Annotated in this window: 39 protein-coding genes; 25 read left to right on the top strand and 14 right to left on the bottom strand. The window is 62.4% G+C overall.

Annotated features, from left to right (window positions below):
* Positions 1-240: 240 nt before the first annotated feature.
* Together ACT6QG_RS02665 and recG are read right to left on the bottom strand one after the other, a co-directional pair.
* The gene (locus ACT6QG_RS02665; protein WP_444976046.1) at positions 241-678 is read right to left on the bottom strand and encodes a YbaN family protein; all 438 of its coding nucleotides are present in this window, start codon (positions 676-678) and stop codon (positions 241-243) included.
* A 17-nt stretch (positions 679-695) separates the two neighbouring features.
* Positions 696-2786 carry an ATP-dependent DNA helicase RecG gene (gene recG, locus ACT6QG_RS02660; RefSeq protein WP_444976045.1) on the bottom strand — a complete coding sequence of 697 codons (2091 nt, stop codon included), beginning with the start codon at positions 2784-2786 and terminating at the stop codon, positions 696-698.
* A gap of 114 nt (positions 2787-2900) precedes the next feature.
* On the opposite strand from recG, the gene ACT6QG_RS02655 reads away from it, so the two are divergent.
* From ACT6QG_RS02655 to ACT6QG_RS02615, 9 genes are all read left to right on the top strand, one after another.
* Positions 2901-3560 (top strand): protein-L-isoaspartate(D-aspartate) O-methyltransferase, encoded by a 660-nt coding sequence (locus tag ACT6QG_RS02655; RefSeq protein WP_444976044.1) that lies wholly within the window; start codon positions 2901-2903, stop codon positions 3558-3560.
* Positions 3561-3687: 127 nt separating this feature from the next.
* Positions 3688-4935, top strand: a complete 1248-nt coding sequence (locus ACT6QG_RS02650; RefSeq protein ID WP_444976053.1) for an alpha/beta hydrolase — start codon at positions 3688-3690, stop codon at positions 4933-4935.
* A 180-nt stretch (positions 4936-5115) separates the two neighbouring features.
* Positions 5116-5466 (top strand): preprotein translocase subunit YajC, encoded by a 351-nt coding sequence (gene yajC / locus ACT6QG_RS02645; RefSeq protein ID WP_444976043.1) that lies wholly within the window; start codon positions 5116-5118, stop codon positions 5464-5466.
* A gap of 21 nt (positions 5467-5487) precedes the next feature.
* On the top strand, positions 5488-7095 hold the full coding sequence (gene secD, locus ACT6QG_RS02640; protein WP_444976042.1) for a protein translocase subunit SecD: 1608 nt from the start codon (positions 5488-5490) through the stop codon (positions 7093-7095).
* Between the two features lie 13 nt (positions 7096-7108).
* Positions 7109-8179, top strand: a complete 1071-nt coding sequence (secF, locus tag ACT6QG_RS02635; protein ID WP_444976041.1) for a protein translocase subunit SecF — start codon at positions 7109-7111, stop codon at positions 8177-8179.
* A 124-nt stretch (positions 8180-8303) separates the two neighbouring features.
* Complete coding sequence (locus tag ACT6QG_RS02630) at positions 8304-8681, top strand: Mth938-like domain-containing protein (protein WP_444976040.1); 378 nt, start codon at positions 8304-8306, stop codon at positions 8679-8681.
* 99 nt (positions 8682-8780) lie between these two features.
* Complete coding sequence (locus ACT6QG_RS02625; RefSeq protein ID WP_444976039.1) at positions 8781-9689, top strand: phytoene/squalene synthase family protein; 909 nt, start codon at positions 8781-8783, stop codon at positions 9687-9689.
* 249 nt (positions 9690-9938) lie between these two features.
* Entirely contained in the window at positions 9939-10598 is a 660-nt protein-coding gene (locus ACT6QG_RS02620) for an AAA family ATPase (RefSeq protein WP_444976052.1), read from the top strand.
* Entirely contained in the window at positions 10591-10947 is a 357-nt protein-coding gene (locus tag ACT6QG_RS02615) for a ribbon-helix-helix domain-containing protein (RefSeq protein WP_444976038.1), read from the top strand. The genes ACT6QG_RS02620 and ACT6QG_RS02615 overlap by 8 nt, the downstream gene beginning before the upstream one ends.
* A gap of 234 nt (positions 10948-11181) precedes the next feature.
* On the opposite strand, the gene ACT6QG_RS02610 is transcribed toward ACT6QG_RS02615, so the two are convergent.
* The 3 genes from ACT6QG_RS02610 to uvrA form a co-directional block, all read right to left on the bottom strand.
* On the bottom strand, positions 11182-12291 hold the full coding sequence (locus tag ACT6QG_RS02610; RefSeq protein ID WP_444976037.1) for a serine/threonine protein kinase: 1110 nt from the start codon (positions 12289-12291) through the stop codon (positions 11182-11184).
* 228 nt (positions 12292-12519) lie between these two features.
* On the bottom strand, positions 12520-13920 hold the full coding sequence (gene trmFO / locus ACT6QG_RS02605) for a methylenetetrahydrofolate--tRNA-(uracil(54)-C(5))-methyltransferase (FADH(2)-oxidizing) TrmFO (protein WP_444976036.1): 1401 nt from the start codon (positions 13918-13920) through the stop codon (positions 12520-12522).
* A 181-nt stretch (positions 13921-14101) separates the two neighbouring features.
* Positions 14102-17125, bottom strand: coding sequence for an excinuclease ABC subunit UvrA (gene uvrA / locus ACT6QG_RS02600; protein WP_444976035.1), 3024 nt, complete (start codon positions 17123-17125; stop codon positions 14102-14104).
* Between the two features lie 413 nt (positions 17126-17538).
* On the opposite strand from uvrA, the gene ssb reads away from it, so the two are divergent.
* The 9 genes from ssb (at position 17539) to ACT6QG_RS02555 (ending at position 28953) form a co-directional block, all read left to right on the top strand.
* Entirely contained in the window at positions 17539-18084 is a 546-nt protein-coding gene (gene ssb, locus ACT6QG_RS02595; protein ID WP_444976034.1) for a single-stranded DNA-binding protein, read from the top strand.
* Between the two features lie 219 nt (positions 18085-18303).
* The gene (gene gyrA / locus ACT6QG_RS02590; protein ID WP_444976033.1) at positions 18304-21063 is read left to right on the top strand and encodes a DNA gyrase subunit A; all 2760 of its coding nucleotides are present in this window, start codon (positions 18304-18306) and stop codon (positions 21061-21063) included.
* 134 nt (positions 21064-21197) lie between these two features.
* The gene (locus ACT6QG_RS02585; protein WP_444976032.1) at positions 21198-22286 is read left to right on the top strand and encodes an NAD(P)H-dependent flavin oxidoreductase; all 1089 of its coding nucleotides are present in this window, start codon (positions 21198-21200) and stop codon (positions 22284-22286) included.
* Positions 22287-22618: 332 nt separating this feature from the next.
* Positions 22619-23029, top strand: a complete 411-nt coding sequence (locus ACT6QG_RS02580; protein ID WP_444976031.1) for a c-type cytochrome — start codon at positions 22619-22621, stop codon at positions 23027-23029.
* 156 nt (positions 23030-23185) lie between these two features.
* Positions 23186-23920, top strand: a complete 735-nt coding sequence (locus ACT6QG_RS02575) for a 16S rRNA (uracil(1498)-N(3))-methyltransferase (RefSeq protein WP_444976030.1) — start codon at positions 23186-23188, stop codon at positions 23918-23920.
* A 247-nt stretch (positions 23921-24167) separates the two neighbouring features.
* Positions 24168-25307 (top strand): carboxylate-amine ligase, encoded by a 1140-nt coding sequence (locus ACT6QG_RS02570; protein ID WP_444976029.1) that lies wholly within the window; start codon positions 24168-24170, stop codon positions 25305-25307.
* A gap of 250 nt (positions 25308-25557) precedes the next feature.
* Positions 25558-26418, top strand: a complete 861-nt coding sequence (locus ACT6QG_RS02565) for a UDP-2,3-diacylglucosamine diphosphatase (RefSeq protein ID WP_444976028.1) — start codon at positions 25558-25560, stop codon at positions 26416-26418.
* On the top strand, positions 26418-27500 hold the full coding sequence (locus ACT6QG_RS02560; protein WP_444976051.1) for a glycosyltransferase family 4 protein: 1083 nt from the start codon (positions 26418-26420) through the stop codon (positions 27498-27500). Before ACT6QG_RS02565 ends, ACT6QG_RS02560 begins: the two co-directional genes overlap by 1 nt.
* A 205-nt stretch (positions 27501-27705) precedes the next feature.
* Positions 27706-28953: an MFS transporter gene (locus ACT6QG_RS02555; RefSeq protein WP_444976027.1), complete on the top strand. Its 1248-nt coding sequence runs from the start codon at positions 27706-27708 to the stop codon at positions 28951-28953.
* On the opposite strand, the gene dgcA is transcribed toward ACT6QG_RS02555, so the two are convergent.
* Complete coding sequence (gene dgcA, locus ACT6QG_RS02550; protein WP_444976026.1) at positions 28942-29922, bottom strand: N-acetyl-D-Glu racemase DgcA; 981 nt, start codon at positions 29920-29922, stop codon at positions 28942-28944. The two genes, ACT6QG_RS02555 and dgcA, sit on opposite strands and share 12 nt — an antisense overlap.
* Before the next feature lie 294 nt (positions 29923-30216).
* Between dgcA and ACT6QG_RS02545 the strand changes: the two genes are divergently transcribed.
* Genes ACT6QG_RS02545 through ACT6QG_RS02530 form a run of 4 tightly spaced genes read left to right on the top strand, consistent with a single transcriptional unit; the run spans position 30217 to position 33809 of the window.
* Complete coding sequence (locus ACT6QG_RS02545) at positions 30217-31344, top strand: MlaE family ABC transporter permease (RefSeq protein ID WP_444976025.1); 1128 nt, start codon at positions 30217-30219, stop codon at positions 31342-31344.
* Positions 31345-31351: 7 nt separating this feature from the next.
* Positions 31352-32155: an ABC transporter ATP-binding protein gene (locus ACT6QG_RS02540; RefSeq protein WP_444976024.1), complete on the top strand. Its 804-nt coding sequence runs from the start codon at positions 31352-31354 to the stop codon at positions 32153-32155.
* A 48-nt stretch (positions 32156-32203) separates the two neighbouring features.
* Positions 32204-33127 carry an MlaD family protein gene (locus ACT6QG_RS02535; protein WP_444976023.1) on the top strand — a complete coding sequence of 308 codons (924 nt, stop codon included), beginning with the start codon at positions 32204-32206 and terminating at the stop codon, positions 33125-33127.
* Between the two features lie 7 nt (positions 33128-33134).
* Positions 33135-33809 (top strand): ABC-type transport auxiliary lipoprotein family protein, encoded by a 675-nt coding sequence (locus ACT6QG_RS02530; protein WP_444976022.1) that lies wholly within the window; start codon positions 33135-33137, stop codon positions 33807-33809.
* Between the two features lie 207 nt (positions 33810-34016).
* Here ACT6QG_RS02530 and ACT6QG_RS02525 read toward each other — a convergent pair whose 3' ends face one another.
* Positions 34017-34790, bottom strand: a complete 774-nt coding sequence (locus tag ACT6QG_RS02525; RefSeq protein ID WP_444976021.1) for a hypothetical protein — start codon at positions 34788-34790, stop codon at positions 34017-34019.
* Between the two features lie 154 nt (positions 34791-34944).
* Complete coding sequence (locus ACT6QG_RS02520) at positions 34945-38937, bottom strand: apolipoprotein A-IV repeat region-like domain-containing protein (protein ID WP_444976020.1); 3993 nt, start codon at positions 38935-38937, stop codon at positions 34945-34947.
* A 250-nt stretch (positions 38938-39187) separates the two neighbouring features.
* Between ACT6QG_RS02520 and ACT6QG_RS02515 the strand changes: the two genes are divergently transcribed.
* The 3 genes from ACT6QG_RS02515 (at position 39188) to ACT6QG_RS02505 (ending at position 41795) form a co-directional block, all read left to right on the top strand.
* Positions 39188-39508 carry a 2Fe-2S iron-sulfur cluster-binding protein gene (locus ACT6QG_RS02515; protein ID WP_444976019.1) on the top strand — a complete coding sequence of 107 codons (321 nt, stop codon included), beginning with the start codon at positions 39188-39190 and terminating at the stop codon, positions 39506-39508.
* A gap of 173 nt (positions 39509-39681) precedes the next feature.
* A complete protein-coding gene (gene murI, locus ACT6QG_RS02510) occupies positions 39682-40518 on the top strand; it encodes a glutamate racemase (protein ID WP_444976018.1) in 837 nt (278 codons plus the stop codon).
* Positions 40519-40535: 17 nt separating this feature from the next.
* Positions 40536-41795: a lytic murein transglycosylase gene (locus ACT6QG_RS02505; protein WP_444976017.1), complete on the top strand. Its 1260-nt coding sequence runs from the start codon at positions 40536-40538 to the stop codon at positions 41793-41795.
* A 147-nt stretch (positions 41796-41942) separates the two neighbouring features.
* Here the strand turns inward: ACT6QG_RS02505 and recA are convergent, their stop codons facing one another.
* The 6 genes from recA to ACT6QG_RS02475 form a co-directional block, all read right to left on the bottom strand.
* Positions 41943-43025 (bottom strand): recombinase RecA, encoded by a 1083-nt coding sequence (gene recA / locus ACT6QG_RS02500; protein ID WP_444976016.1) that lies wholly within the window; start codon positions 43023-43025, stop codon positions 41943-41945.
* Between the two features lie 256 nt (positions 43026-43281).
* The gene (locus ACT6QG_RS02495) at positions 43282-44247 is read right to left on the bottom strand and encodes a carbon-nitrogen hydrolase family protein (protein ID WP_444976015.1); all 966 of its coding nucleotides are present in this window, start codon (positions 44245-44247) and stop codon (positions 43282-43284) included.
* Between the two features lie 5 nt (positions 44248-44252).
* Positions 44253-44882 (bottom strand): flavin reductase family protein, encoded by a 630-nt coding sequence (locus tag ACT6QG_RS02490; RefSeq protein ID WP_444976050.1) that lies wholly within the window; start codon positions 44880-44882, stop codon positions 44253-44255.
* Positions 44883-45090: 208 nt separating this feature from the next.
* Complete coding sequence (locus ACT6QG_RS02485) at positions 45091-46146, bottom strand: ABC transporter substrate-binding protein (protein ID WP_444976014.1); 1056 nt, start codon at positions 46144-46146, stop codon at positions 45091-45093.
* Positions 46147-46148: 2 nt separating this feature from the next.
* Complete coding sequence (locus ACT6QG_RS02480; protein ID WP_444976049.1) at positions 46149-46961, bottom strand: ABC transporter ATP-binding protein; 813 nt, start codon at positions 46959-46961, stop codon at positions 46149-46151.
* Positions 46962-47001: 40 nt separating this feature from the next.
* Positions 47002-47847, bottom strand: coding sequence for an ABC transporter permease (locus ACT6QG_RS02475; protein WP_444976013.1), 846 nt, complete (start codon positions 47845-47847; stop codon positions 47002-47004).
* Positions 47848-47874 lie beyond the last annotated feature (27 nt).

The following is a 47874-nucleotide window of genomic DNA, read 5'->3' as shown; positions in this document are numbered from 1 at the left end:
GAAGCTGATCGTGCCGGAAATGGCCGCAACCATCTGCCCGATGGTTTACGCCATTCCCGTCCAGCTCATCGCCTATCACACCGCCGTCATCATGGGCACGGATGTCGACCAGCCCAGAAATCTCGCAAAATCCGTGACTGTTGAATGAGGGCACCACACTTAAAGTTAAAACTTAACTTTAAGTGTGGTTAATTTCTCATATAAATCAATATGATATGGTTAACTTTTAAAGTTAACTCTCTAGCTGTTCGGGCGGCTGACGATAAACAGTGAGAGGCCTGTGAACAGGATTGCGAGCCCGATCAGCACGAAATCCGGGGCGCCCAGAAGCCAGCTCAGCACGAGTGAGCCAACAAAGCTGGCGAGGGCGAATGCCTTTGCAAATGGGGGGATGGCTCCGCTTTCCCGCCATTTCACCACGCTGGGCCCCAGCAGGCGATTGGTGAGCAGCCATTGCTCAAAGCGCGGCGATGAGCGGGCGAAGCACCAGGCGGAGAGGATGAGAAAAACGGTGCCGGGCATCACCGGCATGACCACGCCAATGGCTCCGATTACCAGAAACACGATGCCGGCGCCGAACAGGATCTGGCGATAGAGGCCACTCCCCAGCCGCCGGGTGAAGGCGGAGGGGGCAGAGAGGCGCTTGTCAGATTCAGGTGGTTGCGGCAGGCCAAACATGCCTGCAGGATGGCCGCTCACCCGGCAGAGAGCAAGCGCACCGCGCTTTCCCGTTCGTGCAGATAGAGCAGGGTGCGCATGGGCTGGGCCTGTGGCCCGCTCAGCTCCGGGTCCCGCTCAATGGCTGTGGCGGCAGCATTGCGGGCCTCTTCCACCTCCGTTCCATGAAACTCCGAGCGGGCGAGCCTGAAGCCCGGCATGCCACTTTGTCGCGTGCCCAGGACATCCCCTTCGCCCCGCAGGCGCAGGTCCTCCTCCGCCAGCCGGAAGCCGTCCTGGCTTTCCCGCAGGATGGAAAGGCGCGCCTTGGCTGTTTCGCTCAGCGGCCCGCGATACAGGAGCAGGCAGGTGGAAGCCTTGTCTCCACGCCCCACCCGCCCGCGCAACTGATGAAGCTGGGCAAGGCCGAAGCGCTCGGCATGCTCAATCACCATGAGTGTGGCATTGGGCACATTCACGCCCACCTCAACCACCGTGGTGGCGATGAGGAGGCGGGTTTCTCCCGCGGCGAAACGGGCCATGGCGGCATCTTTCGCCGCGCCCGACATGCGCCCATGTACGACATCCACTTTATCCCCGAAGTGCTTCTTCAGGCTTTCAAATCTCTCCGTTGCTGAAGTGAGGTCGGAGGTCTCGCTCTCCTCGACCAGCGGGCAGATCCAGTAGGCCTGCGCACCGGAGGCAAGGGCGCGGCGCATGCCGGAGATCACCTCATCCAGCCGCTCCAGCGGCAAGGCACGGGTGTCGATTTCCTGTCGCCCGGGAGGTTTTTCCCGCAACTCGCTGGAATCCATGTCGCCAAAAAGGGTCAGCACCAGCGTGCGCGGAATGGGGGTGGCCGTCATCACCAGCATATCCACCCCGCGTCCCTTCCGCGCGAGGGTGAGACGCTGTTCCACGCCAAAGCGGTGCTGCTCGTCGATCACCGCAAGGGCAAGGTCGTGGAAGGCCACATCATCCTGGATCAGGGCATGGGTGCCGACCAGAATATGGATGCGCCCATCAGCCAGCCTCTCCAGCACGGCCGCGCGGGCCTTGCCCTTCTCGCGCCCGGTGAGCAGGGCCATTTCCATGCCGGCCGCAGCGGCAAGGGGGGCTATGGTTTCGGCATGCTGGCGGGCCAGAATCTCTGTGGGCGCCATGAAGGCGGCCTGCCTGCCGGCCTCGACAACGGTTGCGGCCGCAAGCAGGGCCACAATGGTTTTGCCAGACCCCACATCGCCCTGAAGCAGGCGCAGCATCCGCTTTTCTGTCGCCAGGTCGGCCCGGATGGCGGCGATGGCCTGAAGCTGTGCGCCGGTGAGGCTGAAGGGCAGGGCGCCGAGAATGCGGTTGGAAAGCGCGCCGGTACCCATGCTGGAGCGCCCGCCGGATCTTTCCTCCCGCGCCCGCATGAAGGCGAGGGTGAGCTGGTGCGCGAACAGTTCATCCAGCGCCAGCCTGCGCCAGGGCGCGCCGGTGGCCACGGCATCTGCAGGGTTCTGGGGCAGGTGCAGCCGATGCAGTGCCTCCCGGAAGGGCGGTAGCAGCCCGCTGGTGACACTGTGTGGCAGCCATTCGGGCAGATCCGGCACCCGTTCCAGCGCGGCGGCCATGGCCCGGCGCAGATATCCGGCCGCAAGCCCTTCCACCAGCGGGTAAGTCTGTTCAATAGGGGGCAGGCGGGCGAGCCCATTGGCATCCAGAACCCTGTCTGGATGGGTCATCTGCCGCTTGCCCTCATGCAGGGTGATCTTGCCGCACAGCCAGCGCGTTTCCCCCACCGGCAGCATGTGGGCCAGGCGCGCGTCATCCATGCGGAAATGGATGACGGCCAGCTCTCCGCTTTCATCAGACACATAGGTGCGGTGCGGAGCCCGGCTGCCGGACGGGGGCGAAATATGCCTGTCCACCCGCACCTCGAGGGTCACATCCGTATCGGGCAGGGCCTCGGCGATGAGAGGGCGGGAGCGGCGATCCACAAAACCTGAGGGCATGTGGAACAGAAGATCCACCACCCGCGGCATCTCGCGTCCCAGAAGGCGCCCGAAGGGGCGCGCCAGCTTCGGGCCTATGCCGGGAAGCGTGGTGAGGGGGGCGAAAAGCGGAATGAGGATATCTGGTCGCATAGGGCAGGGGTGTCGATGCCGGTTATTGCCTTAACTTAAAGTTTGAGTTTAACTTGAAGAATGGCATAAGTTTCTATTATTTCAATAAGTAATGGTTAATTTTGGATAAATCATATGAGCATCTCTGCGGGCGAAAGTGAGAGGGCGGAGCGCATGGCCTTCATTCTTGCGCTGCGTCAGCTTGGGGTGAGGGATGTTGCGGTCTTGCGTGCCATGGAGCTGGTGCCGCGGCCTTTGTTCCTGGATCCGCAATTCCGTGCATATGCTTATGAAAACATCGTTTTGCCTCTTCCCTGCGGGCAGACCATGTCGCAGCCAGGGTTGGTTGCGAAGATGACAGAATTTCTTAACGTCACGGCAGAACATATTGTTCTGGAAGTCGGAATGGGGTCCGGCTATCAAGCTGCGGTCTTGTCGCACCTTGGTTCACGGGTGGTGTCGGTTGATCGCTATCGCCGGCTGGTCTCGGAGGCGCAGGCGCGGTTCGAGGTTCTGGGGCTGCGCAACATTGCGAGCTATATGTGTGATGGCCTGCTCGGGGTGCCGGCACGTGCACCCTATGACCGGATCATGGTGACAGGTTCGGCGCCGGATATTCCGGAGGCGCTGGTGGAGCAGCTCAGGTTTGGCGGCGTGCTGGTCATGCCCATTGGCCCGGCTGACGGGGAGCAGAAGCTGGTCCGCTTTGTGAAGCAGCAATCCGGGCATCAGCGCACGGAACTGATGACGGTGCGCTTTGCCCCGCTCATGCGTGGCACGGCAGCCGCACTTTAATAATATTTTAACAGATTGGGTCTGCCGACCCCCAAACTGCATTGCACCATCCCGCCCTTCTGGCATATGGCAGGGGCTACTTCATTTTAAGAGGAACGAGACCTTGCAGCTTCCCGCTTGGAATTGCATGCGTATCGCCGTGCTGGGCGTTCTTGCGGCCAGCGTGCTCACAGCATGCGCCGGGCGGCCTGATGGCGCGCTTATTCCCGTTCCGGATCAGGTGCCGGGCACGTCACGCGTGGACATGCTGGTGGCGACCGTGCGTGAGCGCGTGGACGGGCCGGATGTGTTCAGCGGCGAACGTGGGGACAAGGTCAGCTTTCTGGAGGTGGATGTCTCCATTCCCCCCGCAAGTGCCCGCAAGGTGGGCGATGTGCAGTGGCCCAAGACCGTGCCGGGCAATCCTGCTACCGATTTCGTCACCACCAGCCTGACAGATCTCACCCGCCCGCAGGCGGAAAAGTGGTTCAACGCCCATGTGCGCAAGACGCCGGGTCGTCAGGCGCTGGTGTTCGTACATGGTTATAACCAGCGCTTTGATGACGCTGTTTTCCGCTTCGCGCAGATTGTGAACGATTCGGGCGCGGACGTGACACCGGTGCTGTTCACCTGGCCATCGCGTGGCAGCTTGCTGGCCTATGGCTATGACAGGGAAAGCACATCCTATTCGCGCGATGCGCTGGAGCGCCTTCTGACCTTCATGGCCAAGGACCCGAGCGTGACCGAGGTCTCCATTCTTGCCCACTCCATGGGGAATGTGGTGACACTTGAAGCGTTGCGGCAGATGGCCATCCGCAATGGAAGAATCCCGCCCAAGATCAAGAATGTGATGCTGGCTGCTCCCGATGTGGATGTGGATGTCTTCCGCAGCGTCTTCAACGAGATTGGTGACAAGCGCCCGAATTTCACGATGTTCGTCTCGCAGGATGACAAGGCGCTTCAGGTCTCGCGTCGCGTCTGGGGCGGTGTGCCTCGCGTGGGGCAGGTGGACCCCTTCCAGGAGCCGTATCGCAGCCAGTTCGAGAAGAGTGGCATCACGGTTGTGGATCTGACAAAGCTTCAGACGGATGATCCGCTCAATCATGGCAAGTTCGCCGCAAGCCCGCTGGTGGTGCAGTCCATCGGCGCGCGGCTGGCGCAGGGCCAGACCATGACGGATTCCCGCGTCGGCTTCGGTGAAAACATCGTGCAGCTGACAACGGATGCCGCGTCCACTGTCGGCACGGCGGCCGGCCTTGTCATCGCGGCTCCGGTGGCGGTGATGGATTCGAACACGCGCACCAATTATCAGAGCCATCTCGGGCAACTGGGCCATTCGGTGAGCAATACGGTCGAATCGGGAGCAAGTGTCATTCCCTTGCAGGGTGGGCAATGAGGGGTTCATTGCCGGATATCATGCTCCGACGTCTTGTATAACCTTACGTAACGCCCCCTGTGTGATGGGGGCGTTGCAATCGATGGGACTGTCAGTATAGTCCCGCATCTTCATTGTTGGCGTATCGTGCCGCGATGAAGCCTGATGTGAAATTTTCCAAACAGACGAACGAGGGTGCCCATGTTCATTACGCCTGCTTTCGCCCAGGGCGCTCAAGGTGCCGGAGGCGGGGCTGACATGCTCATTCAGCTTGCGCCCTTTCTGCTGATCTTCGTCGTCATGTATTTTCTGATTCTGCGTCCCCAGCAGAAGCGCGCGAAGGCTCACCAGGAAATGGTGGGTGCGCTGCGCCGTGGCGATGTCGTGGTCACCATGGGTGGTCTTGTCGGCAAGGTTGCCCGCGTGGTGGATGACACCGAGGTGGAGCTTCAGATTTCCGACAATGTGCGCGTGCGCCAGTTGCGGTCCCAGATCGCAACGGTCCGCACCAAGGGCGAGCCCGCCAAGGACGAGGCGCCCGCCGCCTCCTGATCTGACAGAATAGCCCGCGACATGCTGCATTTCTCACGCTTTAAGTCCGCGACGATCCTTGCGATTGTTCTTGCGGGCGTTCTTCTGGCGCTTCCCAACATACTGCCGCAGAGCGTTCTGCAGCGTCTGCCGGCGTGGTATGCGAATACGCATGTCACGCTCGGGCTGGACCTGCAGGGCGGCTCCCACATTCTGCTGGAGGTGGATGAGAGCGCTCTGCGCCATGAACGCGCCGAACAGCTGCGTGATGATGTGCGCAAGGTGTTGCGGGACAGCCGGATCGGGTACCGGAACCTGGTCGTGCGGGACACGACCGTTTCCCTGGTTCTGAGAAACCCTGAGGATACCTCCAAGGCGGTTGCCGAGCTGCGCAAGCTGGCCACACCGGTGAGCAGCACCTTGATGGGCTCTGCCTCCGGGGAGATGGACCTGACCGTCTCTTCCGGTTCGGAAGGGGCCATATCGGTTCAGCTGACGGCGGCGGGGCTGGATGCGCGCGTGCGTTCCGCCGTGCAGCAGTCCATCGAGATCATCCGCCGCCGTATCGACCAGCTGGGCACGGTTGAGCCGAACATCCAGCGTCAGGGCGCCTCGCGCATTCTGGTGCAGGTTCCCGGTTTGCAGGATCCGCAGCGCCTGAAGGCGCTTCTGGGCCAGACCGCCAAGCTCTCCTTCCGCATGCTGGACCAGTCCATGTCGCCCGAGCAGGCGGCCGCTGGCCGTCCGCCACCGGATTCCGATCTCCTGCTGGGACAGGATGGGCGCCCCTATCTGGTGGAGAAGCAGGTCCGTGTTTCGGGTGAGGATCTGGTGGATGCCCAGCCGGGTTATGATCCAACCACTTCCGAACCGCTCGTCACCTTCCGGTTCAATTCCAACGGTGCGCGCCGCTTTGCGGCAACCACGCAGGAAGCCGTGGGGCGGCCTTTCGCGATCGTTCTCGATAATCAGGTGATTTCCGCACCTGTCATCCGCGAGCCCATTCTGGGTGGCTCGGGGCAGATCTCCGGCAGCTTCACCGTGCAGGAGGCAAACGATCTTGCCATTCTGCTGCGCGCCGGCGCGCTGCCTGCGCCGCTTGTGGTGGTGGAAGAGCGTACCGTTGGCCCCAGCCTTGGTGCTGACTCGATCGAGGCCGGCAAGGTTGCCGCCTATGTGGCTTCCGGCCTCGTGGCGGTGTTCATGATCGCCGTTTATGGCTTTTTCGGCTTCCTTGCGCTGATCGCCCTTGCGGTTCATGTCACGCTGATGTTCTCGCTCCAGTCCCTGCTGGGGGCCACATTGACCCTTCCGGGCATTGCCGGTGTCATCCTGACAATCGGCATGGCGGTGGATTCGAATGTGGTGATCTTCGAGCGCATCCGCGATGAGGCGCGGGAGGGGCGTTCTGCCATTTCCGCCATCGACAAGGGGTTTACGAACGCGCTCGGTACGGTGCTTGATGCCAATATCACCTCTTTGGTGACAGCGCTGATCCTGTTCCTCATGGGTGGCTCGGGGCCGGTTCGCGGCTTTGCCGTGACCTTCATTCTGGGCATCATCACGACAGTGTTCACCGCCTACACCTTTACCCGGCTCATGATTGCCTGGTGGGTGAGATGGCGCCGCCCGACCGATTTGCCGATCTGAAGGTCCGCCGAAAATGCCCTTGATTGATTATATTCCGGCGCAGACCAACATCCGCTTCATGAAGCTGAGGTTCATCAGCTTCCCGTTGTCTGCCATCATCTCGCTGTTTGCGGTCATTCTGTTCGCCACGGTCGGCTTCAATCTCGGTATCGATTTCCGGGGTGGAACGCTGATCGAGGCGCAGGCCACCCACGAGGTGGCCGATGTGGCCGCCTTGCGTGAGCATCTGACAGATCTCGACATTGGTGAGGTGCAGATTCAGGAGTTCGGCTCCCCGCAGGATGTGTTGATCCGCGTCGGGCAGGCAGAAACCAGCGAGGAGTCCCTTCAGTCTGTCGTGCAGCTCGTGCGAGAGGCGCTGGGGGATGAGTATTCCATCCGGCGCGTGGAGACGGTCGGCCCCAGCGTTTCCGGGGAGCTGGTGCGTCAGTCCATCGTGGCGATGGTTCTCGGCGCTGTCGCCATTCTGGTCTATCTGTGGTTCCGCTTCGAATGGCAGTTTGCCGTTGGCGCGCTTGTGACGACGATGCATGACGTGTTCATCACGCTCATGGTCTATTCCCTGTTGGGAATTGATTTCGATCTCACGGCAATCGCGGCGCTTCTCACCATCATGGGCTATTCGCTCAATGATACGGTGGTGGTGTATGACCGCGTGCGCGAGATGCTGCGCCGCTACAAGAAAATGCCCCTGCCGGAGCTTCTGGATACGGCAGTGAACGCGACCTTTTCGCGGACCATCATCATCACGCTCACCACCTTCTTTGCCACCATCGCCCTGTATCTGTTCGGCGGCGAGGTGTTGCGGGGCTTTTCGCTCGCCATGACGGTTGGCGTGCTGGTGGGCACCTATTCCACAACCTGTGTGGCTGTGCCCATGCTGATCCATCTGGGCCTGCGCCGTTCCTCCGTGGCTGCGGAAGCCAAGCCGGATGAGCAGCCCGAGGACATTCTGAATGTGGATGAGGCAGCCCGGCTTCTTGAGGCGGAAAAGGCAGCCGCTGGCGCTGCTGCTCCCGCTCCCGCCCGGAGCGGCGGGAAGGGGAAGTCCTCCGGGCCACGCAAGGGCGGCAAGAAGGCGTAATGAATGCAGGCCCCGAAGAGCTTCGGGGCCTGTATCGTTTCAAGGGGTGGTCTGTTCCATCGTATTGCCCGGGCATTATCATGCCCATGCCACCCCATATGGATGAATTGAGATGGAGGACAGGATGGAGCGGCCAGAAAGTCCTTTCCTGCCACGGCAGGTGCCGATTGACGGCTACGGACATAACTTCTTCCATTTTTCCGGCATGTCCCATTCCGGCTCCATTCTTGCCTTGCCCTCCGGCGTGCAGCCCTGGCCGGTGACCAGGATGGCTGACATCACGCCATCCGCGCTGGAGCTGATTGTGGCTGATGCGCCGCGTTTCGAGCTTCTGTTCATTGGAACGGGGCAGGAGCCGGCCCATCTGCCGGAACCGCTGAAGCAGGTTCTGCGGGATTGCGGGCTGCGCTTCGAGCTGATGCCGACCCATGCTGCCGCGGCCACATATAATGTGTTGCTGGCGGAAGACCGTCCTGTTGGTGCGGCACTGATCGCGATATAGGTGAAGCCTGCTGAGATTGCGGATTCTCTCCACTCTTGCGCGAGTGGGGGAGCCTGTCTCCTTTTGGCTCTGATGCGGTCACGCGTGTTAAGGCAGGTCATGTCCTCCTCACATGTCACCCCCCACTCTTCGGCGCTTGAAGCCGCTTATGACTATTGCGCTGATCTGGTGCGCCGGATGGACCGTGACCGGTTTCTGGCCTGCCTGTTTGCACCGGCCGATCTGCGTCCGCATCTGCTCGCGCTTCATGCCTTCAGCATAGATGTCGCGCGGGTGCGGGAGGTGGTGCGCGAGGCACTGCCCGGGGAGATGCGTCTAGTGTGGTGGCGGGAGGTGATCGAGGGGCAGGGGCGCGGTGCGGTAGAAGGGCACCCTGTCGCCTATGCGCTCATGGATACGATGCAGCGCTTTTCGCTGCCGCCATCCGCACTGATCAATCTGGTCGATGCCCGTATTTTTGATGTGTATGACGACCCGATGCCCACCCTGAATGATCTGGAAGGCTATGCGGGAGAAACATCAAGCGCGCTGGTGCAGCTTGCCATCATGATCCTCTCGCCGGAAGTGTCGTCGCGGACCGGTGACCTTGCAGGGCATACCGGCGTTGCCATCGCGATGACGGGCCTCATGCGCAGCCTGCCGATACATGCGAGCCGGGGGCAGTGCTATGTGCCGCTTTCCATGCTCGCCGTCCATGGAGGCGGGCGGAAGGATGGTCTTTCAGGGCCGCCATCACCGGCATTGCGCGCGGCTCTGGGTGAGCTGCGCCTGCGGGTACGGCATCATCTCGAACGGGCCCAGGCGGAATTTCTGACCTTTGCGCGTGAGGAGCGCACCGCCATTTCGCCCGCTCTTCTGCCGCTTGCTCTCGTTCCCAAGGACCTTCGGGCGCTTGAGAGGATTGCTGATCCGCTCCGCGAGATTGGAGGGGTCTCTGCATTTGGCCGCCAGTTCAGCTTGTGGCGTGCGGCGCGGCGCATAAGGGCAGGGGGCAATCTTCTTCAATAAGGCCGGGGTGTCGGGGGAGGGCCCCGATGTCATAGGAGTATGATCCTATACACAAATTCATGTATACATTTATACGAACATATTTGTATGTGTATATGGTTAATTATTTCTATACAAATCGCTTCGTGATAGCGTATACTCGTATGAGAAGGGGCCTGAATGTGTGTGGTGGCTTTGTTTCGCTCCACCGCATTCGGGCTGGGTTTCGTGGTTTTGAGTATACCCGTATATAGGTATTGAGGTATCTTGATGAAGACCTTGGCCATTGTGTCCCAGAAGGGCGGCGTCGGAAAGACGACATTGGCGACAGCGCTGGCGGTGGAAGCCGTGCGGCGTGGCCAGAGTGTGGTGATTATCGATCTGGACCCGCAGGCCAGCGCCAGCTTCTGGAAGGATACGCGGCAGGAAACCCTGTTCGAGGATCCCTTGGCCATTACGGCCGTGCCGGCCTCCCGTCTGGCCCATGTGCTCGCGGCGGCGGAAAATGCGGGCTGTGATCTGGCCGTTATCGATACGCCCCCCTTCTCCAAGGACATCGCCTATGAGGCGACGCAGAGGGCGGATTTCGTGCTCATTCCCACACGGCCCGCCGTTCTGGATGTGATGGCGATGACCCGCTCGCTGGATCTCGTGAAGCATTATGAGCGCCCCTATGCCGTCGCCATCACCTTCTGCCCGCATCAGGGGCGGGAGGTGGAGGATACGGAGCGGGCGATCCGGGAGCTGGAGGCGAACTTGTGTCCCGTACGCATTGGCAGCCGCATTGCCTATTCCCGCGCACAGCAGACCGGGCGTGCCGCACAGGAGATTGATCCGGGCGGGAAGGCCGCGCAGGAGATTGCGGGTCTATATGATTATATGGGTATACATATCGGGGCGGTTGCGCAGGAGGGCGTGAAAAATGGCTAACGCATTGCAGGCGGTATTGAACCGGGCGATCCAGCAGGCTCCCAAAGCAGAGGAAAAAGCGGCGGTCACTCCTCCTCGCCGCGGGCGGGGCAGCCGCTCTCCGGTGGCCGCTCCTGAGGCCGAGGCGCCCACGCCAGTGGTGGAAAAGGTGCGCCGTCCAGGGCGGACGGGGACCCGGCTCATTGGCGGCCACTTTCCCCCAGAGGTTGCCCGCCAGCTCCGCATGCTGGCCGCTGAGGATGACACCACCGTCCAGGCTCTTCTGGAGGAGGCTATCGACCTTCTTTTCGTGAAAAAGGGCAAGGCGGCCATTGCGGCCCGCTTGTCAGACGAGCATCAGGCGCGTTAAGCGCCGCCCCACAAATGGCGGCGGGGTATGCAAGTTTAACCATATGTGCGTAGGTGTGTATACGCGCATATGACTATCTGATTATTCTGGGGTTTTTACTCGCATATCCCTTTACGTGTATATGGGTATACGAATAATATTCTGAAAAATCAGGGGCTTGAGATTTTCATCGGCCTCACCAGCCATGCGCACGCCCATGCTTCACGCAAGTGGGCGTGCATCATGTTTCCGGGCTTATGTGCCGGAGCGCGTGATGCGGTCTGTCAGATTCTGCCGGCTGCGGGCAATCTCCGCCACCTGTTCGCGTACCTCTTCAGAGCCTGAAAGGTCAGCCAGCATCTCGATCTGGTTGCGGGCAATCAGCAGCAGCAGGTCATCGCGTACCGTGCCATCCACTGCACGGGGCAGGGCGGGGACAACCTGGAGATTGTTCAGGTGCGGCTTGTCCGGCAGGGCCATGGCCAGATGCGCGCGCAATGTCTCTTCCGAGATCTGTTCGCCCGGGCGCGGCTCCACAAAGGCGTAAAGACCCACCTTGCCGCCCAGTGTCTGGAAGTCTGCCATATGGGCTTCCGCGACCGCCGGGTGGGCGTTCAGCGCTGCTATGATGCGCGGCCCCACCTGCGTCACGCGCGGGCCGCGGCCCTCCGTATCGGAATAGGAAAGGATGCGGCGGGTCACAAACCTGTATACGCGTTTACCCGTAGCCATCCATGTGCGGGTCAGAATGCTCTTCTTCGCCAGCATGGCCCGCTCCCGCGGGGTGAGCTCATCGGGGCAATAGGTGCGCTTGTGCTTCAGCAGATGGCGCAGGTCTTCATAGGCCAGCACGCGGCCCAACTTCCAGCGGCGGCTGATGGGCAGGGCCAGCTGAAAATCCATCAGCCAGGCCTCTCCATCCGCCCCGCGCAGCCAGTTCTGCTGCTTGGCCAGATCATTATGCACATAGCCCTTGCGATGGAGCGTGTGCAGCGCCTGCCGGGCGGAATGGAAAAAGTGGCTGTCTCCCGTAGGACGGGCGATCTGCAGCGGCACGCCTTCAATCCAGCCGCGCACGAGGAAGCGGTGGCCAACAGCCAGCAGGGGGGTGGTGACGCCAGTCGAGGTCACGCTCTCCAGCGCCTGCACTTCGAAGGTGGCAAGGCGGCGCGCCAGCAAGGCAAGCCAGGGGGAAACCTCATTCCAACGCCGGCGCACGGCCGGCCACTGGCGGCCTTCCCGGTCTGTCCAGGTGCCGCGTTCCACCACCGAGAAAACATCGCGCTTGAGCACCGTGTCCACGGTGAAGCGGGCCATGTCGGCATTGTACTCAATGGGAGGAACGGACTGAACTGCGCGGGCCATGGAGGTCTCCAGGAAGGTGCCCCGCCCGCACGACAGGCCGCCGTGCTGGGGGTGAACGCCTTCTGACTGAACGATGAGGGCTGAGATACATGGGCCGCGCACATTTTTCGCGCGCCGGGCCATGCCCACAACCCTCCGGGGTTCTTCCACAGTGATGACCCGTGACAGAGCCCCGATTGGGAATGCTTTTGCTGATGCGAACGGGTTCGCATTCAGTTCAGGGACGATCTAAGCCGCCTTGTTGCCGCTGTCGAGCCACTGTTCCATATCGGTGCGGGCGCGCGCTGCGAGGGCCTTCTTGCGGGCAAGGGCCTTTTCACTGCCGCGCAGGCGCTTTCCGCCTTCCCCGCGCGGGGCTTCCGCCAGCGGGGGAAACAGGCCGAAATTGACGTTCATGGGCTGGAAGGAGCGCGGGCCGGCATCCACCGTTTCAATATGACCACCGGTGATATGCCCCAGAAGCGCGCCCAACGCAGTGGTGGGTGGAGGTGGAGCCTGCTCCAGCCCACGCCGCTCGGCCGCCGCGAACCGCCCGGCCAGAAGGCCGATGGCGGCGCTTTCCACATAGCCCTCGCATCCGGTGATCTGCCCGGCAAAGCGCAGGCGGCTATCGGCCTTCAGGCGCAGGCGCGGGTCCAGCAGACGGGGGGAATTGAGATATGTGTTGCGGTGCAGGCCGCCAAGGCGCGCAAACTCCGCATTCTCAAGCCCGGGAATGGTGCGGAAGATGCGCACCTGCTCGGCATGGCGCAGCTTGGTCTGGAAGCCGACCATATTATAAAGCGTGCCCAGCTTGTTATCCTGCCGCAGCTGCACGATGGCATAGGCTTTCACATCCGGCGCATGCGGATTGGTGAGACCCACCGGCTTCATGGGGCCAAAGCGCAGTGTTTCACGCCCCCGCTCGGCCATGACCTCAATGGGCAGGCAGCCGTCGAAATAAGGAGTCTTCGCCTCGAAGTCGCGCAGCGGTACCTTTTCGCCTTCCAGCAAGGCATCGATGAAGGCGCTGTACTGCGCCTGATCCATCGGGCAATTGATATAGTCGGCGCCGTTGCTGTCCGGCCCGCTCTTGTCATAGCGGGACTGGAACCAGGCCTTGTCCATGTCGATGCTGTCGAAATGGATGATGGGGGCAATGGCGTCAAAGAAGGCCAGCGCGCTCTCGCCCGTCAGTTCCAGAACGGATTGCGCGAGCGCCGGTGCCGTAAGCGGCCCGGTGGCGATGATCACATTGTCCCATTCCGCAGGGGGCAGGGTGGTGATCTCCTCGCGGCGCACCTCCACCAGCGGATGGTTGGCCAGCTCTTGGGTGACAGCCTGGGAAAAACTGTCCCGGTCCACGGCGAGGGCACCGCCCGCGGGCACGCGATGGGCATCCGCCACGCGCATGATGAGCGAATCCGCCCTGCGCATTTCCGCATGCAGCACGCCAACCGCATTGGTTTCGGCATCATCCGAACGGAAGGAGTTGGAACAGACAAGTTCTGCGAAACCCTCGGTGTGGTGGGCTTCCGTGCCGCGCACCGGGCGCATTTCATGTAGAATCACCGGCACGCCCTGACGCACGATCTGCCAGGTGGCTTCGGAGCCGGCGAGCCCGGCGCCGATAACGTGAACGGGGTTCATACATCTTCTCCTGAGGATGCGGGCCATGGGAAGGCTCCGCCGCTTTTGCGCCCTTATATCTGGATTCGGGGAAATGTTTGGCCTTGCACCATGCCCGGTAAAATTATGATGCGCGCCCCGTGGAGAGCGACGGCTTCAGGAGCATGCCTGAAGCCGTATCCCTGTTGCCGCCGCGCCCTCTTTAGCTTGCGGGTGAGGCTTTGCGGGTGCGGGCGCGCGGCTTTGTCGTCCTGGCGGGGGCGGGCTCCCTGCTTTCGGCGGCCGGTTCCCCGGTATTCTCCATCTGTGAGGGCGGCTCCTTGAGCGGGCGACGTGCAAGCACCTCGGCCAGAAAACGCCCGGTATGGGAGCGGGGATTGGCGGCAACCTGCTCCGGTGTGCCGGTGGTTACGATTTCGCCGCCCCCGTCACCCCCTTCCGGGCCAAGGTCGATGACCCAGTCCGCTGTCTTGATGACATCGAGATTATGCTCGATCACGACCACCGTATTGCCCTGCTCGACCAGTTCATGGAGCACTTCGAGCAGTTTTTTCACATCGTGAAAATGCAGGCCGGTGGTCGGTTCATCCAGAATATAGAGGGTGCGGCCGGTGGCGCGGCGTGAAAGCTCCTTGGAGAGCTTCACGCGCTGGGCCTCGCCGCCGGAGAGCGTGTTCGCCTGCTGGCCCACCTTGATATAGTCCAGCCCCACCCGGCGCAGTGTTTCCAGCTTGTCACGCACGGCCGGCACGGCCTTGAAGAAGGCTGCGCCTTCCTCCACCGTCATGTCCAGCACATCGGCAATCGACTTGTTCTTGAAGGTGACCTCAAGCGTTTCGCGATTGTAGCGCTTGCCCTTGCAGACATCGCAGGTGACATACACATCCGGCAGGAAGTGCATCTCGATCTTGATGACGCCGTCACCCTGGCAGGCTTCGCACCGCCCGCCCTTCACATTGAAGGAAAAGCGCCCGGGCCCATAGCCGCGCGCCTTCGCTTCCGGCAGGCCGGAAAACCATTCGCGGATGGGCGTGAATGCCCCCGTATAGGTTGCGGGATTGGAGCGGGGCGTGCGGCCGATGGGGGACTGGTCGATATCGATGACCTTGTCCAGATGCTCCAGCCCGTCGAGGCGGTCATAGGGGGCGGGTGCTTCGCTGGCCCCGTTCAGCCGCCGCGCCACAGCCTTGTAGAGTGTATCGAGCAGCAAGGTGGACTTGCCGCCGCCTGAAACACCCGTAACCGCCGTGAACAGGCCGAGCGGGATCTCGGCTGTCACATTCTTCAGATTGTTGCCGCGCGCTCCTTCAAGACGCAGCATGCGCTTGGCATCCGGCTTGCGCCGCGCCGGCACGCCCACGGAAAGCTCGCCCGTGAGATAGCGCCCGGTGAGGGAATTCGGATCGGCCAGAATATCCTGCGGTGTGCCCTGCGAGACAATCCGGCCTCCATGAATGCCGGCGCCGGGGCCGACATCCACCACATAATCCGCCGCGAGAATGGCATCCTCGTCATGCTCCACGACGATGACGGTGTTTCCAAGGTCCCGCAGATGTTTCAGCGTCTCCAGCAGGCGGCTGTTGTCGCGCTGATGCAGGCCGATTGAGGGCTCATCCAGCACATAGAGCACGCCTGTAAGGCCGGAGCCGATCTGCGAGGCCAGACGGATACGCTGGCTCTCCCCGCCTGAAAGTGTGCCGGAAGCGCGCGCAAGGGTGAGATATTCCAGCCCCACATCCAGCAGGAAGGTCAGCCGCTCCCGGATTTCCTTCAGGATGCGGGTGGCGATTTCATTCTGTTTGTCCGTGAGATGGGTTGGCAGTTCCTCGAACCAGCGCGCCGCCGCCTTCACCGAAAGGGCGCCTGCCTCACCAATATGCCGGCCATCAATCTTCACTGCCAGCGCTTCCGGCTTCAGGCGATAGCCATTGCAGGCGGCGCAGGGCACGGTGGAGAAATATTTGGAGATTTCCTCCCGCGCCCAGTCACTGTCCGTCTCCTTCCAGCGCCGGTCCAGATTGCGCACCACGCCTTCAAAGGTCTTTTCTGTTTCGTAGGAGCGCATGCCGTCATTATAGGCAAAGAGGATCTTCTCCTCTCCCGAGCCATAGAGCATCACCTCGCGCGCCTTTTCCGGCAGATCACACCAGGGCACGTTCAGCTTGAAGTCATAGTGTCTGGCCAGCGCATCCAGCGTCTGCCCATAATAGGGTGAGGTGGATTTGGCCCAAGGAGCGATGGCGCCCTGCCGCAGGGTGCGCATCTTGTCCGGCACGACCAGTTCCGGGTCAATGGTCTGCTCAACTCCCAGCCCGTCACAGGCCGGGCAGGCGCCAAAGGGATTGTTGAACGAGAACAGGCGCGGCTCGATTTCGGCAATGGTGAAACCGGAAACCGGGCAGGCGAATTTTTCTGAAAAGACAATGCGGCGCGGTGCGCCATTCTCGTCCTTCTCATCGGCGAATTCAGCAACGGCAATCCCGTCCGCCAGCCCAAGGGCCGTCTCGAAACTGTCGGCCAGCCGTTGGGCAAGGTCGGGGCGCACCACGATACGATCGACGACCACATCGATATCGTGCTTGAACTTCTTGTCCAGCGGCGGGGCGTCGGCGATCTCGTGGAAAGCGCCATCGATCTTGACCCGCTGGAAGCCCTTCTTCATCCATTCGGCCAGTTCCTTGCGGTACTCGCCCTTGCGCCCGCGCACCACGGGCGCAAGCAGATAAAGCCGGGAACCCTCGGGAAGAGCCAGCACGCGGTCCACCATCTGGGAGACGGTCTGGCTTTCGATCGGCAGGCCGGTGGCCGGGGAGTAAGGCACGCCCACGCGCGCCCAGAGCAGGCGCATATAGTCATAGATCTCTGTCACCGTTCCGACGGTGGAGCGCGGATTTTTCGAAGTGGTCTTCTGCTCGATGGAGATGGCGGGGGAAAGACCGTCAATCTGATCCACATCCGGCTTCTGCATCATCTCCAGAAACTGGCGGGCATAGGCCGAAAGGCTTTCCACATAGCGCCGCTGGCCCTCGGCATAGATGGTGTCAAAAGCCAGAGAGCTTTTGCCGGAGCCGGAAAGGCCCGTGAACACCACAAGGCTGTCGCGCGGGATCTCCAGATCGACATTCTTCAGATTGTGCTCACGCGCGCCGCGCACGGAAAGGGTGCGGGAGTCACGCCGGCTGACGGGGGCGGACGAGAGCCGCAGGACAGAATCGCGATCCGACATCGATCTCTCAATGGCGCGGGCTGGGCGCGCAGGCGGGGCGCGCGCCATTCTGCATGGCGCCGGGGTGGCCAGCATGCAGGCGCTGCGGGGAAGGGCTCGAACATGCACCACATATTTGCTGCCGCGCCGGACACGGGCCGAGGTGACTTTGCATGTGGCGGATGCTCATGGTTCAGACCTCTATCTAGTGCGGCATGGGCGATGCGGTAGAGAACATAAGTGGAACTTTTTCTTGGCGCCAGTCAAAAATATCGGTTATGCAGAGGGGCGGATGAAAAGTGGTGCGCGCAGGGGTGCGTTGTGCCGCGCGGCTTAATGGTGGATAACGCGCTTTGAGGTCTCGCGCTCCGGCCGCCTGTGGCTAGGGTGCGCGCTCGCCTGAATGTGTTTGGAAAATGGATGGAGGCCCGCCAATGGCCGGCAGCGTCAACAAGGTGATCCTGGTCGGCAATCTCGGCCGCGACCCGGAGGTGAAGAGCTTCCAGAATGGCGGGCGCGTCTGCAATCTCTCGGTTGCGACGTCTGAAAGCTGGAAGGACAAGAACTCCGGTGAATGGCGCGATCGCACGGAATGGCACCGGGTCGTGGTGTTCAACGAGAACCTGATCGGCCGGGCCGAGCGTTCCCTGCGCAAGGGCTCCAAGGTTTATGTCGAGGGCCAGCTTGAGACCCGCAAGTTCGAGCGCGATGGCCGTGAGCAGTACACCACCGAGATCGTGCTGCGCCCCTATCGTGGCGAACTGACCGCGCTGGATAGCCGCAGTGGCGGCGAGGGCGGCGGTGATGAATATGGTGGCGGTTCAGATTTCGGCTCGTCCAGCCCCATGGGCGGCGGATATTCCGAGGGCGGTTCCGGTGGCGGATATGGCGGCGGAGCACGCCGTGGCGGGGGCAGCAGCGGTGGCGGCTCCGGCGGTGGGCGTCCGGTCAATGATCTGGATGATGAAATCCCCTTCTGAGCCATGCCGGGTGGCCTGCTCCAGCCGGCCTCATGTGCGGGGAAGGGGCGTGAAAACCGGGCGCTGGCCTGCGCATTCGCGAGGCTGTGAAACGCCCGGTCTTCTAAGGCCTTGTTTTGCAAAGATGTTGTTTGCGCCAGTGGCCCGGGTTTCGCTGGTGTCCTCACGATGAATCGGGTAGGAGTGTCCTACCTTCGAATGTTATGCGAGTGTTGACTTTTGGCTGATTCCGAGACGCCGATTTCGGGCGGCGAGCCGTCGTTTGACATCCGGCCCGTTTCCATCACGGAGGAGCTTTCCCGCTCCTACCTCGATTATGCCATGAGCGTCATCGTCGCCCGGGCCCTGCCTGATGTGCGCGACGGTCTGAAGCCTGTGCATCGCCGTATCCTGTTCTCCATGCATGAGAACGGGTATGAGTGGAACAAGTCCTATCGCAAGTCCGCCCGCGTGGTCGGCGACGTTATCGGTAAATATCACCCCCATGGCGACCAGTCCGTTTATGACGCACTGGTGCGCATGGCGCAGCTTTTCGCCATGCGGGTTCCGCTGGTGGATGGCCAGGGCAATTTCGGTTCGGTTGACGGCGATCAGGCCGCCGCCATGCGATATACCGAGGTGCGGCTCGAAAAGGTCACCAATGCCCTTCTCGACGATCTCGACAAGGATACCGTCGACTTTCAGGACAACTATGACAACTCCGAGAGGGAGCCGAGTGTCCTTCCGGCAAAGGTGCCGAATCTTCTGGTGAATGGTGCGGGCGGCATTGCTGTCGGCATGGCCACCAATATCCCGCCCCATAATCTGGGCGAGGTGGTGGACGTCACGGTTGCACTGCTGGATGATCCAACCCTTGAGCCGGAGGCCTTGCTCGATTTCCTGCCGGGGCCGGACTTCCCCACCGGTGCGCTCATTCTGGGCCGCACGGGTATCCGGCAGGCCTATCTCACGGGTCGCGGCTCCATTCTCATGCGCGCGCGCGTCGCCATCGAGAATATCCGCAAGGACCGTGAGGCACTGATCGTCACCGAGATTCCCTATCAGGTGAACAAGGCGACGATGATCGAGAAAATCGCCGAGCTGGTGCGGGACAAGCGGATCGAGGGCATCTCCGAGATCCGTGACGAGAGTGACCGCGATGGCATGCGGGTGGTGATCGAGATCAAGCGCGACGCCCAGGCGGATGTGGTGCTGAACAATCTCTATCGCCAGACGATGCTGCAGACCTCGTTCGGCGTGAATATGGTGGCGCTTTCCGGCGGCAAGCCGGGACTTCTGAACCTGCATGATGTGCTCACCGCCTTCATCGCGTTCCGTGAGGAGGTCATCAGCCGCCGCACCAAGTATCTGCTGCGCAAGGCGCGGGACCGGGCCCATGTCCTGGTGGGTCTGGCCATTGCCGTTGCCAATATTGATGAGGTCATCCGCCTCATCCGCACCGCGCCGGATCCGGCTACCGCACGTGAATCCCTGATGGGGCGGGACTGGCCGGCGCGGGACATGGCGCCGCTGATTGCGCTGATCGCGGACCCGCGCCACATGCTCAATGCGGACGGGACCTACCGTCTCTCGCTGGAGCAGGCGCGTGCCATTCTGGATCTGCGTCTCCAGCGTCTCACCGCTCTCGGGCGGGATGAAATTGCCGATGAGCTGGAAAAGCTGGCGGTCGAGATTGCCGATTATCTCGACATTCTCGCCAGCCGCCCACGCATGCGCGCCATCATCCGTGATGAGCTGCTGGCCATCAAGGCGGAGTTCGGTAATCCCCGGCGCACTGAAATCGTTGAAGGTTTTGGTGATCTGGATGATGAGGACCTCATCCAGCGCGAGGAAATGGTCGTCACCGTTTCCCATGCCGGCTATATCAAGCGCGTGCCGCTTTCCACCTATCGGGCGCAGCGCCGGGGTGGCAAGGGGCGCTCCGCCATGCAGACGCGGGATGAGGATTTCGTCACCCGCCTGTTCGTGGCTTCAACCCATGCGCCGGTGCTGTTCTTCTCCTCCAAGGGGCAGGTTTACAAGTTGAAGGTGTGGCGCCTGCCGCTGGCCGCTCCGCAGGCGCGGGGCAAGGCTCTGGTGAACATTCTGCCGCTGGCGTCGGACGAGCGCATCACCTCTGTGGTTCTTCTGCCCGAGAAGGGCGAAGAGAATGAGCGCGCCCAGATCATGTTCTCCACCACATCCGGCATGGTGCGGCGCAATGCGCTCTCGGATTTCGAGCATGTGAACCGCAATGGCAAGATTGCCATGAAGCTGGGTGAGGGCGAGTCCATTGCCGAGGTTGGCCTGTGCAATGAAGATGATGATGTCCTGCTGACAACAGCCAATGGCGCCTGCATCCGCTTCCCGGTCACCGATGTGCGCGTCTTCAAGGGGCGTGACAGTGTGGGTGTGCGCGGGATCCGGCTGGAGGATGGCGACAGGATCATCTCCATGGCGATCATCCGTCATGTGGAAGCCTCGGCCGATGAGCGTCTGGTCTATATCAAGATGCGCCGGGCCCTTCAGGGCGAGGCGGGTGAGGCGCTGGATGTGGATGCGGAAGAGGGCGCAAGCGGCAATGGCCAGCTTGGTCAGGAGCGCTATGTGGAAATGAGTGAGGCGGAGCAGTTCATCCTCACCATTTCTGAAAATGGCTATGGCAAGCGCAGTTCCTCTTACGAATATCGCGTCACGGGCCGTGGCGGTAAGGGCATCGTCGCCATGGCGGTGAACGAGCGAAACGGGCCGCTGATCGCCTCCTTCCCGGTGGAGGAACATGACCAGATCATGCTTGTCACCGATGGCGGCCAGCTCATCCGTTGCCCGGTGGATGGCATTCGCATTGTCGGCCGCGCCAGCCAGGGGGTCATCGTCTTCAATACGGCTGAGGGTGAGCGCGTTGTTTCCGTTGAGCATATCAGCGAGGAAACAGGTGCCGACGATGGCGCGGAAGAAGATGCCGAGGGTGGCGATGAAGCTGCCGCGCCGGAGGTGTAGGCCGCAGGTGCAAGATTAGGCGGAGCCTTTCTTCAGCTTCTTTTCAGGCGGGGTAGCGCAGGCTGCCCCGCCTTCTTATTGTGTGCCTATTCTGAACCGGCCTTTGATCTGCCCAGCCAAGTGAGGAACCTGCCATGTCGCATCTGATGGAGCGTTTGCATGTGAATGTGCCAATCATCCAGGCGCCCATGGCGGGAACCTCCAGCCCCCAGTTGGCCGCGGCTGTCTGTGCCGCCGGTGCTCTGGGCTCGATTGCGCTGGGGGCAGGGGATGCGGAGGCCGGGCGCATCGCCATTCGTGAAACCCGCATGGCGACAACCCGGCTTTTCAATGTAAACCTGTTTTGTCATGAGCCGGCGGTGCGGGATGAGGCGCGAGAACGCGCATGGCTGGATGCCCTGAGCCCCAGCTTTCAGGCTTTTGATGCAACGCCGCCGGATAGCCTGCGTGAAATCTATCGCAGTTTTGTCAATGATGATGCGATGGCCGACATGCTCGCCGAGGAACGGCCGGCTATTGTCAGCTTCCATTTTGGCCTGCCTCCGGCTGCCCGCATTGCCCGGCTGAAGGCAGATGGCGCAGTGCTGTTTGCCAGTGTGACGAATCTGGAGGAGGCGCGTGCGGCTGCCGCAGCCGGGGTTGATGCGCTCGTCGCGCAGGGCATCGAGGCCGGCGGGCATCGTGGTGTGTTTGATCCGCAGGCGCGGGATGAGCGCCTTTCAACCTTCACGCTTGTCTCGCTTTTGGTGAAAGAGCTTGATCTGCCTGTTATTGCAGCCGGTGGCATCATGAATGGAGCCGGGATCGCGGCCTGTCTGGATCTGGGGGCGATTGCGGTGCAGCTTGGCACGGCCTTCATCGCCTGCCCGGAAAGCCTGGCAGATCAAGCGCATCGTGCGGCGCTTCTGGGGCCCGGTTCTGCACATACGGTGCTTACGGATGCCATTTCCGGTCGTCCGGCACGCTGCATCGCCAATGACTTTACCGCACTGGGGCAGGAATTGGCGCGCAATGGGCACAGGCCGGCCGGTTACCCCATGGCCTATGATGCCGGCAAGGCGCTGAATGCGGCTGCCCGTGCCGCAGGCAATATGCGCTATGGCGCGCAATGGGCAGGGCAGGGTGCACCGCTTGCCCGCGCGCTTCCGGCCGCCGAGCTTGTGGATGTGCTGATGCGCGAGTGTGAAGCCGCGCGTGCTGCGCGCAACCCCGACAAGGGCTGAAGCGGCCCGGTTTCCTGAAGCTGAGAAAGCGCCTCTCAGACCTCCGGCCCGGTGCCGGCGGTATCTGAGGGGCGCTCATGCTGTTGCGGAAATGCGATATATAGGTTTATCAATCTATATTAGTATACGCGTATACATATTCCACCTGCCTGTATATCCGCATGTTTTTGCGGGGAGGACGCATGGTCGCATCGACGTAATTTTTAGATTCATGCTAATGAAAGACTGGACATCCGGGAGCTGAACACGCCCATGCGGGCGAGCGCTTTTGAGGGTGAACGGGTTTTCTGGGTGCATGCGGCTGTTCGCATGTGCTGGTAGGGGGATATCTGATGCGTCTGGCTTCGCTCATTACTGCCGCACTGGCTGCCGCCACTCTGGCTGGCGCTTCCACCGCAGCCCTTGCCGAGCCGGACCCTGCAAAGGGTGAGAAGGTCTTCAAGAAGTGCATGGCCTGCCACATGATCGGGCCGAATGCCAAGCCGCGCGTCGGGCCGCCGCTGAACGGCATTCTCGGGGCCAAGTGGGCGCACTTTGAAGGCTTCAAATATTCGAACGATATTCTGAAGGGTGCCGAGGAAGGCAAGGTTTGGGATGATGCAAACCTCAACAACTATCTGACCAACCCGAAGGTGCTGGCCCCCAAGGGCAAGATGGCCTTCGCCGGCATCAAGAAGGATGATGAGCGGGCAGATCTGATCGCCTATCTCTCCCAGTTTGATGCGGATGGAAACAAGAAGTAGGTTTCCCTCGAAAAGAGCGTTCCGGTTTCAGCCCGGTGCATCTTGAATGCACCGGGCTTTTTTGTGCATTGCATGCTGTTTCTCCGCCCACTTGTCATGTGGCCCCGGTCATGGGAACGCATGGGGCGGAAGCTCCCGGCAAACAAGGAATCTGCCATGGCCGCCGATTATGATTTTCGCGCCCAGCGCCTGCATGTCTCGAATGATCTGGCTGAAGGCGTGGAGATTATCCTTGCCGCCGAACAGGCGCATTATGTGTTGAACGTCATCCGCCTGCCGGTGCAGGGGCGCATTCTGCTGTTCAATGGTCGTGATGGGGAATGGCAGGCGGAGCGTCTGCCGGGCGGCAAGCGCGAGGCGCGGTTTGCGATGCAGGCGCAGACGCGCCCGCAACCCTCCGCTCTGACCCGGGAATATGCCTTCGCCCCGCTCAAGCATGCCCGGCTGGATTATATGGTGCAGAAGGCGGTGGAGATGGGGGCAGGTATTCTCACCCCTGTGCTGACCCGTTACACACAGGTTTCGCGGGTTAATCTGGAGCGTATGGCAGCGAATGCTGCCGAGGCCGCAGAACAGTGCGGCATTCTCACCTTGCCGGTTGTGAATGAGCCGCGCCCGCTTTCGCGATGGCTGGAGGAATTGCCCGCAGAACGCGTGCTGGTCTTCTGCGATGAAGCCGCACCCGATGCCGACCCCATCGCCGAATTGCGCGCCGCTCCCGCACGCCCGGTAAGTGTCCTGATCGGGCCGGAGGGCGGCTTTGCGCCGGAAGAGCGCACACAGCTTTCAAGACGTGCGCTCACCTTGTCTCTCGGCCCGCGGATCCTGCGCGCCGATACCGCTGCTGTTGCGGCGCTGGCCCTGATTGAGGCGGCGGGGTGTCAAAGATGAACGCTGCATCTCGGCCTATTCTGTGAAACTATTATAATGAACTTTCCTTTCGGATTGATGTGTAGAGATAATTCAAACCTTTCCATCTCTGAATTGTGCGTTGCGATAAGTCTATGTTGAGACTCTTGTGCGTATGCGAGGGTTATTTGTCGCATTTTCGTCTGATTTTCAGTGTGTATGTTGTCCCTCAACGGCACATGGTGATTTGCCGTATATGTATATTATAAAAATTCTATGAGGGTGTCACATGTCGCAGCACTACCGATTCGGCATCGAGGAGGAGTTCTTCGTCATTGACGCAGCATCCAAGTCCGCCCAGAAGCGCCTTCCAGCCGGCTTCCGTCAGGAGCTGGAAGAGCGGCTGACGGGCGATGATGGCGCAAGGGGGCGCCTGGCTGGCGAGGTGCTTCCCTGGCAGATCGAGGTGGGGACGGCGCCCGGCATGTCCATGCAGGAGGTGGCGGAGGATCTGCGCAACCTGCGGCAGCTCGCTGGGGCTGTGGGGGAACAGCACGGCCTGAGCATTCTGGCTGCCGGAACCCATCCCACCGCAACTTTCGACAGTGCGCGCGATACGCGCTCCACACGCTATGATGGCATGATGACAGACCTGCAGATGCTCGCCGAGCGCAGCATGGTCTGCGGCCTTCATGTGCAGGTGGAATTGCCGGACCCGGACCAGCGCGTGGATGTCATGCGCCGGATCGTTCCCTATATTCCGCATTTCATCGCGCTCTCCACTTCCTCGCCCTTCTGGGCCTCGAAGCAGACCGGGCTGCTGGGCTATCGCCTCGCGGCCGGAGATGAGCTGCCCCGCACCGGCCTGCCGGAAATGTTCGAGAACAATGCTGCCTATGAGCGCTATGTGGATGCGCTGGTGGCGGCGCGCATGATGTCGGATTCCAATTCCGTGTGGTGGGTGGTGCGCCCCTCCCGCACCGCCCCGACCCTGGAGCTGCGCGCGCCAGACAGTTGCACCCGGCTGGAGGACACCATCGCCATCGCCGCGCTCTACCGGGCGCTGGTGCGCTTTCTGGTGCGCAACCCGCACCATAATCGCGAGGTGGGCACGGTGGATCGCGCCATTGCGGATGAGAACAAGTGGCGCGCCCAGCGCTATGGCATCCATGGCTCGTTCGTGGACCTGACCCAGCGCCGGGCCATTTCGGTTCGTGATGCGGTGGAGGGGCTCGTCAATCTGGTGGCCGAGGATGCCGATGCGCTGGGCAGCCTGAAAGAGCTGCTGCATGTGCGCACCATTGCCGAGCAGGGCACGAGCGCGGACATTCAGCTCGCCATGTTCGAGGAAGCCCGCCACCGCACCGGCAACAAGCGTGATGCGCTGGGCACTGTCACGAGCTGGCTGGCCCATACCACATTGCAGTGAGAAGGCGTGGCGGGGCTGCGGCCCCGCTGTCGCCCTGGGGCGCAGACGGGGGGCGCAGACGGGCCATGAATCACGGTCTTTCGCAGTGCGTCATAAAACAGACAGGGGACTCCGGCTAAGTCTGTCCGTGCTTCTTGAAGTGCGCCCGTTCCGGTTCCCAAGGCGAGGCGAGAGTTCGGCAGGCCCCTGTGGCCGGAATTCTCAAATCCTGGTCTTCGCAGTTCCGGTCCGGGACAAAGCGGGGTCCGCCATGGATACGACCGGCCAGGCCAATCTACCAGTCAGCGCCGTTGCGCATGCCGGCACGGAGCCGCAGGAGCGCCGTTACCGGGCACTGTTCATCTCCGATGTGCATCTGGGTACACGCGGCTGCCAGGCCGATCTGCTGCTCGATTTCCTCAAATATAATGATGCCGATATCATCTATCTGGTGGGTGATATCGTGGATGGCTGGCGGCTGAAATCCTCCTGGTACTGGCCCCAGCAGCATAATGATGTGGTGCAGAAGCTGTTGCGCAAGGGGCGCAAGGGCGCGCGCATCGTCTATCTCCCCGGCAATCACGATGAGTTCCTGCGCGATTATTATGGCACCCATTTCGGTGGCATAGATGTGGTGGAGACCGCCATTCATGAGGCGGCGGATGGCAAGCGCTATCTCGTCATCCATGGAGATGTGTTCGATGTGGTGGTGCGCCATGCCCGGTGGCTCGCCTTTCTGGGCGATGGCGCCTACACCGCCGCGCTCGGCATCAATACCTATGTGAACCTCATTCGCCGCAAGCTCGGGCTCACCTACTGGTCTCTCAGCCAGTGGGCCAAGCTGAAGGTGAAGAATGCGGTGAACTATATTGGCAAGTTCGAGGAGGCGGTGGCAGATGAGGCGCGCCGGCGCGAGGTGGATGGGGTCATTTGCGGGCACATCCATCACGCGGTCATCCATGACCAGTTCGGCGTACATTATCTCAATTGCGGTGACTGGGTTGAAAGCTGCACCGCCATAGCCGAGCATGAAGATGGGCGAATGGAGATTCTGTGCTGGACACGCCGGATGCAAACCGAGACGGACAGGAGTTTGTCATCGGTGAAGGAAGGGACGCAGGCAGCCGCATGATGCGTGTGCTTGTGGCCACGGATGCGTGGCATCCCCAGATCAATGGCGTGGTGCGTTCGCTGGAATATCTGGCGCAGGAGGCCGTGCATCTGGGGGCGGAGATCGCGTTCCTCACGCCCGAGGGCTATCGCACGGTGGGCCTGCCCACTTATGACGAGATCCGCCTCGCTCTCGTCACCCCCGGTATGATCCGTCGGCGGATCGAGGAGATCGACCCGGACTTCGTCCATATCGCCACCGAGGGGCCTATCGGCATGCTGGTGCGGCGGGCCTGCATTGCCCAGCATCGCACCTTCACCACGTCCTACCACACGAAGTTTCCCGAATATCTCTCCGCCCGTGTGCCGGTGCCGGAGCGGGCGAGCTATGCCTGGCTGCGCGCGTTCCATAATGCGGCCGGTGGAGTCATGGTTTCCACCGCAACCCTGGAACGGGACCTGGAGGCGCGCGGTTTCCGTCGCCTCATGCGCTGGTCGCGCGGGGTGGATGCCGAGCTGTTCCGCCCCCGGCCGGATGATGCCGATGCCGAAATCCGCGCCTTGCCGGGCCCGCGCTTCCTGTTTGTCGGGCGTGTGGCGGTGGAAAAGAATATCGAGGCCTTTCTCCGGCTGGATCTGCCGGGAACCAAGGTGGTGGTGGGCAGTGGCCCGGCGCTGGAGGAGCTGAAGGCGCGTTATCCGCAGGTGCGCTTCCTCGGCGCGCGGGAGGGGGAGGCGCTCGCACGGGTCTATTCTGCCTGTGATGTCTTCTGCTTTCCCAGCCGTACGGATACATTCGGCATCGTGCTGCTGGAGGCGCTGGCCAGCGGCCTGCCCGTGGCGGCCTATCCTGTCACCGGTCCCATGGATGTGCTGGCGGATGCGACAGAGCCGGTTGGCATTCTGGATGAGGATCTGCGCTCGGCCTGCCTGCGGGCATTGGAACTGTCACCCGAGGCGGCCCGCCGCTTTGCCTTGCGCTATACATGGCGGGAAAGTGCCCGGCAGTTTCTGGAAAATGTTCTGGAAGCGCACAATATCGGTCCCATTGCCCGGAGATACTGGCTGACCCGACGGGAGAAGCCAGCGCCGGTCGGGGGCTGAGACGGCACAGGCGGCGCGCGGGCGCAGCCAATCCCTTGCCCTGAAGGACGTCGGGCCGCGGCAGGCGGCCTCGTCTTGTGCGGGCAGTATCGACTTCCCTTCAGAATGCGCTATGGCAGGCGCACATCCATGGCGTGCCAGTGCGCCTGTGCGCCTGAGGGTGGCGCGCACTGGCGCGGCCTGCATGCTTGTGAAAGCCGGTTGAATGTCTGCTCAAGCTTCCCAGAAAAGCGCGCCCGCACGATCTGGCACCGATGCAGGGGCGCAGGCGCGCAAGAGCGGGAGCAGTGCACCGCAGCCTTCCGGGCCGCGCTGGCCCTTGCCGCTTCTGCTGGGGGCGACTTTTGCGGCCTTCTACTGGCCGCTTGGCATACAGGTTCCGTTCCTCCCGCTCTGGCTCCAATATCGAGGCCTGGGGCCTGAGGAGATTGGCGTGGTGATCGCCGTTCCGCTGGTTGCCCGCCTGTTCGCGACCCCCATACTGGGCTTCGTTTCAGACAAGGTGGGGCGTCCGCGCGCGGTTCTGCTGGTTCTGGGCGTCGCGACCATTCTCAGCACCATCGCCCTGGCCTTCAGTGTGGACCCGCTGCTCATCAGCCTCACGCTTGGTCTGACGGCATTGAGCTGGAACCCAAGCTTTTCGCTTCTGGATTCCTATACCGCACGGCAGGCGCGGGCGGGGCAGGTGGATTATGGGCGCGCGCGCCAATGGGGCTCGGGGGCCTTTCTGGTGGCCAATCTGGCCGGTGGCTTCATCGTCACGGCGCTGGGGGCCGGCGTGGTGGTGACGCTGATGCTGGCCGGGCATCTGCTCTATCTGCTGTGCCTTTCAACCGTGCCGGAACTGGAGCGCCCGGCGCCACCACCGCCGCGCGCGGGAGCGGGGGGCATTGCCGGGCATCTGTGGCTGGTGCTGGGGGTGGCGGGCGTTGCACTGGTGCAGGCCAGCCATGCCCAGCTTTATGCCTTTGGCTCCATGCAGTGGCGGGCGGAGGGCTATTCTCTGACCATTATCGGCATGCTCTGGGCCGTGGGGGTGGCAGCGGAAATCATGCTGTTCCGGTTCGGCACCCGTCTGGTCATGCGTTTCGGCGCGCTCGGGCTCATCATGCTGGGGGGGCTTGCCGCCGTGCTGCGTTTCGGGGCCATGGCGTTTGATCCGCCACTCATGCTGCTGGTGCCGCTCCAGCTTCTTCACGCCTTTACTTTCGGGGCAACCTATCTTGGCATGGTGGAGCTGGTGGCACGCGGAGTGGCGGAGCACCGCTCCGCTTCCGCCCAGTCCCTGGCCTCATGGACGGTCAGCCTCATGATGGCGGGAGGCAGCGTGGTGGCTGGCCTGTTATGGGTGAAGCTGGGCGCCCATGCCTTCCTCATTTCCGCAGCCATGGGAGGCATCGGCGCCCTTGTCGCGCTGGTGGCGCGGGCGCTGCGTCCGGCTTCAGCCCCATAGGGCCGGAGCGGGCGGGAAGACCTGATCGCCCTCATAATGCAGGGCCGGCGTGCGGTCCTGCGCCAGAAGCAGCGGTCCATCCAGATCCACCACCTGCGCCCGCTGGGCCAGCAGCAGGGCCGGGGCCATGGCCAGTGAACTGGCCAGCATGCACCCCACCATGAGGCCAAATCCCAGCCTTTCGGCCTCATCCGCCATGGCGAGGGCCTCGGTCAGGCCGCCTGTCTTGTCCAGCTTGATATTGACCGCATCATAACGCGTGCGCAGTTCTGCAAGCCCTGCACGGGTATGAACGCTTTCATCCGCACAGATGGGGACAGGATGAGGCATGCGGGCCAGCGCCTCATCCTCTCCTGCCGGGAGAGGCTGCTCCACAAGTTCCACACCCGCAGCGGCGCAGGCTTCCAGCAGGCCGGGCAGCTCTGTCGCGCTCCAGCCCTCATTGGCATCCACGATCAGCCGGGCAGAAGGCGCGGCAGCGCGAATGGCGGCGAGGCGCTCCCTGTCCCCCTCGGCGCCCAGCTTGAGCTTGAGCAGGCGCTTGTCCCTGGCGCGGGCGGCGGCATCGGCCATGGCACCGGGGCTGTCCAGGCTGAGCGTATAGGCGGTGGTGAGCGGCTTGAGGGGCGCGCAACCCGCGCTCCGGGCGGCGGGAATTCTGGAGCGCTTGGCCTCAAGATCCCACAAGGCGCAATCAAGGGCATTGCGCGCGGCACCGGCCGGCAGGCGCTGTTGCAGCCCGGCGCGGGTGAGCCCCGCCGCAATGTCTGCCGCAACCGATTCAATCGCCTCACGCACGCCCTCGACTGTCTCTCCATAGCGGGCATAGGGCACGCATTCCCCGCGCCCGCGGAAGGGGCCATCGCTCAGCTGCGCCTCCACCACCACGGCCTGTGTCTTCGAGCCGCGGGCGATGGTGAAGGTTCCCGCTATGGGAAATGTGACAATGTGAACATCAAGGGCGGGCATGGAAAACCTGTTTCGGAACGGGAGGATGAGGGATCATGACAAGAGAAGTGTGCCTCAAAAGCCTATGTGTCCAAAAAACCACGCCAGAGCGGGGGCTCGACCTGACAAGCCGGGTTCAGTATGTGGTAAGCGATATTCTTACGGTTCTGTATTGATGGATTCGTTAAGCAGGCCGGTCTGGCTCCAGCTTCTTTTGCCTGCCCATGGGGCGTGGTTTGCAGAAGAGCGCGGGGGCGGATGATCCGTACGGGCCCGGGGGCGGCAGTCCGTCAGGGAGGTCTCGGGAGACTTGCATTGCCGCAGAGCGCGTTGATTTCGGTGCAGTTGCAGGAGAACGGCCTGAATGTGGTCGGTCAGGGCCTGTGGACATCCGAGCATGCCGCGTTTCTGGAGCAGGAAGTGGACGCCGCAACCGCGCGCTATCCTGATCCTGAAGGTGTGACGATTGATCTGTCTGGCATCCAGCGCATGGATACGTTTGGCGTATTGCTGCTGGAACGGCTGTTGCAGAGCTGGACCCACGGAAACCATGCCCCGCGCGTGATCGGTCTTGCAGACCGCTTCAAGGTGCTGGAGCAGGAGGTGGAGCGTGGAGCAGACCAGCCCCGCCCGCCGGCACGGCACCGCGAGAAGGGCCTTGAGCTGCTGGGGCACCAGGTGGTGTCCATGGCTCGGGATGCGGTGGTGCTTCTGAATTTCGTGGGCGCGGTGATGGCGGCCATGATGCGCGTGGCCGTTCGCCCGCGCACCTTCCGCTTCACCTCCATGGTGGCGCAGATGGACAGGGTGGGCCTGCGGGCCGTGCCGATCATCATCCTCATCACCTTCCTCATCGGCTGTATCATTGCCCAGCAGGGCATCTTCCATTTCAGCAGTTTCGGCGCAGCCATCTATGTGGTGGACATGGTGGGCGTGCTGGTTCTGCGCGAGCTGGGCGTGCTGATTGTCGCCATCATGCTCGCCGGCCGCTCCGGCAGCGCCTATACGGCCGAACTCGGCTCCATGCGCATGCGCGAGGAGATGGACGCCCTGCGCGTGATGGGGTTCGACCCGATCGAGGTGCTGGTGGTTCCGCGCCTCGTGGCGCTGATCATTGCCCTGCCGCTGCTCGCCTTCATCGGTTCCATGTCGGCCCTGATCGGGGGCGGGCTGGTGTGCTGGATGTATGGCGATATTCCCCCGGATGTCTTCATGTCCCGCCTCAAGCTGGCGATCGACCTCGATCAGTTCGAGGTCGGCATGTACAAGGCGCCCTTCATGGCCGCGACCATCGGCCTTGTGGCCTGCATGGAGGGCATGCGGGTGGGCGGCAGTGCGGAATCGCTGGGCACGCGCACGACGGCATCGGTGGTCAAGGCCATCTTTCTGGTGATCGTGATGGATGGCCTCTTCGCCATCTTCTTCGCCAGCATCAATATGTGAGGGGCGGATGGACACGACCAGCCTCACCCCCGCACAAAGGCCAGACCGCGAGGCGATCATTCGCGTGCGGGACATTGTGGTCGGCTTTGGCGACAAGGTGATTCTCAACCATCTCAACCTCGATATCTATCGCGGCGAGATTCTGGGCTTCGTGGGAGCCTCTGGCGGCGGCAAGTCCGTACTCACCCGCACCATTCTCGGCCTGCTGCCCAAGCGTTCGGGAGATGTCGAGGTTTTCGGACAAAACCTTGATGACCTCAATGAACGCCAGCGCTCGGCTCTGGAGCGGCGCTGGGGGGTGCTGTTCCAGCAGGGCGCGCTGTTCTCATCACTCACCGTGAAGCAGAATATCGAGTTTCCGATCCGGGAACATCTGAAGATCTCGCAGCGCCTGATGGATGACATCACCTTCGCCAAGATCGAGATGGTGGGACTGAAGCCCGATGTGGCGGAAAAGCTGCCCTCGGAGCTTTCCGGCGGCATGATCAAGCGCGCGGCCCTTGCCCGCTCGCTTGCCCTTGACCCGGAGATCCTGTTTCTGGATGAGCCGACCTCCGGCCTCGACCCCATCGGCGCCGGCGAATTTGATGAACTCATCCGCACCTTGCAGCAGACTTTGGGCCTTACCGTTTTCATGGTAACTCACGATCTGGACAGCCTTCACTCCGTTTGCGACAGGATCGCTGCACTGGGGGATGGCAAGGTGATTGCTCAGGGTACGATTGAAGACATGATGGCGGCGCAGCATCCCTGGCTGCGGGCCTATTTCCATGGTTCGCGGGCGCGAGCGGTTCAGGCGGGGCGCAGCTAAACCCCAGAGGCAGGCCGACGGGGCGCGGCGCACGATCGAGAGAGCGGGATGGAGACACGAGCCAATTACACCATTATCGGAGCCTTCACGCTGGCCGTCTTCGCGGCCGCTTTTGGCTTTGTGTATTGGTTTGCCGGTCCTGAGGACACCAGCGGTCGCAAGATCTACGAGATCATTTTCAAGGGCTCGGTCGCGGGCCTTCAGGAAGGGAATGCCGTGCTGTTCAACGGTATTCCTGTCGGGCAGGTGACCAAGCTTGGGCTGGTGCCCGGGCAGCCGGGTGAAGTGCAGGTGATGGTGGGCATCAACAGCAATGTGCCGGTGCTTGCGGATGCGCGCGCCGGTTTGCAGATGCAGGGCATCACCGGCATTGTCGCGGTGATGATTTCAGGCGGAAAGCCGGATGCCCCGCCCTTGCAGGTGGGGCCGAGCGGTTATCCGCGCATTCCGGCACTGGGCACGCTGGGCTTTGCCGGGCTGGTGGATTCCGCGCAGACCGTGGCCCAGAAGATTGAAGAGGTTCTCAGCGCCATCAACCCGAATGATGTGCGGGTTATCGTGTCCAATGTCGAGGTCTTCACCAAGGCGCTGGCCGAGCGCTCGGAGAATGTGAGCAATATCGTCCAGGAGGCGGACAAGCTGGTGGTGCGCCTCAATGAGGTGGCCAACAATGTGGACGCCATGGTGCTGAACCTGAAGGCCGCGACAGAGGACAAGGACGGCATTCTCATGCAGGCCACCGCGGCTGCGGAATCCGTGCGGGTTCTGGCTGACAATCTGGACAAGCGCACCGCGGTCATCACCAATGAGGTGAACCGTCTGGCCGGTCCGACCCTGCGCCAGTACCAGGCCCTGGCCTCGGATGGACAGCGCACGCTGAATGAGATCGATCGTGTGTTGCGCTCCATCCAGCGCAATCCGCAACAGTTCATTACGGGCGGTGGATCATCCGTGCCCACTTACAGGCGATGAGCAGCTTATGACCCATTCGTGCCGTACGAAACGTGCCTCGCGGAAGGTTGCGCACAAGACGCAGGGCCCGAACCGGAATGCATGCGGGCGCGCCCTTGCAGGCGGTGGTGTGCGCCTTGTGGCCGGGCTGGGGCTTGCGCTGCTTCTGGCGGCATGCGGTTCCATGCCGACACCGACCTATAATCTTTCCGCCCCTTCCGGCTTCTCGGCCGGGGGCCGGGGCAGCGGGCAGCTCATTGTCGCCACCCCCTCCGCTCTGGCCGTTCTGAATACCGACAAGATCATGGTGGAGCCCGGTGGCGGACAGGTGGCCTATCTGGGGGATGCCCAGTGGGCGGACCAGCTGCCCTCCCTGCTTCAGGCGCGGATCATTCAGGCCTTCGAGAATGGCAGCAATCTGCGCCGTGTCGCACGGCCCAATGATGGTGTGAGCGGGGATTATCAGCTTCTCAGCGATATCCGCACCTTCGGCATGCGGGTCACCCCGGAGGGCCCGATGGCTGTGGTGGAGATCTCCGCCAAGGTCGTCAACAATCGCAGCGGAAACATCCTTGCCGCGAAGGTGTTCAAGGCCAGCGTTCCGGCTTCCGGCTCTTCCGGTGCGGCGGTGACGCAGGCGCTGGATCAGGCCTCGGATCAGGTCCTGGTGGAGCTGGTGCGCTGGGCGGCGCGTTATTTCTAGCCTCTGTCCGCACATGGCGGCAGGGCGGATAATGGCCGTCTGACGGGTGGAGCCCAGTGCGGGGAGGGCTGTCCTCAGCGGTATATATTCAGCCGCGTTTCTTGACCCTTGCCCACTCCGGCCGCATGAAGCCATGGACATGAAAACAAAAAGGCCGGCAGATCACTCTGCCGGCCTTTTGTGTTGGTGGGATTTCTCCGGGTCCTGTCAGATGCCGGCCTTTGCCAGCTCGGAATAGACCTCTTCAGTCCAGGTGCGCAGATCCATCAGGCCTGCATAGGCGGCCCAGATCTCGATATCGAACTTCTCGGCCAGCTCGTTCTCGGTTGCCGAAAGGGCGTCCTCAACAGGGGTAAAGGTGCGCTCCAGATGCGGCCACAGTTCCGATGTGCAGCGGGGAATGGAGACGAATGTCAGGCTGCGCCCTTCCGCGGCCCTCTTGATGCGGCTGAGATCAAAGCTCTCGAAACTGCCGCCGACCTCATTCTTCACCACGACGATATTGCTGACAGGCAGAGCCCCGCCCACCACCACATCCTCAATCAGGGTGGAGACGTTCTCGATGGAATGGGTCTCCGGCTTGGTCACCACCAGCAGGTCGATTTCCGGTGAGTTGCGCTGCTGCATGATGTGGGACACACGGCGGTGATGCGCCCACTGCACCAGTTGCGGCACCACATTCGCCCCAAGATCGAGCACCGCGCCGCCGGTCAGCAGCAGCCCGCCGAAACGGTCCCAGTAGCGCAGGGGCGCGTTGGAGTCATTTTCGGTCTTGCTGGAGGCGAGGGATGAGCCGATGCCCAGTTCCAGCACCTTGGTGGGGAAGAACTTGCCGATCTTGGAATGGCCGGTGCCATCGGTGAAATCGGCGGCCACCAGCTTGTAGTTCAGTTCTCGCTTGCGCAGCGCAGAGAAGGTCATCTGGGCCAGAGTGGTTTTACCCTGGCCGCCGGCATAGGCAGCGCAGATATAGGTCTTCATGAGATGGAAGCTCCCGCTGGGCCTGTGATGGTTTCCGCTGCCGGAACGGTTCCGGTTGCGGCATGAAAGCTGGTGGGCACAACCCGCATGTGACAGCGCGAGTATGGCCGCGGATGGAAAACAGGCCGGTGTGTGACAACACCGGCCTGTTCATTCATGCGAAGCGACCGGCGGCGTGGGCCAGCAGGGTGTAGGCCCGGCCCTTCGCTGTCGAGAGCTGCTTCCGCGTCTGCGCGAGGCTGGCATCATTCGCGCTGATCTTGTCGAGCATCTGGTCGAATTCCCCGAGAGAGGCATCCGCCGCCTTGCGGAAGGCGTCTTCCTCACGATAGCGCCGTTGCAGCTTCTCGAACATCTTGCGGCCCTGGGGGCTGTAGATGCGGGTCGAGAAGCTTGCCTGCTTGCCGGCCAGATAATGTTCCCACGCATCCGCCAGCATCTGCTGGTCCACCATATGCGCCACATGGGCGGCAAGGGTGTCCAGATTGGCTTCGGACATGTCTGCACCGGGAGCCTTCCCGGGCCGTGGGGCAGACAGGGGCATATCCTTCAGGGTGCGCGCGGGGGCAGCCTCGCGGGCAGGGTGGCTGCGGGAGATGGTCTGCGCCACCGAGCGGGCCCCTGCCTCCACCACATCCAGGGTCTGGCCCTGACGGGCGACGATCTGGTTGAGCTCCGCAAGCGCCTTAATCTGCTCCGCAACGGCGCGGCGCATGGTGGCGGCACTTGCCTCTGTTTCAGCCGGCAGCTCAAGGATACCGCGCTTCATTTCCTCGCGTGCAAGTTCAATGGAGTGCTGCACATCCTGTGCGGTCTTCTTCAGTTCCAGTGCGGCATCGGCAAAGCGGGAGCCGGTTTCGCCGAACAGGGCCTGCATGTCCCTCAGGGCGGCGTCATAGGTCTGGCGCAGGGCGGCGACCGTGCGTTCCCGCTCTGTATCCGCCGCATGGCGCACACGCTCGAACTGGCCATCGACAAGCTTGGTGGAGCTGCTGTTGGCTTCGGAAACCGAGATCGCGATCTGGCGCACCCGGTCCTGCGTGGTCCTGAAGCTGGTCTCCATCATGGTGTGGAAGGACTGGAGGCGGTTTTCCAGATCGCTCACCCGCGTCACGAGCGCCGTGGAAAGCTCTTCCATGGCTGCACGACGGGCAGCGAGGGAAGCTTCCACGCGGTCATGGGTGGCGCCCAGAGCCTGAGAGGCATCGCTCAGCAGGCGGCCCTGCTGTTCCAGCCGGTCTGCAAGCCCGTTCACATCAGAAAGGGCGCCGGTGGAGAGAGCCTTGAGGGACGTGATCTGCTCATCAAAGCGCTGGGCCGAGCTTTCCACGCTCTGGCCAATCTGGCCCACCGTCTGGTTGAAGCCCTCAACCTGCTGGGCGAACGTGCCGGAAAAGTCTCCCAGATTGCTGACGGCATTGTTCATCGCCGTCTGGAAGGTGGAGTTGGCCTCTCCCAGCCGTTCAATGATGGCCTGCACATCGCCCTTGAGAGCGGTGTTGGTGGAGGTGATCTCGCTCACCGCCCGCTGGCTGGTGCGCTCAAGCGCCACGAGGAAGGCGCCATTCTTGTCATCGATGAGATGGGCAATCTCATTGAGGCGCTCGCCGAGAGATTCGGCGACCTTCTCGGCATGGGTGCTGAGCGAGGAAGTGACATTCTGCGACAGGGTGGTGAGCGAGCGCTCCACCTCCGCGGCATTGCTCTTCAGCGCGCCGGAGACGCTTTCCACGCGGTTGGCCAGCGTATCGGCCATGGCGGCGGAGCGGGTCTCGAAAGTATCGGCGATATTCTCGAAGCGGCCGAACACCTGCTCCTCGATCCGCGCGACACGCGAATCCAGCATGGAGGCGACATCCTGCGCCCGGTTGCCGAGGGTGCGGTTGGCGGCCTCGGCATGTTCCACCAGCGTTTCGCCAATGGCGCGCGAGCGGTTCTCGAACAGGGCATCCAGCGTTTCGACAGACTTCTCCAGCGCCTCGGTCGTGCCGCGCGTTCCATCCGCGAGCGAGCGGGCGAAGGCGAGGGTGCGGGAGGCAAAGGTCTCCGAGAAGCTCTGGGTCCGCTGGTCGAGCGTCTGCTCGATGCGGGCCAGGCGCTGATCCATGGCATCGGCCACGGTGGAGGTGGTGGCTGCCAGGCGTTCGTCCAGCGCTTCCACGGTCAGGCGCAGATTCTCGTTCACCGAGTTCACCCGGACATGGATCTGGTCCACCAGCTCCGGCGCATGCACCTTCACGGTGGTGTCGAAGGCCTTCACGCCATCCTGCAGGGTGCGGGTGAGGGAGGCACCTTCCTGATGCAGCCGCTCCGCAAGCTGGCTGCCCTGCACGGAGATGGTTTCCTCGATGGCGGTGAGCCGCGAGGTGAGCATCTCCTTGATGGCATCGCCCTTCTTGCCGATGGACACGGTGAGCAGATCGGCCGTCTCACGGAAGGAATCCGTCACCTTGCTGCCGCGCGCACCAATGGCCTTGGTCACTTCCGTGCCCACGGTGGTCAGGCGCTCGGTCATGTCGGAGCTGGCCTGGGAGAGCGATTCGGCAATCTCCGTGCCCTTCTCCACCAGCGCAGAGGTGATCTCCACACCGGAACGGTCGAGAGAGCTGGTGATGCGCTCGCCGGTTTCCGCCAGACGCTGGGGCAGGCTGTCCCCGCGCTCGACCACGGCTTCATAGATGCGGTCACTGGCCGACTGGATCTGTTCCGCCAGCCCGAGGCCACGGGTGGAGAGCACTTCCGCCGCCTTCTGGCTGCGCTCTTCGAGATTGCGCACCAGTTCATCGCTGCGCATGCCGAAATCGGCAACGATGCTGTCACTGGTGACGCGCAGGGTTTCACCCGCCACACCAATGCGCTCATCAATGGCACTGGTCAGCTTCAGGGTGTGCTCGTCCAGGGCATCAGAGATGCTGGCGCGGAGCTGGTCCAGATTGCCGTTCACGCCCTGGCCCCAGCTGTCGATCAGCATGGCCACATCAGAGGTGGTGGACAGCAGGTTGCCGGCCAGATCATCCGTGCGGGTCTTGAGGGTCTGGACCAGAAGGTCGCCGGAATTGGACAGATCCTCGCGGATCTCCGCGCCGGTGAGCTGCAGGCGGTCGATCAGCTCCGAGCCCTTGTTGGTGAGGCTGTCGATCATCGCATCGCCCACGCGGGCGAGCGCGGCGGTGATGTGCTCGCCCTTCTGGCCGAGAATCTCCGTCACCTGCTCGCTGGCTTCCAGCATGGTGTCGTTGATGCGGGCGGAGATGAGGCGAACCTCTTCGGAAAGAATCGTCTCCGTGCCGGCAATGCCTTCACGCAGGCGCTCTGTCTCCAGCTGGATGGAGTGGCGCTCGGCCTGAAGGTCATCCACCAGCGAGCGGATGCGGATCTCGTTTTCCTCATAGGCGCGCTCGAGGATGGAGACCTCGGTGCGCACCATGGCTTCCAGCTCGCTGGCGCGGGCCATGGCGCGGTCCACGCCTTCAGCCATGGCCGCCACCTCGCGACGCACGGCCTGACCCACGGTGACGACGGATTCGGTGGCGATGGATTCCGGCTGGGCAAGGCGCAGCGCCACATCCGTCATGGAGCGGGCGATGATTTCCAGATCCTGCGAGCGGCGCGTGATGGCCGCCATGCCAAAGAAGCCCATGGGCGGAATGAGGATGGAGGCGAACACGCCCAGCAGGGCCGGGGAGCCGAGCAGGGATTCCACCCCGTCGGAACTCTCCACCAATCCGCGATGATAGGCGAAGGCCAGGGCGATACCGGTCACGATCCAGAGCACGGAGGCGCCCGCGGCCCACCAGTAGGGGGCATAATTGGGGCGGCTCTTGATCTGGTTCACAAGCTGGCCGAAGGACTGGCGATCATCATTGGCGGCGCGGCGTTCGGTATTTTCGAGGCGCGGGCGGGCAGGGCGCTCCTCGTTATGGTCGACGCGGCGGTTCAGCGGGCGGCTGCTCACGGGCGGCGCGGGCCGCTCCTGCAGAGCTGGTCGCTCGGGAAACATCATGTCTTCCGCGCCTGCCGCACGTTGCAGCACCGGCCGCCCGACTTCGGCTTCAGACTGCGCATTCTCCAATTCCAGCGTCAGGGCTTCCTGGATCGCCGAGAGAGCGGCCTCCGTAGGATCCTCGATCTTCTTCGAATTGTTCATGTTGCGTCGCCTTTGCCAGTGGACCGGCAGATGCCGGACCTCGCCCATTTCGAACGCCATTCCTGTGGCCATGCGGACCACGGATAATGGTTTATTCTTCGTTATCTTAATGGCTGGGGCAGACAGATTGAACCGACCGTGCCCAAAGAATGAAGATATCGTTAACGCCGCGACGCAATGGGCTCTGGCTTCTTGCAATGGCAAGGGGTAAAGGCTTTGAGTTCATCTAATTCCATGTTGCGATAGGTCCATGGTCGCCATCACTTTCATCGAATTCAACGGAACCCGCCACGAGGTGGATGCCCCTGAAGGCTCCACCGCCATGGAAGCTGCCGTGCGCAACGGCGTTCCGGGCATTCCAGCCGAATGTGGCGGTGCCTGCGCCTGTGCCACCTGCCATGTCTATGTCGGGCCGGAATGGACCGATGTGGTGGGCGAGCCTTCCGAGATGGAGGAGGGCATGCTGGATTTTGCCACCGACGTGCGCCCCAATTCCCGCCTCTCCTGCCAGATCCAGATCAGCGACAAGCTGAATGGTCTCGTGCTCCAGATCCCGGAATTCCAGGGCTAGCTGCTGCCGGGCGGGAGGCGGACGGACGGCGGATGCGCAGAGGGCGGCGGGCCGGAATGGATGGCCCGTGCACCATTCATTAGCCATTCCTTTACGTCGCACGGTCACAATATCGCCTGCGATGTCAGGGATAAGCCTTGGCATTGCTCGTGATTGCCAAGAGAGCTGTGCCCGTGTCCCATCCGACCCCGACCATTCTGGTTTTCGATTCCGGTGTCGGCGGTCTCTCTGTCTTCCGGGAGATCGCCAAGGCGCGGCCGGATGCGCGGTTCGCCTATGCGGCGGATGATGCGGGCTTTCCATATGGTGCACTCAGCGATGCCGCTCTGGTGGCGCGTGTGGATACGGTTCTGGATGCGCTGATTGCGCAGATCCATCCCTCTCTGGTGGTGATTGCCTGCAATACGGCCTCCACACTTGCGCTGCCGGGTCTGCGGGCGCGCTATCCCGATCTGCCATTCGTGGGCACCGTGCCGGCCGTGAAGCCCGCCTGCGCCGGCTCGCGCAGCAGGCGCATCAGCATTCTGGCGACACCGGCCACGGTGCGCCGTGATTATACCGCATCCCTTATCCGTGAATTTGCGGGCGCCTGCGATGTGAACCTCGTGCCCAGCTCCCGTCTTGCCGGGCTTGTCGAGGATGACATGGGCGGGCGCCCTGTTTCCGATGAGGCCATTCGGGCTGAAATCGCCCCGTGTTTTGTGGATGAGGATGGTCGCCGCACCGATACGGTCGTGCTGGCCTGCACGCATTATCCTCTTCTTTTGGAGCGTCTGCGCACGCTCGCGCCCTGGCCCGTATCCTGGATAGACCCGGCGCCGGCGATCGCCCGCCGCGTGATCCAGCTTTTGGGTGAGGCTCCGGCCCATCCGGCGGCAGATGCCGGCGGTGGGGCGGTGCGTTTGATTTCGACCCTGCACCCGATGAATGCGACGCGCGTTTCCGCGCTTCTTTCGCGTTCCGTGGCGGTGCCGGAAATAATGGCCTCGCCTTTGGCAGCGGCCTGCTGAATTCAGGGAGTAACGCCATGTCCCTCCATCTTGACCGTCGCAGTGTTTCTCTTGGCCTGTTGAGCGCGGCTTTCGCCGGTGCCGGCAGCCTGAGCTGGCCTGTGCGTGCATTGGCGCAACAGGCGGAGAAGCCCTTTCCGCAGTGGGTGCAGGATTTTCGTGCCCGGGCGCGGGCGCGCGGCATCTCTGATGCCACCTATGATTCCGTCTTTCGCGGCCTGAAGCCGGATACCAGCGTCTATGCCCATGACCGGGCGCAGCCGGAATTCACTGAGAAGCCGTGGCAGTATCTCAACCGCCGCGTCTCGGACTGGCGTATTTCGGTGGGGCGCGAGCGGGCGCAGCAATATGCCGGGCTTTTCAACCGCATCGAAAACCGCATCGGTGTCGATCGCAATGTGATGCTGGGCTATTGGGGCATGGAAAGCGCATTTGGTGATGTGCTGAAAAGCTCCGACCATATGAAGCCGATCTTCCCCTCTCTGGCGGCCCTCGCCTGGGGTGACAAGCGCCGCCGGAAATACTGGGAAACCGAGCTGCTGAACGCGCTGGTGATCGTGGATCGCGGCTGGGCCAAGCCCGAGCAGATGACAGGCTCATGGGCGGGTGCCATGGGGCATACGCAGTGGATGCCGGAAGTCTGGCTCAATATGGGCGTCGATTTTGACGGCGATGGCAAGATCTTCCCCTATGGCCGCCCGGATGATGCGCTGGCTGGCACGGCCAATTATCTGGTGAAGCGCGGCAAATATCGCCGTGGTGAGCCCTGGGGCTATGAGGTGCGCGTGCCGGCGGGGTTTGATCGCAGCCTGATCAACAACACCAAGGAGCGGCGCAGCCTCGACCAGTGGTCAAGGCTGGGGGTGACGACGATCGATGGCCAGTCTTTCCGGGGGCTGGGTGATCAGGCGCGCCTGTGGCAGCCCGGCGGGGATGGCGGCCCAACCTTGCTGCTGATGCATAATTTCTATGCCGTGCGCAGCTATAACCCCTCCAACAATTATGCGCTCGCCGTGGTGCATCTGGGTGATCGCATCATGGGCGGTGCCCCATTCGTGACCCCCTGGCCCGGTGGTGAGCGGGCGCTCAGCATTGCCGAGTTGCAGGAGCTGCAAACACGCCTGACCTATGCGGGCTTTGATACATCCGGCACGGATGGGCGCGTTGGCCCCGCCACCATGCGGGCCGTGCGCTCCTTCCAGCAGCATAGCGGCATCAAGCCGGCAGATGGTTATGCCAGCCTTGAAGTGCTTTCTGCCCTGCGGCGGATGAACTGATATCTGCTGTGAAAGTCCTGCGGCCTGCATGGCTTGCGCACAGGGCTCTCAGGCCATGAAAAAAGGGGCGCATGGATGATGCGCCCCTTTTTGCCTGCATGAAGAAGAAGGGCCGGCGCGGGCATGCTTGTGCGCACCGGCATCGCGTCACTCGACGGGCTCTTCCCCATCCGCATCGGCCTCTGGCTCGCCTTCCAGAATTTTCGAGGCAATCAGGCCGGCATTCTGGCGAATGGCCGCCTCGATGCGCTCTGCAACTTCCGTATTCTGCCGCAGGAAGTTCTTCACATTCTCGCGGCCCTGTCCAAGGCGCTGGCTGTCATAGGAGAACCAGGCGCCAGACTTTTCGACGATCCCGGCTTTCACGCCAAGGTCGATCAGTTCGCCCAGCTTGGAAATGCCCTCGCCATACATGATGTCGAACTCAACCTGCTTGAAGGGCGGGGCAAGCTTGTTCTTCACCACTTTCACGCGGGTCTGGTTGCCAACCACCTCATCCCGGTCCTTGATCGCACCGATACGGCGGATGTCGAGGCGCACGGAGGCATAGAATTTCAGGGCGTTGCCGCCTGTGGTCACTTCCGGCGAACCATAAACCACACCGATCTTCATCCGGATCTGGTTGATGAAGATGACCATGGTCTTGGATTTGGAGATGGAAGCCGTGAGCTTGCGCAGCGCCTGGCTCATGAGGCGGGCCTGCATGCCGGGCTGGTTGTCACCCATCTCGCCTTCAAGCTCGGCGCGCGGGGTGAGGGCGGCGACAGAATCCACCACCAGAACATCCACCGCACCGGAGCGCACCAGCGTATCGGCAATTTCAAGCGCCTGCTCACCCGCATCCGGCTGGGAAATCAGCAGTTCGTCGAGGTCGACGCCCAGCTTTCTGGCATAGACAGGGTCCAGCGCATGCTCGGCATCAATGAAGGCGCACACGCCTCCACCCTTTTGCGCCTCTGCAACGGTGTGCAGGGCAAGGGTGGTCTTGCCGGATGATTCAGGGCCATAGATCTCGACAATACGGCCCTTGGGCAGCCCGCCAATGCCAAGCGCAATGTCCAGCCCCAGAGAGCCGGTGGAAATGCTCTCGATATCCAGAGCCTTGCCTTTGCCAAGCCGCATGATCGAGCCTTTGCCGAAGTGGCGTTCGATCTGGGAAAGCGCGGCGTCCAGAGCTTTGGTTTTATCCATTGAAGAACCTTCGACGAGTCGGAGTGTGGCCTGAGTCATCGCTGCGCTCCGATATTGGCGCAAGGAAAAATACTGTTGCCGGTGATGTACTCTATATGTTCCGCGTTCGCAATATGTTCTTTTCGTTCCCGAGGATAAGGCGAACCATTTCAGGGCGGCGCCGGAAAGAGATGGCCGCAGGCAGAGCCAGCCGTGCCCTTTTCACCGCTTCTTCTGTTGCACTGGCCTGTGCCTGAAGCTCCGGACACGATGTGCCCGGAGCTTCAGGATCTGTCGGTTGCCGGAGTGGCGACGCTTATGCCTTCAGCTCCACGCTGACCTCTTCTTCCGGCTCTGCTGTGCGGGTCACCACCGGGCGGTGCGGGGTTTCATCCACGCGCAGGCTGAACAGGTCCGGGCGGGCATAATGGCCGACAGGGTCGAAATCCAGCCTGGCACCGATCAGCTCGTCCGTATCAATCTCTGCAGTCAGAATGCCTTCCGCATCCACCAGCGGGCCGGCCAGAATGTCTCCCAGCGGGCCGACAATGACCGAGCGGCCGTGCATCATCCATTCATCCGGTTCGGCATCAATCCGGCTGGCATAATCCTCCGGGAAGTCCGAGCGCCGCATCACCTGGCATGCGCCGATGACAAAGCACCGGCCTTCCATCGCCACATGCTGCATGGTGGCGACCCATGTTTCGCGATCATCTGCCGTGGGTGCGGCCCAGATCTGGACCCCCTTGGCATAATAGGCCGCCCGCATCAGCGGCATGTAATGCTCCCAGCAGATTGCGCCGCCAAGCCGGCCAAGGGGCGTATCGACAACCGTCAGTGTCGAGCCATCACCAAAGCCCCACACCAGACGCTCGGAGCCCGTGGGCATCACCTTGCGGTGCTTGCCGAGAAGTCCTTCGGGGGAGAGATAAAGCGCGGTGCAATAGAGCGTGCCGCCATCGCGTTCCATCACGCCCACAACCGCATGGATATCATGCGCTGCGCAGGCGGCGACAAGCTGGTCGACCTCAGGGCCGGGAACCGTGATGGAGCCTTTCACATAGCGCGCGAAATCCGCTCGCCCTTCCGCCGTCCGTCGGCCGATGCAGCAGCCGAAGTCCAGCCCCTTGGGGTAGCCGCCAATGAAGGCCTCCGGGAAAACCGCGAGCTTTGCTCCGGTTGCGGCCGCTTCGGCCATAAGAGCCGCGGTGCGCGCTGTTGCGGCAGGGCCATCGAAGGGAATGGTTGCGGCCTGAATGGCGGCGACCTTGATCCTGGACATTGTGCTCATTCCTTGTGCTGTGCCGCGACATCAGCCGCCCCCTCGCGCCACAGCGGGCGGGGCAGGTCGAACAGGTCACGGGTGCGGGTATAGGTTGAAGCCCCGTGCATGCGCCCGACGAGGTCAAGGGCCGCCGTGTCGATGCGCGGGCGTGCGGGATTGCCGGTGAGAACATGTTCCGCGTAATGGGCATGCAGCACCTTGCCCACGGCGAGAAGCTGGCCGGGGCCGGTCTCCAGAAGGTGCAGCAGGCGGCATTCAAACCCGACCGGGGAGGCCGTGATGCGCGGTGGCCGGATGGCAAGGCTGGGTGTTGTTTCAAGGCCGGCGAGCGCGGTCTCATCCACCTCGGGCGGTGCCTCCACGCAGGTGATGTTCATGGCCTCGGCCAGTGCGTAAGGCACCAGATTGACCACGAACTCACCCGTTGCGCGGATATTGGCGGCGGTATCCTTTGGTGCGCCCGGCCGCGCAAGGATGCCGATTGCCAGAACAGGTTCATCCGCCCCAAAGAAATTGAAGAAGGAATAGGGGGCTGCGTTCACCACCCCGTCCGCACTGCAGGTCACCACCCATGCGATGGGGCGCGGCATGATGGTTGAGGCCAGCATGCGGTAACGGTCTGCGGCAGGCATGGCGCCGAAATCAAAATGGCGGCTTGCAGGTGGTGCTGGGTCCACTCTCGTCTCCCTGCGTTTGTCCGCATTCCACCGGTTGGCCCGGCGGGTGGTTGTGGGCCGGATGCCCGGCCAATCCCGTCGGGTCAGGATTGGCCGGGCTGCCGGCGGCGTGGGGGTGCTGTGTGAACGCCACCGGCAGGATCAGGCATGTGCGTGGCGGGGCTCAGGCGCGCAGGATCTTCACGCTCTTCACGTCGAACCCGCCGGCCTCGATTTCCCTGTCCACCGCACTGGCGATCTCCGTGTTGATGAATTTTGGAACATCCGGCAGGCGTGGCAGCAGCTTGGCCTCGACCCCCCATTTCGCCAGTGTTTCCATCTGGGCGATCTGCTCGGGCGAAAGTGCAACCTTGATGTCGGTAAAGGTCTTCGCGCTCCACGCCGGATCGTAACTGGAAGCCTTCTGGAGCACGGGCTCGGGAATATTCTTGGCCGGCTCAAGCGTGCGGAACCAGCCATTGACCAGATTGTTGTTCTGGGCGGCGAAGAACAGGGCCTGCGCATTGGCCATGAGCAGGCGCTTCAGCACATCCGGCTTCTGCTGGAGAAAGCGGTTATTGGCCGAGAGGGCGATGACGGGGGTCAGGTTTTCGGAAATCACCTGCGCGTGGCCGGTGCTTTCAAAATAGCTGACAAAGGGGTCATAGGAGAAAAAGGCGTCGATGCGCTGTGCGCCTACCGCATCGGCAAGTTCTGCCGGGCCGACATTCACGAAGGTCACATCCTTGCCAGGAACAAGACCGGCCTTGAGCACGGCATCCTGTGCATTTTGGAAAGCGGTGATGCCGAATGTGCCATAGACCTGCTTGCCGCGCAGATCCTCCATCCTGGTGATGCCGGACTTCTTGCTGGCGAGGATCGCCGAACGGAAGCGGGCCTGCGAGGCAACGGTGGTGACCGGCGCATTGATGGCCATGGTGGTGACGGCGGCAAAGTCCGAAAGCGTGCCCACATCACCGGCACCAGAGACCAGCGCCTCGGTGATGGCGGGGGAGGCGGCGAGCTGGATCAGCTCCACTTTCAGGCCGTTGCGGGCGGGAATGTCCGTGCGCATGAGCACATGGGCGATCTGGGCCGATACGGTGGTTGTGTTGAACCAGCACATCCGAACCACATCGCCTTCCTGCGCGCGCAGGATGGTGGGCTTTGCGAGCGGGAGCGTGGCGGCGAGGCCAATGGCCAACTGGCCGAAGCGGCGGCGTGAAATTCCTGAGGTCACGATTATTCCCCTTTCTGCCATTCCGGCTTGAGCGTTTCCCACAGGTCATTCACCGTGGAAACGAACCATGGATCAGACCGCATCTCGGCCGTACGCGGCCTTGGAAGCGGCACCGCCACCTCTTCACGCACCCGGCCCGGCCGGGGGCTCATCACCACCACGCGATCGGCGAGGAACACAGCCTCATCAATGCCATGGGTGACGAAAATCACGGTCTTGCCGGCCTCCGTCGAGATGCGGGCAATTTCTTCCTGAAGGAGCACGCGGGTCTGTGCATCAAGTGCTCCAAAGGGTTCATCCATCAGCAGAATATCCGGATCCGGCGCGAGGGCGCGGGCGATGGCGGCGCGTTGCTTCATGCCGCCGGACATCTGGTGCGGATATTTGTCCTCAAAGCCGGAGAGATGAACGGTCGCGATCAGGGAGCGGGCCAGTTCGGCGCGCTCGGCCTTCGGCATTCTCTTCGCTTTCAGGCCAAACTCGACATTCTGCTGCACGGTCATCCAGCCAAACAGGGCGTAGTCCTGAAACACGACAGTGCGGGATGGGCCGGGCTTGGTAATGGGGGTGCCATCCTGAAGAATCTGTCCGCTGCTTGCAGCCTGAAAGCCGGCAATGATGCCGAGCAGGGTGGATTTTCCGCAGCCGGAAGGCCCAAGCAGGGAGATGAACTCACCCCGGCGGATCTGAAGATTGACGCCATCCAGCGCGATGACGGGTGAATCCGAGGTCTTGGTGCCATAAACCTTGCCGACATTGCGGATGTCGATCTGGATATCGGCCGGAGACTGTTCGGGTGAGGGATCAAATGTCATGGGGGAGAGGTGTGCTGCATTCGCGGCCATGGCTGTATCCTCAGCTGCGTTCGGAGGGGGCCCAGGCGTTCACGCGACGCTCGAACCTCTCAAGGATGGCGGACATGGCGAAACCGACCAGACCGATGGTGACCATGCCGGCCACGACATTGTTGATCTGGAACAGCATGCGGGATTGCTGGATCAGGTAGCCAAGCCCGGTCTGGGCGGCGATCAGCTCCGCGGTGACGACGCACATCCAGCCGACGCCAAGCGCGATGCGAAGACCGGGCAGGATGATGGGCAATGAGGCCGGGATCAGCACATCCCAGAAGAGCTGCCAGGGCCTGGCGCCAAGGCACAGGGCGGCATTCATCTGGTTGCGGTCAAGACCGCGCACAGCGGTATAGGTGGCGACGAATGCCGGAAAGAAAGCGCCAAGGAAAACAAGGAAGTAGGATGCGGCATCGCCAAGCCCGAACCACAGGATGGTGATGGGAATCCACGCCAGTGGAGGGATGGGCCGGAGCGCCTCCACCACGGGGCGCACATAGTCTGAAACCCCGCGCCACCAGCCGCACACAAGGCCCATTGCAAGGCCGAAGATACAGGCCAGAAGGAAGCCGACGGCCACACGCTGGAGGCTCGCGCCAAGATGGATCCAGAGCGAGCCATCCAGCACCATGTCCCACAGCGCCTTGGCCACCTGAAACGGAGATGGCAGCAGGAAGCCGTCAATGATGCCGAGCCCCGTTATGGCCTGCCAGAAGGCGAAAAAGGCGGTGAGGCCCAGCGCGGCGCGTACGGACCTGTCGGCAAACAGCCGTTTCAAGGGTGAGCGCCGGGCGGCAGGCGTGCACGCGGCAGGCATGGCGCTGAGGGCGCCAGCATCAGCTTTCGCTTCCATGGAGATCTTCCTTCACGCTGGCCAGCA

The sequence above is a fragment of the Haloleucobacter ellipsoideus genome, from assembly GCF_052491725.1.
This window is presented reverse-complemented; position numbering and strand designations above follow the sequence as displayed.

Excerpts from the sequence above, each read along its gene's own strand:
- ACT6QG_RS02665 (WP_444976046.1), bottom strand. The coding sequence starts at position 678 with ATGTTTGGCCTGCCGCAACCACCTGAATCTGACAAGCGCCTCTCTGCC.
- recG (WP_444976045.1), bottom strand. The coding sequence starts at position 2,786 with ATGCGACCAGATATCCTCATTCCGCTTTTCGCCCCCCTCACCACGCTT.
- ACT6QG_RS02655 (WP_444976044.1), top strand. The coding sequence starts at position 2,901 with ATGAGCATCTCTGCGGGCGAAAGTGAGAGGGCGGAGCGCATGGCCTTC.
- ACT6QG_RS02650 (WP_444976053.1), top strand. The coding sequence starts at position 3,688 with ATGCGTATCGCCGTGCTGGGCGTTCTTGCGGCCAGCGTGCTCACAGCA.
- yajC (WP_444976043.1), top strand. The coding sequence starts at position 5,116 with ATGTTCATTACGCCTGCTTTCGCCCAGGGCGCTCAAGGTGCCGGAGGC.
- secD (WP_444976042.1), top strand. The coding sequence starts at position 5,488 with ATGCTGCATTTCTCACGCTTTAAGTCCGCGACGATCCTTGCGATTGTT.
- secF (WP_444976041.1), top strand. The coding sequence starts at position 7,109 with ATGCCCTTGATTGATTATATTCCGGCGCAGACCAACATCCGCTTCATG.
- ACT6QG_RS02630 (WP_444976040.1), top strand. The coding sequence starts at position 8,304 with ATGGAGCGGCCAGAAAGTCCTTTCCTGCCACGGCAGGTGCCGATTGAC.
- ACT6QG_RS02625 (WP_444976039.1), top strand. The coding sequence starts at position 8,781 with ATGTCCTCCTCACATGTCACCCCCCACTCTTCGGCGCTTGAAGCCGCT.
- ACT6QG_RS02620 (WP_444976052.1), top strand. The coding sequence starts at position 9,939 with ATGAAGACCTTGGCCATTGTGTCCCAGAAGGGCGGCGTCGGAAAGACG.
- ACT6QG_RS02615 (WP_444976038.1), top strand. The coding sequence starts at position 10,591 with ATGGCTAACGCATTGCAGGCGGTATTGAACCGGGCGATCCAGCAGGCT.
- ACT6QG_RS02610 (WP_444976037.1), bottom strand. The coding sequence starts at position 12,291 with ATGGCCCGCGCAGTTCAGTCCGTTCCTCCCATTGAGTACAATGCCGAC.
- trmFO (WP_444976036.1), bottom strand. The coding sequence starts at position 13,920 with ATGAACCCCGTTCACGTTATCGGCGCCGGGCTCGCCGGCTCCGAAGCC.
- uvrA (WP_444976035.1), bottom strand. The coding sequence starts at position 17,125 with ATGTCGGATCGCGATTCTGTCCTGCGGCTCTCGTCCGCCCCCGTCAGC.
- ssb (WP_444976034.1), top strand. The coding sequence starts at position 17,539 with ATGGCCGGCAGCGTCAACAAGGTGATCCTGGTCGGCAATCTCGGCCGC.
- ACT6QG_RS02585 (WP_444976032.1), top strand. The coding sequence starts at position 21,198 with ATGTCGCATCTGATGGAGCGTTTGCATGTGAATGTGCCAATCATCCAG.
- ACT6QG_RS02580 (WP_444976031.1), top strand. The coding sequence starts at position 22,619 with ATGCGTCTGGCTTCGCTCATTACTGCCGCACTGGCTGCCGCCACTCTG.
- ACT6QG_RS02575 (WP_444976030.1), top strand. The coding sequence starts at position 23,186 with ATGGCCGCCGATTATGATTTTCGCGCCCAGCGCCTGCATGTCTCGAAT.
- ACT6QG_RS02570 (WP_444976029.1), top strand. The coding sequence starts at position 24,168 with ATGTCGCAGCACTACCGATTCGGCATCGAGGAGGAGTTCTTCGTCATT.
- ACT6QG_RS02565 (WP_444976028.1), top strand. The coding sequence starts at position 25,558 with ATGGATACGACCGGCCAGGCCAATCTACCAGTCAGCGCCGTTGCGCAT.
- ACT6QG_RS02560 (WP_444976051.1), top strand. The coding sequence starts at position 26,418 with ATGCGTGTGCTTGTGGCCACGGATGCGTGGCATCCCCAGATCAATGGC.
- ACT6QG_RS02555 (WP_444976027.1), top strand. The coding sequence starts at position 27,706 with ATGTCTGCTCAAGCTTCCCAGAAAAGCGCGCCCGCACGATCTGGCACC.
- dgcA (WP_444976026.1), bottom strand. The coding sequence starts at position 29,922 with ATGCCCGCCCTTGATGTTCACATTGTCACATTTCCCATAGCGGGAACC.
- ACT6QG_RS02540 (WP_444976024.1), top strand. The coding sequence starts at position 31,352 with ATGGACACGACCAGCCTCACCCCCGCACAAAGGCCAGACCGCGAGGCG.
- ACT6QG_RS02535 (WP_444976023.1), top strand. The coding sequence starts at position 32,204 with ATGGAGACACGAGCCAATTACACCATTATCGGAGCCTTCACGCTGGCC.
- ACT6QG_RS02530 (WP_444976022.1), top strand. The coding sequence starts at position 33,135 with ATGACCCATTCGTGCCGTACGAAACGTGCCTCGCGGAAGGTTGCGCAC.
- ACT6QG_RS02525 (WP_444976021.1), bottom strand. The coding sequence starts at position 34,790 with ATGAAGACCTATATCTGCGCTGCCTATGCCGGCGGCCAGGGTAAAACC.
- ACT6QG_RS02520 (WP_444976020.1), bottom strand. The coding sequence starts at position 38,937 with ATGAACAATTCGAAGAAGATCGAGGATCCTACGGAGGCCGCTCTCTCG.
- ACT6QG_RS02515 (WP_444976019.1), top strand. The coding sequence starts at position 39,188 with ATGGTCGCCATCACTTTCATCGAATTCAACGGAACCCGCCACGAGGTG.
- ACT6QG_RS02505 (WP_444976017.1), top strand. The coding sequence starts at position 40,536 with ATGTCCCTCCATCTTGACCGTCGCAGTGTTTCTCTTGGCCTGTTGAGC.
- recA (WP_444976016.1), bottom strand. The coding sequence starts at position 43,025 with ATGACTCAGGCCACACTCCGACTCGTCGAAGGTTCTTCAATGGATAAA.
- ACT6QG_RS02495 (WP_444976015.1), bottom strand. The coding sequence starts at position 44,247 with ATGTCCAGGATCAAGGTCGCCGCCATTCAGGCCGCAACCATTCCCTTC.
- ACT6QG_RS02490 (WP_444976050.1), bottom strand. The coding sequence starts at position 44,882 with ATGCCTGCCGCAGACCGTTACCGCATGCTGGCCTCAACCATCATGCCG.
- ACT6QG_RS02480 (WP_444976049.1), bottom strand. The coding sequence starts at position 46,961 with ATGACATTTGATCCCTCACCCGAACAGTCTCCGGCCGATATCCAGATC.
- ACT6QG_RS02475 (WP_444976013.1), bottom strand. The coding sequence starts at position 47,847 with ATGGAAGCGAAAGCTGATGCTGGCGCCCTCAGCGCCATGCCTGCCGCG.